Below are 57,671 nucleotides of genomic sequence, written 5' to 3' on the forward strand. Positions count from 1 at the left end.
TTTAGAATCTTCTAAAACCAAGGCAGCGTTCCAATGAATTCCGTCTTTAGAAATGGAAACATTCAAAGGTGTTCTTGGGCCTTTGGCTAAATCTCCGGGAGGTAAAACGTGATTGTAAACCAACAGATGTTTTCCGTTTTTAAGTGTTACCGCATCGGTTCCTGAATTGTTATTTGGCAAACCAATTAATTCTACATCCAACCAGGTTTTTCCGTTGTCTTTAGAAAACGTACTGAAAATAGCTCTGTTTCTGGTTCTTCCAATTGCCTGAATGCTTCCATCTTTATGGAAAAGAATACTTGGCTGAATGGCATTAATTTGTTTTTTTCCTCTGGATAAAGTATCTCCCATAACCCAGGTTTTTCCAAAATCAGGAGTAGATTCCATACGCAAACGCCATCCATCACCCTCAATACTTGAAGGAAGCAATAGTGTTCCATTGCTTAGCAATACTGGTTTGTTTTTGATAGGTCCTAAAAATCCGTCAGGCATTTTTTCAGCTTCTGACCAGGTTTTCCCACCATCAGAAGACCTTCTTAGCATTCCCCACCATTCAGATGGTTTTGGCCCTATTTTGTAAAACAACATCAAATCGCCATTCGGAATTTGGTACAAAACCGGATTCCATGTTGGCAATCTTGGGCCTTCTTTCATTACACCATCGGCAACTTTTATTCCTTCAGTCCATTTGTCGCTTCCTTTAGGTTTTCTACTTACATAAATACAAACATCAGGGTTTCTTTCAGCGGTTCCTCCAAACCAAGATGTTACTAAATCGCCATTAGTTGCTTCCACAATCGTTACAGCATGACAGGAAGGATATGGTGCTTTATCATAAATAAATTCGTCTACTAAGATGCCTTCTTTCCAGGTTTTATGTTTCAAAGCAGAGCTGCAACTTCCTAATGTTATTATTCCAATCAGCATTAATGCTATTTTTAATCCTTTCATTATGATTTTTATTTATGTTATATATTTATTTAAATTCTTGTTTCTAAATCCTGTTTTTAGTTTAATTTCAAGATATAATCTCCTGATTCCAGAGTTAAAACTTGTTGGTTTCCTTCTGCTTTAAATGCAATGGAAGCCTTTTCTAATTTTGTTTTATTTACTGTAATGTTTTTAGAATCTGTAGTTGGTAAATACACCAAAGCAGTCGTATTCGCCGGAATGCTAATATTCCATTCTAAAGCTTTTTTAACTTTTTTCCAATTGCTTTTTATCAATCCATGAACTGATTCGTAAGATGCATTCACATAAGTCAATTTAGTATCAAAAGCGGGTTTCATAATAATTTGCTTGAAACCTGGCGTTTCCGGATTGCTTTTTATACCAGCAATATTTTCATAATACCAAACCATTAAATCTCCTAATAACATCACGTGATTTTGCGAATTCATCTTCGGGTCGGCGGTGTTTCCATTCCAAAGTTCCCAGATGGTAGTTGCTCCATTTGCAGCCATATAACCCCAACTTGGGTAAGTTTTATTAGAAGCCAATTGATAAGCCAAATCGGTTCTTCCAAAAGTCGATAAAGTACGCATCAAAAACTGTGTTCCAATCACGCCTGTGCTAATATGTCCTTTGTGAGTTACCTCAATTTCACGAACCATATTTTCGAAAACCTGCTGCTGCAAATTATTTGGAACCAACCCAAAAGCAAGCGGAAGCACATTTGCCGTTACCGTATTATTGGCATAGATATTCTTTTCTTTGTTGAAGAATTTAGCATTAAAAGCCGTCTTAATTTTCTCCGAAAGGGAATCATAATACTGAATATCTTTTGCGTCAGCGTGAATTAGCTGGGCAAAAGTTTTCATCTTTTGTAATAAATAATAATAAAAGGCACTCGAAATTAATTCGCCATCCGTTTTACGGCTTGGGTCTAAAGAATGAATCAACTCCAATGATTCAGGCGGAACGCACCAATCGCCATATTTGTCTTTGGCAATTAAATCATTCTCCATGTAGTTTTCCTCCATGTACACCATCCATTTTTTCATCGAAGGATAATGTTTTTCAATCACCGCCTTATCATCAAACTGATGGTACAACATATCAGCAACCGTAATATAAGTCCCCGGCCAGGTCACGTTGTCTCCATAATAACGCCAGAATGCAGGCGCTACATCAGGAATTCCTCCGTCCTGGGTTTGTGCATTTTTAATATCGTCCAGCCATTTAGCATATAAAGTTTGGTTGTCAAACAAAAAACTTTCTCCATAAGCCCCCGTAGTTCGGTCGCCCAACCAAGGCTGACGCTCATTTCGCTGTGGACAGTCGATAGGCATCCCTTTGTAATTCCCTCTAATTCCCCAATAGGCATTTTTAAAAATCTGATTCATTGTCTTATCAGAAGATTCAAAAGTCCCCGTTGTTTTGATATCATCATACACCACCTTGCCTGTGAAATCTGCCAAAGTTGGTGTCCCGCTTAAACCTGAAATTTCCACAAATCGGAAGCCGTGAAATATAAAACGTGGTTCCCAAATTTCTTGATTTTCGCCTTTCAACGTGTACACATCGGTCGTCTTAGCATCTCTTAGATTCTCGATGTACATACTGCCATCTACTTTTAAAGATTCGGCAAATTTCATCGTGATTCTACCTCCTGCTTTTCCTTTGACTTTAATTTGCAGCCAGCCCACCATATTCTGTCCCATGTCCAGAATGTAAGTTCCTTTTGGAGTCGCTTTTATCGAAATTGGTTTTACCTCGCCCATTATTTTCATATTCGGCGACGTCTGCGCTTCGTAAAAACCGCCCGGCTCCTGAACGTATCTGGCATTTACCCAGTTTTTATCATCAAAATTGGTCGTGTTCCAACCTTTCATTTCCTTCCGGGCATCGTATTCTTCACCGTCGTATTCGTTGTTGGACAAAATTGGACCGTCAGTAGTTAGTTTCCAGGTGTCGTCCGTTCTGATTACTTCACTGGTTCCATCAGTATATTCCACAAACAGTTGCAAAGCCATTTTCGGGAAACCAAATGATTTGATTTTATAGGGTTTGTAATCCTGACGCATCGCAAAAAAACGTCCGTTTCCTAAAATCGTTCCCAACATATTTTTGCCTTCTTTCAATTGCGAAGTCACATCAAAAACATTGTATTTTACGTTTTTGGTATAATCCGTTGGAACGGGTGCCAAAACCTGATCACCAATTTTATTTCCGTTAATGTACAGCTCATACAAGCCCATTCCCATAATGTAAACCTTGGCGCTTTTAACTTGTTTTTTTAAATCGATTTCTTTTCGCAAATAACGGGCAGACAATTTTGAATATTGAGAGATACTGTCATCCTTCGATAACTTTTCATACCCAATCCAACGTGTCGATTTCCAATCGGCATAAGTTAAAATCCCAAGGCTGAAATGAGCATTTTCTACAGATTTTATTTCTCCTTTATTGGTAAAAACAATTACTTTCCAAAACGCATTTTGTCGGTCTCCCAACCTTTTTCCGTTGTAAACTATATTGACAGATTCATTGCTTGCTACTTTTCCGCTGTCCCATAAATCGGCTTTGTTCGCGTTTAGATTTTCTAAAGTCGAAGCCACTAATATTTGATAAGACGTTTGTTTTACATCATTCACATCCGACTTTATTTGCCAACTCAAACGGGGTTTCACCACATCAATTCCCTCTGGATTGCTTAACATTTCGCATTGCAGATTTGTTACGCTGATTTTATTTTGGGCTTTCGCCGAAATTGAAATCAAGCTTATAATGATGAATGTAATATGTAACAAAAACTTTTTCATAGGTTGTTTTTTTTTCTATTTTCAACGGATTAAAATCCGTTGCTACAATATATCTCGTTCCTACGGAACTCTCACATTATTTACTAGAGCCATCGGCTCGGATTATTTTATAAGGCTGGACTTTAGTCCAGTTCATAATGCTAAGCACAAGAAAAAGAGCCGTAAGCTCGGTACATTTTTATTCCGATACTAATTTTTCTAATTTTTCAGAAGCAGCGATTTCTTTTCCGTTTTTGAAAATTTTAAATCCTTTCCCTTTATGGTATTTCTCTCCTGTTTTATCCCAAAGAATCGTGATGATATTGCCATGATACAACACATTGTCTAAACAAAACCAATCCCATTTTCCTTCTGGAATTAAAGGATTCACTTCAATTTTTTCATCTGCTCTTGGGCGCAATCCAACCAATCCTGTAATCATCAAATCATTAAAAGTCGAGTGATTGTAATAACGGCTTCTCTCTCTCTCCCCCATTAACCAATATCCTGTAGTTTCATCTAAATATTCCCCTAAGTATGGTTTTCCGTGAAAATATTGCGATTCTACATACAAATTCATTTGTTTGAAATAATCGGTTTTATCAACTGCATTCTGATTGTAATTATTCAAAACATTCGCCAAAGCCGTCAAAGTTTGTGAAGTAGCAAAAGGCCAAATTGCACCGTCCCATTCGCAGGTTCCTGTTCCGTGTGTTCTAAAACGTGGACTTCTGCGTTCGGCAGTAGTTAATCCAAAAGGTGCCAAAAACCCTTTTTCATCCTTAATTTGTTCCCAAGCTTTTTCAAAACCTTTGCCATTTTGTGGCAAATTAAAATACCAAGGAATAAATCCAATTGCTTCGCGAACTTGCGCCAAAGTATCTTTCTCCGTAAAGGTTTCAAAGAATTCTGATTTTGGATTCCACAATTTCGTTTCCACTAATTTTTGCAGTGTATCCGCTTTAGCTGTAAAATAATTTTGCTGTTTTGTATCACCTTTCATCGCAGCGATTTTCGAAAGTGCCACTGCATTTCCATACATATAACTGTTAATCGTTGGTCTTGCATTTCTAAATTTCCTTGCCCCACTCAATGATTCTTCCATTCCGTCTTTAACGTCAAACTGCCAGAACAATCCGTCTTTTCGTTTTCTATCCCCTTCCCAAGCCGCATATTCATCGACTAAATCAGGATACATATCCAACAGAAATTTATCGTCTTTATTCACCAAATAGCGATTGTACAAAGCATCGGCCGTCCAACTGCTAAAGGTTCTCAACTTTTTCATCGGCTTGCCATCATTCCCCCGAAACCACAAATGAACGTCCTGCTCCAAATACTGCGGATCGTGAACCCAGCGAAACTCATTGATATGATGCCCCAGCGCACAACTAATCATATTGTATTTATCGGCATACGAACGATCAACTAAAAACTCGGTAATACCATAACCCTGAGGCGTATTGATAATATGTTTTCGCGCACTCCACCAACGGAAATAATAAATCTCCTCAAAATTTTGTTGCGGACATTCAAACAACGGAATATTCTTTTCCATCCAGGCCCACGCACTATCATTCGGAATCGCAAATTTCAAATTTTCATCTTCCATCGTGTTGAAATAATCAACATAATGCTTGAAATTATCCGCTTTCAAAACAACAGCCGTTCCTTTTTTAGAATGTGCCGCTCCTGATTTACAACTGCTGAAAGCTGCAATCAAGATTACGAAAGCGATTATTTTGTATTTAAAATCTGTAACCATTTTAATTATTATTTTTTTAAAGTTCTTTTATCATTCCCCTCTTTTTAAGAGGGGTGGCTGAAAGCCGGGGTGTTTTTTTACAACATTTGTACCCACCCCCCCTACGGGCACCCCTCCAATGGAGGGGGAAATTTGCAAGAAAACTTAATTCCCGTAAAAAGTAAAAGTCTGTCCTGCTTTCATTTCTACATCATATTCATTATAAACTGGCAATTGCACTTTAGGTAATTTCGCTTCTTTAGAAATAATTGGCTTTTTAACCTCAACATCATAAAACAACGGATTCGGATTTTTGCCTTTTGCATTTTTAAGTACAACCCCTTTGTCTGCTTTCAAAGTGTTTTCTAATTTCAAACGGCAGTTTCCACCAATTTTTGAATACACTTTCAAAGTCGAAACTTTGTTGTTTTTCCATTCCATATCAATTACAAATCCTCCGCGAGCTACTAATCCTTTGACATTTCCGTCTTTCCAAACCGTTGGCAAGGCCGGTAATAATTGAATAGCTCCTTCCTGAGATTGCATCAGCATTTCGGCAATTCCGGCAGTACATCCAAAGTTACCGTCAATTTGGAATGGTTGGTGCGCATCTAGCATATTCGGATACGTTCCACCGCCTTTGCGTTGTTCTTGAGTAACCAAGTGCAATTGGTCTTGGATTAATTTGTAAGCATGATTTCCATCCAACAAACGAGCCCATAAATTTACTTTCCAACCCATAGACCAACCGGTTGATTCATCGGTTCTGTAAATCAGTGATTGTTTAGCTGCTTCAAATAATTCTGGTGTTCTAAAAGCAGAAATTTGGTTACTTGGAAACAAACCGTACAAATGCGAAACGTGACGGTGATTGTCTTGCGGATTGTCCCAATCTTCCTGCCATTCCTGTAACTGATTGTGTTTTCCCACTTTCATCGGAGGCATTTTTGCCAAAGCTGCTGCTAATTCTTTGGTAAAAGTAGCATCAGGCGAAACTAAAGCCGAAGCTTCCATCACATGTGTAAACAAATCGAAAACCAATTGGTTATCCATAGTTGTTCCCGAAGCAATAGTCGATTTTCCATCCTCACCGGCATGTGCGTTTTCAGGCGAAGAAGAAGGCACTACGACCAAATAACCTGTATTTGGATCCATAACCATAAAATCAAGGAAAAACTGCGCCGCTCCTTTCATCACCGGATAAATTTCGGTCAAGTATTTTTTGTCACCGGTGTACAAATAACGTTCCCACAAATCCTGGCAAACCCAGGCGCCACCTGTAGGCCACATTCCCGAAGCTGCCTGATCTACAGGAGCTGTTACGCGCCAAATATCGGTATTATGATGCAAGACCCAACCGCGGGCATTATACATTGTTTTTGCTGTTTCGGCACCAGTAACACTCAATTCTTTTGCCATTTGGATAAATGGCTCGTGCATTTCAGAAAGATTGGTAACCTCAGACGGCCAATAATTCATTTCGGCATTAATGTTGGTCGTATATTTACTGTCCCAAGGCGGAGAAACCATATCGTTCCAAATTCCCTGTAAATTCGCAGGTTGCCCACCCGGTTGTGAAGACGAAATCAACAAATAACGTCCAAACTGAAAATACATCGCTGCCAATTGTGGATCAAATTCCTTTTTGAAATCACGGATACGCTCATCTGTAGGTTTTTTGATCTTTTCATTCGAACCTAAATCTAAACTTACGCGGTTGAAGAATTTCTGGTAGTAAGCCACATGAGCTTTCTTAATTTCGTCAAAGTTTTTGGTCAAGGCTGCTTCAAGAAAACGTTTACATTTTTGCTCCTGATTTTCGTCTAATGTTTTGTAATCAACAAAATTAGTTCCAATAGAAATGTACAAAGTAGCTTCGTCAGCCCCATTAATACTTATAACCCCATTTTTTGAAGTTACTTTTCCACCTTTATTTTGAACTGCCAGGCGACCTTCAAATTTTACTTTTCCTTTTACACCTTCAAAATTAGTTCCGGTGCCAGTCATTACAATTTCGTTATTGTCTGAAAAAGAAATGGTTTTATCAATCGGGCTGTTCATCATCACGTTGCAACTAATCTTCCCGGCTTTGCTGGCCGATAATTTCACTGCAATTACTTGATCGCTAAAAGATGTTAGAACCTCTCTTTTATAAGTAACGCCATCTACCTCGTATTGAACCGAAGCCGTAGCATTGGCAATATCCAAATCACGGTAATAATTTTTGTAATCGTTATGCCCATTGAACGAAATGTACACACTCCCAAAGGTCTGATACGGCATCCCATCATTAGTTTGCGACATGATATCTCGGGTGGCTAAATCCTGAGCTTCTTTGAATTTCCCTTCGAAAATTAATTTTCGAACTACCGGCAAAGCCTCAATTGATTTGGTATGCGCATTCGTGTTTGGAGAACCGGCCCAAATAGTTTCTTCGTTTAATTGTAAACGTTCGATAGACGGATCTCCAAAAACCATTGCACCCAAACGTCCGTTCCCCAAAGGCAGGGCTTCGTTCCAGATTGCAGCGGGTTTATCGTACCACAACTTTAAATCCGATTTTGATTGTGCTTGAATTGTTATCGTTACCAAAAAAGTCGATAATCCAAATAAAATTCTCGCTATATTATTTCTTAACTTCATATACTTTTTCGTTTTTTTCGCCAAAAAGGGCATATAACTGATTAATATCTTTTAATGCGTTTGCCGGTAACTTTTCGCCTTTAGTACCAAAAACCAATAGCTTTTCTGTTGGTTCGATTACACAAGTCGATTCGTCTATTTCTCCTTTGCTGTTTTTTACTTTGCTAATGTCCAAACCTAAATATTTTGCCATAAAAGGATACATCGCCATGCGTTTTGATTCTCCATAATTGTGTCCTTCTTTAGGAAAATGTGCATTTTCAACCAAACCCTGTTTTCCATACAAACCATAGGCTTTTTGAATAAATGGAAACTCTAATTCCGGCACTGTAGCCGTCCAATCGCCACCATCGGAAACAATCAACTGTGGTTTGGGAGCCGCCATTGCTGCAATTTCGGCATTATTGGTTCCGTTTCCACAAAGGTGTAAACCGCGACCACTTTCACAAGGACAACCACCTACAAAATGAGAAGAAGTCATAACCACCGGAACTGAAACTTTTATTCTGTCATCAATCGCTGCCAAAAACATCGTTTGAGAACCACCTCCTGAACCACCAGTAGCTCCTACCCGGTTCATGTCGGCATATTTTTGTGTTGCCAAATAATCTAACAATCGTTCTGCACTTAAAACCTGAATGGTTTGAGCAATACTATTTCTATGCAAAGTCGATTCAAATTGTAAAGTAGATTCGCCCCAGGCAAACAAGTCAAAATCTACTACAACCGCTCCCATTTTTGCCAAAATAGCACAACGCAGTTGCTGGTCTTTTCTATATCTTCCATCACCAAAATGTCCATTAGGTGTAATCACCACTGCCGCTTTTCCTTTTAAAGGATAGGGTTTGTAAATAGAACCCGTAACATAAACACCCGGTATAATTTCTAAACCAATATTCTCCACACTGTAATCTTTATAGATTCTTTTTGGAGTTAGAATTGGTGTTCCCTTTGGCATAGGCGGTGCTTTGTCTAGACCAATAGAACTAATGATGCATTTTTTCAAATCGGCCTTTCTGGTTTCCCAAGCTTTTAAATTGGGATACAAATCGGCTAAAAATTCTAAACGTTCCTTACCAATATTAGCCGATCTTCTGGCATATTCAAATTTTCGAATAGCATAAGTCGAATCGTTTTCTTTAAAAAAAGTAAGATCAAATGGTGCTAAAATGGCTGTCAATGAAACGTCTAAATTGCCCTGACGAATTCTCCATTCGGCATAATCCAGTTCCTTACCTTTTAGCAAACCATCTTTGTCGTTGATGGTTACTTTAAAAATGGATTCTATTGTTTTTATAGCCTTTACTATCGGTTCTTTATAATTATCATCCGATGTTTGTGCTTCTACCTTTGGCAGCAACAAAAATAGCAATACCACAATAAACAACTTCTTCATTTTATTCCTTTTCATCCTTAAATTTATCATTTTATTTTCATTTACAAAGCACATTCTATAACATACATTCCTGAACCTAAAACAAATGAAGCTTTTTCTTCATTGGTTAAAACTTTCAGAACCGTTTTAGAATCGCTTAGTATTTTACCATTTACTTTGATAACTGCATTCTTTTTTACCGGCAATTTTACAGTAGCCGTGGTATTTGCAGGAATCGTAAATTTAAAAGATACTTTACCCTCTTTTTTCTCCCACTCCGATGCAATTTCCCCAAAAACCGAATTGTAACTTCCCTTAACAAAAGTCATATCGCCAACAATTTCCGGTTGCAAGAAAAAATGCTTGAATCCTGGATTCGTTTTGTCAGGAACAATCCCTACTAAACTTTCATAAAACCATTCCTCAATTTGCCCCATCATAAAATGATTCCAAGAGTTTCCTTTTCTCGGATCCCATTGCTCGGTTAAGGTGGTCAAGCCAAATTTAATTTGGAAACCATAACCCGGCGCATCATAATGATTGTGCATTTTGTACATTACCTCATTCAGTCCATTATCAGCTAAAACCTGAAACAGATAACGATTCCCGACATCGCCAGTGGTCAATCGATAATTTCTGGCTTTGATATCGTTAACCAAATTGTCTAAAACTGTCTGCTTATCTTCTGGAGCCACCATGTTTAAAAACAACGGAACGGCATTGCTAAACTGACTTCCTGTGCCATATTGTTTCGTCTTTGTATCAAAGAACTTGCCATTAAATGATTTTTTTACACTTATTGCTAAATTCTTATAAATAACTGCATCTTCTTTCTTATTTAATAGCTTCGCAGCCTTAGCCAGCAAATCGATTCCAAAATAATAATGTGATGTAGCGGAAAGTGCTATCGGACTATTTTTAGAATAACCCGCCGCATGTTCTCCGTAATCATACCAATCGCCTAATCCATAAGAAACAATGCCTTTGTCTGCCTTTGAAGTCAGGTAATCCACATATCTTTTCATCACAGGATAGTATTCTTTCAATAAAGAATCATCGCCATAATATTCATAATACATCCAAGGCAAAATTACACCTGCAACGCCCCATTCAGGAGAATCAGTAAAATCACCACCAAAAACCACATATTCAGGTGCAATAGTAGGAATCATTCCGTTTTCACGCTGTGCATCGGCAATGTTTTGCATGATGGACGGAATATAATTTTTCAAGTTGTAATTGTAAATTAATCCCGGACCGTTTAAATGCGATTCTTCAAGCCAACCTAGTTTTTCACGGTGCGGACAATCGGTCAACACAGATTGAAAATTACTCTTAATGGCATTATTAATCAATTCGTGTGACTTATTGAAAATTTCATTCGAAGAAGTAAAACTTCCCGCTGTTCCAGCCGAGTTGTAAATAAAATTAGATTTTAAATCTACAATTGTTGGGAGTGAAAAATCCTTTGTTTCTTTATAATTCACGCCTTCAATTTGCATGTATTGATAACCGTAATAGCTAAATCTTGGCTGCCATTCTTCTACACCTTCACCTTTTAAAATATAATCAAAATAATAGGGTTTTCCGGATCTTCCCTGACCAACGGTTCCATCGTCATTCAATCCTTCACCAACCCAAATGCGTATTGTTTGCCCTTTTTTTCCTTTTACTTTAATTGTTGGAAAACCGGATAAATTTTGCCCCATATTAAAAACACGAACTCCAGCTTTTGGTTCAGTTACGGCTTTAACGCCAAATTGCTCTTCAATTTGTATTGGAGTCGTTTGTTGGGCTCTTAAAACACCTTTTGGCGCTTCCTGAACAACAACCGCTTTCCAATCATTGTCATTAAAACCAGTCTTATTCCAGCCTTTCTGCTCCAGATTGGCATTGTAATCTTCGCCTCCAAAAATACTGTTGAAGGTTATCGGGCTTTTAGAATATTTCCAGCTTTTATCGGTTTTTATAATTTGTTCCGAACCGTCTTCGTAAACCACTTTCATCTTCAAGAATAAGGTTGGAGGACCAAAACTCACAAAGAATTTCGCATACCTTTCGGCAAGCATATTATACATTCCGTTACCCAGTAAAACCCCGATTACATTCTCACCTTTCAGCAATTCATTCGCATTGATTTCATAGGTATTGTAGTAAACTGTCTTATCATAATCCGTCCACAAAGGAGCAAACACACTATTACCTACTTTTTTTCCATTCAGCGTCAATTCATAATGTCCCAATCCGGAAACATACACCACGGCTTCTTTTATTTTTTTCGAAACAGCAAATGATTTACGCAATTGAATACTTCTTCGGGACAAAGAATCACTGGCATCAATAATGGCTTGTTTCTTTTCTTTTTTGAAAGTAACAGCATGATAATTTCGACCTTCCGGCAAATGACTATCGGCCTTTGTAATGGCACCAATCCAAGTTGGATTCAAATCCGAAGGTTCCGTTCTAAAATAAGCAATTTCACTCCATTTAGAAGCTGTTTTTTCATTCGACCAAACTCTTACTTTCCAAAAGTATTTGGTTTCGCTTTTTAAAACTTTGCCATTATAACGCACTTCCTGACTTACTCCAGAAATTACTTTTCCGCTATCCCAAACATCTCCTTCGTTGTGATTTAATTTTTCTTTTGACGAAGCTACTAATAACTGATAAGCCTTTTGAGAAACATTAAAATCTTTAGAATTGATTTGCCAACTAAAAACAGGCTTTTGTACAGGTATCGCCAAAGGATTTGTAGCGCTATTGCATGTTAGATGGCTAACAGCAGTTTGTCCATTAGAGCTAAAAGTCACTAATAGACAAAGGAAAAATACTATGTTTTTTAAATTCTTCATTTCTTATTGTTGAGATAAACACAGGGATTCCACTGATTTACTTTGTAAAAGCACGGATAAAAACGGATTTTTAAAATCCTGAATTAGAAAAATCCGTATCAATCTGCGTCTTCGCGATAGCGAATCCGTTTCATCTGAGTTCTATAATTTTTTAGTAATCAATGATTTAATATTAAACACGGCTTCCGGGATTTCCATACCCGTATTTTTTAAATCATCATAATCTTCTACATCAGGAGCCGTATCAGGATTTGGAGTATAACGTTGTTCTCCGGTTCTAAACATAATGCGGGAAATACCGTCTGCCGGAGCATATAATATTTTTGCACCTGATTCTTTTTCATCATTCACTTTTACGGTATACGAACGAGAAGTAACATCTAATTTTACCGTAATGGTATATTCTTTTCCGGCTTCATATTTGGTTATTCCACTAAAACGGGCACCATTTTTTGTTTTTAAAACTCCATCTGAATCAAAAACCAATCGAACAGAAGGAAGTCCTTGTTTGTTTTGGAATTCAATTTGTAATAAACCATGGTTATTTTGTTCCGGTTTTACTGTAAATGTTGCTTCTACTTTTTCAGCAAAAGGAATCACACGTTCGGCACGGGAATAATCAAATAAATCATGATCTCTTAGAGTCAGCCATTTTTTACCATCTTCCTTCTTTTCAATTTTGGCGGAAGCCCAAGCCAAATCATACGTATTCCACATTTTTAATTCCTCGCCATTCGGCAAATTATTGAAAACGTCATTTGCATTTTCTGTTACAACCGAAGTTACCGGAACCGGAATGGAAGCCACCCAAATATCTTCCTTATTCATACTGTAGCCTATCCAAATTTTTCCATCTGGCGGAGTTCCGTCTTTCTCGGTAATACCACGAACGTATTGCGGCCCCACAGATTTATAATTTCCTCCGTAACGCATTGGACTAATTTCGCCGTGAACCAATAATAAATCAGTATAATTCAAACCATCATTAGAGGTCGAAATTGCCAATGGCCAACGGTATTCGGATGGATTATACACGGTTGCATAACGGTTATCAGATGTTTTTTGTCCCCAAATTTTAGCATTGCTGTTTACAAAACCTGGTGCTCTCAATGGATTGTATTCCCAGGTTTTCCCTCCATCTTTACTAATAGAAGTTAAGGCGTGTTTCCATAAACCCACCACATTTCCGTTTGCTAAATGATAATAACTAAAGGCCTTATATGGTTTTTGTAACGGAATTAATTCGTCATCGCGATCAGCTTCTTCCACCCATTGTTGTAAAACCAAAGGTTCTGAAAGAATTTCTTCGCAGGCTTTTTTTAATCCTTTGTCTTTTGCCTGAGTATAAAATGGAAAGGCTGATTTTGATTTATCCCAAGATTTATTATATCTGATAAAGTAAACAGGCCCATAAGTCCCGTCTTTTTTAATTTCACGAATCACACGTCCAATTCCTTTTCCGTCATTTGGATCGTCTTTTTCATCCATCGCAATTCCGTAATAAGCCAAGGCAAAAAGACGTTTCTCTTTTGAGGTATAAAACCCCATACGTTGGTGCATGATTGCATCGAGATTTTTAGCCACTCCTTCAACACCTTCTTTTTTCCATCCATCAGGAATGCGGTAAATAGGAAAAATTACTTTAGGCATTGTCCAGGTTACTCCGTCTTTAGAAGTCATTATTAGAGTTTGACTTGGCGGAATATGTTCCCCCGAAGGATCACTCAAATACTGAAGATAAAAGCTATTATTCCAGTACGCCATAGTAGGCTGGTGATTGTATGTCCAACCAAAACCATCTGCTTTTTCAGGATGTTCACGGCTGGCACGCATAATTTGAGTGGCATGAACACCAACAGCAGGACTCAATTGACCATGGTGATAATCAACATTAGAAAGTGTTTTTCCAACATATTTTACCGTATCATTTTGTGCAACGACAGAATGAATCGCTCCGCAAGTCAACAGAATTGTTGTTGCAGTTGCAATATTGCTTTTTATGTTTTGAAATAGAATCATAATCTTAGTTATTTTAGATTAGCCAACCCTATCAGGGTTTGAACCCTGATAGGGTTAATAAATCCATTATTTTTTTTCAATCAACTTTCTCAAAGTTTTCTTTGAAATCGTTGTAATCGTTCCGTGTTTATGTCCTTCCGGAAGTTGAATTTGAGAAGACACATCTTCAAAATTTTTAAAATCAGAAGTCTTAGCGGCTTTGTAATTTTTTGCTCCGTAATTGTCGTAATAAATCAACCAGTCGTTATCTTTCTTTAAAACTGTAGGCCCTTCTGAAAGATAGGCTGTAAACGGCTCAGAGATATTTTCGAAAGGCCCCAATGGTGTTTTTCCAAAAGCCACTTTTATATTTCGCATCGGTCTGGTGTTGTCTTTTAAAACCAATACATAATCGTTTTTGGCTCTTTTTAGAATCACACAATCAATGACAGAAAAACCAGGTTCGAAAAACAATTTGGTATCCGAAAATGTTTTAAAATCCTTAGTCGTTACATAATACATTCGGTGATTGTTTTTCTCTTCTTCCTGTCCTTTTGCATATCGAAACGGAATAGTAGAAGCCCATATGATAATATACCTATCTTGTTCATCATCATAAAAAATTTCGGGAGCCCAGACATTGACAACCTCAGGCTCATTCTTCATCACATGAATGTACTGCTGTTCTGACCAATGTATTAAATCTTTAGAACTGGCATAACCAAAACCGTCCCCGCCTTTCCAATCGGTTGTCCAAACCGTGTGATACACATCATTTTTCCCCTTTACGATAGAAGGATCTCTCATGATTTTACTCTTTCCTGCTTCCGGTTTTAAGTAAGGCCCGCCCAAATCTTTCCAATGGTAACCGTCTTCACTGGAAGCCAAATACAATCCATCAGTAGCCGGTTCTCTAAACGAAGTGAACAGGTAAGCTTGTTTTGAATTAGAACAACTAAATAAAGTGAAAAACAATAAAATCCCCACCCCAACCCTCCCCAAAGGGGAGGGAGTCGAGACCTGTTTATTACAATGTGCTTTATTATATATCATTATGTTTTTCATTATCTCCAGTACTTAAATAACCAAAACTGAATTTAGTTTATAAATATTTTTTTTTAATTTCTAATTCATCCCAATTCTCAAGCAACGTCCCCCTCCCCTTTGGGGAGGGTTGGGGTGGGGATTCTATTATTCAACAACGGCTGCGGCGTTTAATGCTGCTCCTTTGTTTACTACTTTTTTCACATTGTTAAAAACGTTATTCTTTAAGTAAATCCCTTTGGTTTTAGCACCATCAGCATCCAGGAAAACATCGGTAGCAAACATTGGAAAATTATTATTAATCATCATGTTTGAAACATCCGTCAATTTAATCAATGGTGTATTTGCAACTGGTTTCATCGTAGCCACATTGTCTAAAATCAAATTAGTTGAATTTTCGATTTTGAAAGAAGCACCGATGGTCGTTGTAATTTTTGCATCGTGAAACTCTATATTATCAGCAGTATTCAATGTAAATCCTTCTACAGACTGAATGTTGATATTCGAAAAAGAAATGTTTTGAACTGGCATCTCAGAAATTCCATAAATAGTTCCTGCTTTCTTAACCTCTGTTCCTGTTAAATTACTGATGTGAATGTTTCTAAAAATTGGCGTTCGCTCTGAAACCGGCTCTTCTTTGCTCGATTTATCATAAAACAAATCCAAGATAACAGCCTCTTCTTTAATATTTTTCATCACGATATTGTCTATGCGAATGTCTTCGACAACACCTCCACGACCACGAGCCGATTTCAATCGGATTCCTCTGTCTGTACCGTCAAAAACACAATTTGAAATCGTAATTTTTTTGATTCCACCCGACATTTCGCTTCCAATAACAACACCACCGTGACCACTCAACATCGTACAATTAGTAATCGTTACGTTCTCTGTTGCTACGTTATACTTACGACCGTCTTCGTCTCTTCCTGATTTGATTGTAATACAATCGTCGCCTACGCTAATGTGACAATTCGAAATGTGTACATTTTTGCAAGACGAAGGATTGATTCCGTCAGTATTAGGTGAATGCGGATTATTAATTGTAATTCCCGTAATGGTTATGTTCTCACAAAACTCCGGGTTTATCGTCCAGAAAGGAGAATTTTGAAAAGTAACTCCTTCGATTAAAATGTTCTTACAATTAAGTACCTGGAAAAAAGAAGGTCTGAAAAACTTTTTGTCAATAGTTCTTTTGTAGTAAGCCTCATACTTAATTCCCTTGTTTTGCTCTTCCCACAAGGTTTGATACTTCGTTTGTGGTATCGGCCCTTTGGCTGTTTCAATACGATACACTTCATTCCACCAGGCTTTTCCCTGACCGTCGATAACGCCTCTTCCTTTGATAGTAATATTCTCGGCATCTTTAGCGTAGAATAATGGTGAAAAAGTTTTCATCATGATTCCCTCATAACGCATTTCTACATAAGGCAAATAATCATCGAAATTCTCAGAAAATTTCAAAACTGCCCCTGCATCCACATAAATCGTAATGTTGCTTTTTAATTTCAAAGCACCAGTTAAATAATTTCCTGTAGGAAAAAAAATCGTTCCTCCTCCATTAGTTGATGCTTTATCAATAGCTTTTTGAATGGCTGTAGTACACAAGATTCCTTTATTGTTTCCACCTGCATCTAGAATATTAATCCAACCTTCATTTTTGGCATTGGCGGTGGTCAAAGCCAACAAAAAAATTAAACTAAGTACTAAATATTTTTTCATAAAATTCATCTTCAATTATTTTGATGTTAAAACTAAAACCCAGTCATTTCCATCCACTTTTTCACCTGGAGGATCAAATTGTAAAACAGCTGTATTTTTAAATTCTCCTATAGTTTTCTCTACTCCATTTCTAGGATTGAACCAGGCAGCCTTTACTTTTGCTCCTTTAATTTTCCCCATATTCAACGACATGGTTTTTCCGTTATACGTATAAACTAAAACATAATCGGCTCCTCTTGTAGCAGCTAAATAATCATACTTTGCACCTTGATTAGCAACTATGGATTCGTCTGGAACACGACTAAAATAATTGCGTTTCAGGATTAATTTTTTTACATATTGCATTTGGCCTGCTCCCGGAGCATTCAGCTCGTCACTCCAGATTGCTTTGTTTCCATAAGCTCCTTTCTTTTCACCTTTATGATACATTTGCATTACGGCATTATTTCCATAAGTAAAACCGGCACCTCCTGCAAAAACTGACCAATAAGCATATCTTCTCAAATCCTGATCTTTCCATTTTGGTTGCAAAGTATCATGTAAACCATGAGGAATTCCTTCATAAGAAGGTTCTCCGTCTAATGTTGGCTTAGTAGGTTTTAAAGCAAAATCTCTCAATACAAATTTGTAATTGTCTTCTTTGAAAGAATTTGGCAAAGTATCCTGATCATATCTTCTATGTCCTGATTGAAACATATTAAAATCCAACCAACTTGCATTATGATAATTTTCAGATGAATCCGTACGTCCAAATGGGTGAAAAGTCACTAATTGTTTTGGATTATTAGTCTTTAAAGTACTTCCAATGGTATTCCAGATATCCGTGAATTTATCTCCATAAGTGTCTCCACCATTCAACCAGATTACATTGGTTCTGTTTTTAAATCTTTCGGCTAAAAATTTAGCGTATTTTTCAACCTGAGCTTTAGTTACTTTACTGTCTTTACTACTAATATTAGTTCCCCAAACCGGTACCATAGCCAGGTAAATTCCGTTTTTTTGCGCTACATCCAGAGCATAATCTACATGATCCCAAAAATCATATTCAGCCGGATTATTAAAATTATTTCCAGAAGTAGTTAATGGTTTAGATACATCCGCATCAATCAGTGCCGCATCACCATAAACATTCTTGGCTGTTATATTATGCAACACCATTACCTGAATAACATTGTAACCTTTTGCTTTTCTATCCTGAAAATAAGTATTCATCTCTTCACGGCTCAACTTCCCAAAAGTTAACCAACCCGTATCTCCCAACCAGAAAAAAGGTTTCCCATCCTCGGTTTGAAAATAGTGTTTGTTTGAGGAAATTTGGAGTTTTTGCAAAGGCTTCGCAGTGTTCTGACCCTGACCAGAAATAGTCACAAAGCTCAATCCTACAAGAGTAATTATTCTACCAATTGTCTTAGCTATTTTCATAAGTTTAAATTTTATTTTTTAGAGGTAACATATGGTATCGCCTTTTTAATCTATGGTGTTTGCTTACGCAAACTTGTTATTAGTGGCGATTTCATTTTATTTCTTTTTTATATATGCTACTATTTTATTTTCTTTTGCTGCTGGAGCTGCCAAAGTGTATGCTGTTTTTCCTTGAATTGTTTCTTTAGAAATAACATTTCCATTTTCAGCATTAATCCAATACACTTCAAAAGCACCATTATATTGTGATAAATCAACAGTCACTTTATTCGCTTTTAACAGATAAAAAAGATAGGCTTTTCCATCCTCTTTTAAAGTCCAAATAGCACTGTTGTAATTCTCCCCTTGAGTTGTTTTCATGTTTGCCAATGACTCATAAAAACCTGAAACTGCAACCTTAGGAATTGCCGGCAAAGAACCTCCGGCCATTAAAACAGACCAACCAAATCGATTTGCTGCAGGAGTATTATAAATAACAGCTTTGTCAGCGTATTTATCTCGGTATTCGCGAACCGCTCTATACACTTCTTCATCGGTTTCTTTTCCTACCTTAATTTGTCTGGCGTGTTGTCTTGGTGCTAAATTTTTACCTCCTTCAGGAGCATACAAGCTTCCGTCTTCTTTGTAATACCAATATCTGATATCAATTACATCAACTACAGCAGCTCTGGTGGCATCATTTAAAATGGCATCTTGCACATCTTTAGTAGCACTTAAAGCTATCTTCGATTCGTTTTGATGTGCTTTTTTGTAATTAGCTGTAACGTCTAACCAAAATTGCATGAACGTCAACGGCCCTGTATATTCGGCACTTGTAAGTTGCAATACATTGGCATTATCTTTAAAGTTCTCTAAACTTTTTTCGATAAAACCCTGATGTAATTTCTTGATATTCTCATTTTTAATATCATAAAATTGTTCGGCAATAAAGATTCTTTTATCCCCCATATAAGGCGGTGGTTCAGGAAGCCCTGTATTATTGATATTATTGGCTGGTCGCCAAGGAGAACTTGCCCAGTGCGCTCCTGCTTCTAAAATATTATGTTGAAAATATTGTTCGTTCATCAATATTTTATCCTGTTGAGCGGCAAGTTGAGCAAATGTTTTCAAACGATCCCAATACCAGGTATTGAATCTTGTTAAATCGTATTTGCTTAAATGATCCCAAGCCGTACCTTGGCCAGTTCTATCAAATGGTTGTTCATAAAAAGGAGCCCAAACATCAGCATCCATTCTGCGAATGCGTTCGTGATCGGCCATACGTTGTTCGTACCATAAACCATAATTATGATCCAAAGCCACTTTGTTATTATCAACTAAAAACTGAACTGTTTCGGATAAATTATCAGTATAACCCAATCCATAATGTCCCGGCACAAAACGGCTAATATGTGGTTTTGCTTTAGAAACATCCGAATCACGTAAACTTCCTCTCCACCATGACACATCAGTAGTCTCGCCCGAAAGCAATCCTTTATCGCTAATTAAAAGTCCGTTTTTAATTGTGATTTTTCCTGAAACTGCTTCAGTCGATTTGGATTCTGCCTTTACTTCATTAATCACTTTTGCTTTTGATGAATTACTGGCAATTGGGTTTCGAGTTGCAGCCTCGGCAATCCATTGTTTCAAGGTCGTTTGTTTCTTGAATGATTCAGCCGTTAAAGCTGCTGCTTGTGCCATTGTTGGACTCGAAGAAGGTTCTGTCCCTAAATCTAAAATTTGAGCTTGCATTGGCAATTTGCCAAGACGTTGTTCAAGCAAAGCATAATATAAACTTCTTGGATTAATATGACTATTTACATCATTCCAATGTCCGTTTCCTGCCCATTGTGCCCAAACTCCAAAAACCCAGTTATCGGCCGTAGGCGGACTAAAATTATCTATTTTAGATGCCGATGTTTCCCAGATCACACTATTGGCTGCATTCCAACCAATTCCGCGACCATCTTGTCCTAAATTTTTAAAACTTAACGCATTTCCATCAATTAAAACTACGTCAAAAAGCATTCCTGTAGCCCAGCTTCCAATGGAACCACTAAAACTATAAGGCAAATAAGATTGACATTGTAAAAAGACATTTGGCCCTGCTGTAGCATAACCGCCAACAGCAAAATCATTATAACCATATTCGGAATAGCAACGTTGAAACAAGGTTTGTTGTCCTTCAGTATAAAAAGTATTTCTTCTAAAAGCGGCAATTTCCGAAACCGGATTTATAGACATACAATCTTCAACGGTAATTCTTTTGGCCGATTTCAAAATCGAAACTGCACCACCGGCAAACTGTTCAAAATTAACTTGTCTAACCCAAACATCTTCGGCATTTTGAATCGAAACGCCATGCCATCTATGCTGTTCGTCTTTTGGATTTGTAGTATCAAACTCCGATTTTAAAGTCAAATTTTCGACTCCAATACTATTAATTCGACCCAACCAATTATAAACCACTACTTCCGATGGGGCTAATTTTTCGCTCAAAGCATTCGTCAATGGAGCGTCAATAGTGATTTTGTTATTCTGTACCTGAGTCACTTCTCTATCGGCACGAATTACAAAATCATCTTTTTTCCAACCTATCCATCCCGTTTCTCCGCCATAATCTTTCAATTCCAAACTATCAATCCAATTTTGGGTAATAGGAGTATTGATTAAAATATGATCGCCTTTTTTAATAGTAGCACTATTTTTTAATGAAATTGTGGTGCTTCCTAATGGCGTATACGCATCGGTTAATTGAAATTTATCTTTCAAAACACGATTGTCTGTTCCCGAAATAGTAACAATTGCTTCTCTATTAGTTCCTGTTCCCAGTATAATTGTTCCGTTATTTCCAGCTCCGCTTCCTCTTAGAACAATTCCGCTCACCTTCATACTAATTACTCCCGAAACCTTATAAGTTCCTTTGTCTAAAAGTACTGCTCCTCTAAAACCATTAGCATCCGCTTTGAGTGTCGCAACGTAATCTATCGCTGCCTGAATTGTAGCCGTAGCATCTGCTGAAATATTTGGTACAAATGCTTTTACTGCAACATCTGGAACAGCAAATTCGCCAGCGCGATAGCCTGCAAATGAGAAATCCGGGATTTCATTTCCTGAGTTATCTTTAGTTCTAATTATTTTTCCAGCCTTATCTTTAGCAATGGTAGGAAAGTTATTTTGAGCATTTAAAGAGCCTACTAAAAACAACAACAAAAGTGTCTCCATACGAAGACACTTGTTGATTGTGTTGTTAAAACAATTCTTTATTTTACTCAAATATGGATATTTGTTTTTCATATATAAAGACCCAAAAGATCATTTTTAATATTAAATCAAAACTATTGTAGCAAACCAGCTGTAAGACTTAAAAGAGTATCTTTATTATTCTCCGGATTAGTCCAATCTACTTTTTTAGTAGGATCAATTCCGTTGATATATTTTTCGATATTGTTATAACCATCTCCGTTTAAATCACCTTTTGCATCTGAAGCATCTTTAGGATTCAAACCGTATTTTATTTCCCAGGCATCTGGAATACCATCATTATCTGAATCTTTATAGGCTTTTCCTTTATACACCGGATAACCTCCTACTTGTTCCGGACTAGTAATAATTCCTTTTTTATAAGAATCAGCAGGCAATCTTCTTTTAATAAATTCTTTTCCAATGGTATTTTCTAAACCGTCTTTTACCTCAATTTTCCCAGTTCTAACCTGTTTGATAATACGCTCATCAACCGCATCTCTTTTTGGGAAAGTGGCACCAACATTATTCAAAACATACTCATAAGCTGCTTCGGCACTCATAATGGTAATTTTTGGCATTGGAAAAGCTTGATTTTGTTTAATCATAGCCAACTTATCTTTAGCTTGCTCTAAATTAAGATTTTCTAATTGAACTCCACCATTCCAGTTGTCTTTAGTTACTTCGGGAACACCGTAAATAAAATTCCCATTTACATAAGCTCTTCCAAAAGTTTTAGGTTCCATACCACCCGATTCTGGTTTTAAGATTCTGTATTGAATAGGCTCTCCTTTAGGAGTAATAGGGCCTGGTTTGAAATAGTTATTGATGATATTAAACATCGAACGATAATCGCCTCCATCAAGTGAACGATTCCACCAATTGAAAACCACATTATTCACAAAATTAAAATCGCCATACATTCCGATAGAACAGTTTCTAGAAATATTATCCGCCCAAAGGTTACGCATAAAAGTACTGTTTAAACCTCCAATTGTACTTCCAAAAGCATGATTGTAAGTATCTAAACCTTCTGAAGAAATCGTGTTTTGAATCGTAATATTACAAGCTGGCAATTTTTCTAATTTTGATTTAGGATTCGCTTGAAATTGGTGGCGGTACAACGAAATATTCTCGTCTAATCCCCAACTCACCGAACAGTGATCCACAATTACGTTTCCAATTACATTTCCACCAAGTGCATCGTCTCTTCGACTTACATCGGTAGCTCCTCTTCTAAAACGCATGTGTCTTATAATCACATCATGAGTATCCACTTCTAAAGTTTCTCCGGCAATACAAATACCGTCACCAGGAGCCGTTTGACCCGCAATGGTAACATAAGGTGCCCGCATACTGATGCGTTTTTTTAATTTGATAATTCCTGAAACGTTAAAAACAATAATTCTTGCTCCTACCGCCTCACAGGCTTCTCTAAAAGTTCCCGGCCCGCTATCTTCTAAACTGCTTACAACAAATACTTTTCCTCCTCTACCACCAGGAGTAAACTCTCCACCACCTTCGGCTCCGGGAAAGGCAGGAATGCTTGCGTGAACAAAATCTTTTGGATAGGATGCCCAAGGCAAATACGGACGACCTAGTAGCGTTTCTGATTTGATGACCTGTTCGTTATCAGTCCAAATTTTAGCTAATCTTTCTTCTTCTTGCTTTAGAATAGCATCTGTTTTATCTTGAACTTCTTTTGGAATTTCAGGATATTGGGCGTGCATAACCGAACAACTAAATAGGAATAAACCTAAGTTGAACAGCGAATTTAAATTGTACTTCATTTTTTGAGGGTGTTAAGAATGAATTATTTTTTGTTTTTTTCTCTTTCTTCTAGCCTTTTATGCCAATCCGTACTTTCTTTATTCAAATCATATCCTTGCTTAGAAAGATAGTTGTTGATTCTTCCTTTGTATTTTCCAAACCAAGCGTGTTTTTCTTTTGAAGAACCTCCATCCATAGCGTGTTCTCTTGCTTCTACAAGTGCGTCATAGATGTATTTTTTTTGTTCATTAGTCAAATTTGGCAACATATCATTGTAACCCAATACTGTAATAGGCAACACCCCATAAGTCATCCCGTCTTTTACCTGAACAATTTGACTGTTATTTAGTTTTTTGCTTAGTTTTTTCAGATAGGATTTATGTAACGACATAATTTTTTTATCGGTACCATTATTTAATTTGTCTACTTCTTTTTGCTGTTGCTCCTTATCAGTAACACTTTTTTTGACTTCAGCAATCTTCGCATCACGAGCTTCTTGAATTTTACTCAATGATCTGTATTGCTCGGCAATAATATCTCTAACAGCTAATTGATCTGCTTGTGATTGTAGTTTTAAAACATCAACTATTTTTTGTGCTCTTTCATTGGTTACTTTCACATATTCAGCATCATTTCCTGATTGTGCCAAAACTACATTTGAACCTAAAAAAACCAATAAGGCAATTGCAACTAATTTTTTGTACATTTTCATATCTTTTCTTTTTAAAAACTTAAGTATTATAAAGCAAAATTCTTGCTCAATCTGTGACAGATTAGGCAAGAATTATACCAAAAAACATCGATTTACTTCTTATATTCAGCCAATCCTTGTTCGATTTTAGCTAAAGTATCTTCATTATTATCCAAGTTTTTCCAATCCACTTTTTTGGTAGGATCTATGCCATTAATATACTTTTCGATATTTGTATAACCATCACCATTTAAATCTCCATTTGCATCAGAAGCATCCTTAGGATTCAATCCGTGTTTTTTCTCCCAAGCATCTGGCATACCATCTTTATCAGTATCAGCATAAGCTTTTCCTTTGTATTCCGGGTAACCACCTACTTGAGAAATATCGGTAATAATTCCTAATTTATAAGAATCCATCGGCAAACGACGGTGCTCAAATTGATAAAAAGTTTTCTTCTCTAAACCTTTAGCATATTCCGGAACACCTGTTTTTACAACTCTTAAGATACGGGTATCTACAGGGTCTCTTAATGGTAAAGTAGCTCCCGCATTTTTAAGAACATAATCATAAGTTTCATTAGCAGTCATAAACTTTTTCAACCAAGGCATTGGGAATGGTTTGTCAAAACGCATTTTAGCAAAATAAGTAGAAGCTTCCTGAAAACTCATTGGCTCTCCTTTTTTGTTTTCCATTTGTACTCCACCATCCCAGTTATCTTTAGAAACTTTTTCGTTTCCTTCAACCACGTTTCCGTTTACATAAGCTCTACCAAAAACCATGTATGCTAATTTACTTCTACCTGATTCCGGTTTTAAGATTCTGTAGCTAATAGGCTCATCCTTATTAGTTGCCGGACCTGGTTTGAAATAATTGTTGATGATATTGTATTGAGCTGTATAATCTCCACCGTCAATAGAACGATTTACCCAATTAAAGATTACGTTATTGGCAAAATTAAAAATACCATTCCAACCAATAGATGGATTTCTACCTGTATTAGAAGACCATAAGTTTCTTACAAAAGAACAATTTTCTCCACCTAAAGTACTACCAAAAGCATGGTTGTAAGTATCCAGTCCTTCAGCAAATAAACTGTTTTGAATGGTAACATTTACAATTCCAAATTTCTTCTCTGCAATACCTGTTTCATCATCATACATATGACGGTAAAATGACATATTCTCATCTAATCCCCAAGTAGCAGAAACGTGATCGATAATAACATTTCCTACCGGATTTCCTCCAATAGCATCATCACGACGACCTACAAAAGTTTCTCCTCTACGGAAACGCATGTGACGTATAACCACATCATGTGTATTAACCCAAATGGTCTCACCAGCTACACAAATTCCATCACCAGGAGCAGTTTGTCCTGCAATAGTGACATAAGGAGCACGAACAATTAATGGACTTTTTAATCTGATGATTCCCGAAACATTAAAAACAATGATTCTAGCTCCACCTTGTTCCAAAGCCTCACGTAAAGTACCTGGTCCTCTGTCTTCCAGACTAGTTATGGTATAAACTTTACCTCCATGTCCACCAAAACTATACATTCCTCCTCCTTCAGCACCTGGAAAAGCAGGAATGGAAGCTTGTGGTAAATCAGTTGGTCTGGATGCCCAAGGAACAAAAGGCTTACCCTGTTTCGCTTCTTGTTCAACAATAACTTTAGCTTTTTCCCAAGCCTCATTAGAAAGCTTTTCAGCTTCTGCCTTAATCGCATTTTCTTTCGCCTGAACTTCAGGAGATATTTTTGGGTATTGTGCAAAACAATTTACACTGCTTCCCAAAACCAAAAAAGCCAATAAAAAATTTAATTTGTTCATCTTAAAATTATTCTTAATTAATAAAAAAATTGGGTTAGAATTGCTATTAATTAGATTAAAATTTGTTAGCTATAAAAAGAAATGCCTGAAATTAATCAAGCATTTCTTTAATCTTATAATCATTTATTCTTGAAAATCATAAGTTCCTGCATTACCAGAAGCATCATTCCAACCCTTCGTTTGATTCAACCATGGATTTTGAGACAAAACAGTATTAGTAAGTCCCATAATGTAATAATTCGGTCTCCATAGAATATTAGTTGCTACACCACCAATAGCATCCATAGGTGTTTGAGGAGCACGTAAATCAAAATTAGTTGTATAAAAAGCAGCTAAAGCTGTAATTTGAGCCGCAAAATTACTAGCATCCGGATCAACTGATATAGCTGCACGGGAAGTAGCTAATGGATCTGTACCGGCAGCACTAGTTCCAATCTTGTAATGCAAATAATTACCCACACGTTGTGTACCATTTATTACAGGAATACCAAGTTTAGCATTTGTTATATCATTTATAGAAGCATCATCGCTATACAACATCCAACGTTGGATATCATAAAAACGTTTTCCTTCATAAGCCAATTCTACTCTACGTTCATATAAAACAGCCTCTATAGCCTTGTATTTATCTGCTAAGGCACCAATACCATAATTATTTGCAGATGGAATTCCTACACGGTTTCTAATCTTACCTAAATACACTAGAGTATTTGTAATATCTCCTTTAGCAGCATAACATTCGGCAATATTCAACAACAATTCTGCATAACGGTATTCCATAATATCTGTACCTGAAAACTGAAAATTAGTTGCATTACTAACATTAGGACTAGACATTTTACGAACAAAAGCGGGACTTGACACATCATTACCCATACTAAAAGCAAAACTAGTTCCCGCCGCATTTGTAGACCAACGGTAGGCCCAAACAGTCGGTTGAGCTGCAGTTGTCAAACTGTTATTATATGCCCATGCACTACCTGAGAAACCAAAAGTTCTATAAAAACGAGGATCACGGTCTTTAAAGAAAAGGAATGGATCATAATTCCCTCCAGTTCCCGCAACTGGTCTAGCACCTGTATTTGTTGGAAATAAATCAATCATTGCTTTAGGCACTTTTACTCCACCACCAGCTACTCCACCCTGGCTGGCAAGTCGCATAGATCTTTCCCATGAATTATTTGACTGCAATGATGTAGTACCATTAGCTAAAAGTTTAACAGTAATAGCTTCTTTACAGAAAACATTGTCAAAATTATAAAACATTTCAGCCCATTGTCTGGCTGTTGTTCCCTGCAATCCGAAACCATCTGTGGTTAATTGTGTTTCGGCTGCTAAACCGGCTGCTAAGGCCGCATCCCAACGGGTAGTTGAAGTATCCCAGCTTTTATTAAACAAAGGACTTGCATAAGTTAGCAAAACACGAGATTTTTGAGCTAAAGCTGCTCCTCTTGTATAACGACCATAATTGGCTGCATCCCATTGTCCTGGCAATAAAGTAGCTGCCTTATCTAAATCAGCAACTATCTGATTCACTACCTCAGTAATAGAAGCTCTAGGAAGTTTTATAGATTCATCAGTTGCACTAGCTACTTGAACTGTTGTCACTATAGGCACTCCTCCATAGGTACGCATCAAATCATAATATTGTAATGCACGTAAATAATATACCTGACCTTTTATTCTATCACGAAATACCTGAGATAAATTAGCTCCTAAAACATCCAATTTTTCCAACATCTCATTACAATCTCTAATCCTATTGTAAGGCACATTACTTATATTATCCGCTAAAGCGGCTCCATAATATCCTGAACCATCAGCTGCATTTTGCAAAGTAACGTTAGGATTAATAAAATTTGAAATCCCACCAACTTCTTCTGTATACGAAGTTTCAACTGTAGTATAAGAACCTACTCTAATTGCCGTAGGTGTTTTATAAGCATCAAAAAAGTCATAATATAAATTATTAACAAAATAATTCACACGTTCTTCACTTTTAAAAAACTCTTCATCATAAAATTTAAACTGCTTTTTTTCTTCTAAAAAATTATCGCTACAGGAAGAAGCTCCTAAAACAAGCAAAAGCGATAATACGATATATTTATTAATCTTTGTTTTCATAATTACATTTGAATTTAAATTAGAATGCTACATTCATACTAAGTGACCAAGTTCTAAGTGTTGGGTATTTAGAAGTAGAATCATCATACATGTTACGGTATTTATCAGGATATGGATTGTATAAATCCCAAAGATTATTTCCAGTAATACCAAAATTAATACCATCTACTTTTATAGTTTTAAGTGCCTCTTTTGGAATTGCAAAACCTATTGTTAAGTTTCTAACCACACATCTAAAAGTATTAAGTTGCCAGAAATCTGATGGTACAAAAATATAATCTTGTTGTCCCATATTAGGGTATTTCCCATTAGGATTGTCAGTAGCATCATACATATCATTCCAAAAACTTTCATGTGACCAGTCATTATGTGCAGAAGCAGTTCCTTGTTTAATCATATCCAAAGTATTATATCCTCCCCAAGAAGTAGCAATTTGCGATTTCAAATAAAATCCTTCATATTTAATTCCTAAGTTAGTAGTAAATCCATAAGTTCTGTTTTGATTCACTAATTTTTGATAATCATCGTTTCTAGTAACTTTTCCATCAGCAGCACGTCTTTGACCAGTTGCAGTATCATAAACACCTGCCACATCTTGATAAGCCAGCATCCCTTTTCTCATTAATGTCACATTACTAATACCCATATAATCTGGTGTTCCTCCTACTGCTGTTGCACGCTCGGTTAAGTATTGCCAATATTTAGTAACATCCTCATCAGTACGTAAGATACCGTCTCCGGTAGAAGTCTCTTTCCAAGTTTTGAATCCCCAAACAGGAGTGTAGAATGAACTACCTACAACTCTATCATTAAACGATGGATCTCTATCAGCAGCCGCAGGATATTTTTTTATTTCATTGTTAGAAAAACCAAAGTTTACCCCTACATTATAACTAAAATTATCTTTTATTTTATCGTTCCAGTTTACACTGAACTCAGTTCCCCAAGCATTAACTGCAGCAAAATTTTGCTCTGCAGCAGCACCTCCAACAGAAATTGGTGTGCCAACAGTACCTGCTAAACCTATTAACATATCTGTATTTCTGTCATAATAATAATCAGCAGAAATTTGCAATCTATTTCTTAAAACTGCTAAGTCAATACCATAGTTTTGTTTAATATTAGAATCCCATCTAATATCTTCATTAGGAGTAACTTTAGGAGATATAGCATTTCCTAGTGTACCTCCTGAATTACCAAATTGAGCTCCTTTATCAACAATTGGATCATACAAAAGCTGCCAACGCCATGCCTGAATACCATCTTTTCCTGTTTTACCAATAGAATAACGCAGTTTCAAGTTATCTACCCATGATACATTATCTCTAAACCAATCTTCTTTAGACACTACCCAACCCACTTGAGCTCCTGGGAAAAATCCCCAATAATTTCTTGGAGCAAATTTAGTTGAAGCGTCACTTCTAAAAATCAATTGCAACAAATACTTATCCTTAAAACTGTAATTCAAACGTCCTAAATAAGAAAGCGTTCCTGCTTCCCCTTTTTCACCAATTGAATTCGTACTAATTGGACCCGCTGTAGTATTTGAACCTAAATAATCTTTAGAAGTTCCTTCGTAAGCCAAACGGACAGTTTTATAATCTGATTCCGTACGTTCCACACCTACCATAGCATCAATAGAGTGATCTCCAAAAGTTCTTGAATAATTAGCAAAAAAGTTAGATTGGATCATATTATCCATATCTGTACCATAATATACTCTTGAACCACGTACATTGGTTTCTGGTAAACCACCGTTAGCATATACAGAATTTGGGTTTAAAAGATGATTATCAGCAAGGTTATGACTTGTAATTCTAAGTAAATCATAAGGCAACTGAACCTGTTCTGAATTTGCACTAGATTGACTTCTGGCATAACTTCCTTTAAGCGATAGCCCCTTAATAAAAGGCACTTTATAGGTTAAGTTTAAATTTACATTGTATGAAAATTCCTGATCTATTTGTTTTCCTGCATCTAAGGCTGCAAAATAATTCCAACCTGCAATAGTAGTATTAGCATTTGCACTTCCTAAGTTACGGTCTGTACGTGGAAATGGAGACATCCAATACTCTTTTCCATTATAGGTAGTTTGCCATGGCACATATTTCGGCATATGTAATAAATACATATAATCTGCCTGTTCTCCTGAAGAAAGAGAACCAAAACTACTGTCATTTAAATTTGCTGCAGCCTTAGTAAATGATTTTTGAACATCTAATGTACTGGCTGAAACCGAAGCAGAAAAATCCAAACTATTACTCACTTTTACATTCGTACCAACACGGAAATTCCATTTATTATAATCCTGCTCGCCAAGGTTAGCTCCTTGTGTATAATAAGTCAAACCAGCAAAATAAGTTGCTTTATCAGTACCTCCACTCACATTAAGAACGTGTCTTTGTTGTGTAGCAGGCTTCCAAGCTTCTTTTAACCAATCATAATCCAAACCTTTCATTTGCTCTAATTCTGTTGCAGAGAAATAATTAGCAGGAGTTGTATTCAATTGAGAATTCAAAAACCTGTTTTTCCAAATCCCATGCTCATAAGCATTCATCGTTTTTTCATGACTTATTGCATCATTGACAGCAAATTGACTATAATAAGAAAACTTAGTCTTACCTTCTTTCCCTCTCTTTGTTTTCACAATAATCGCCCCTTGAGAAGCACGAGAACCATAAATAGCAGCCGAACCATCTTTCAAAACAGTAATACTTTCAATTTCAGATGGATCTAATCTATTAAAAGCTTCTTGTGTAGGCTTACCATTTACTGGATCAATTTGAACCATATCATCAATTACGATCAATGGAATAGTTGAATTTCCATCTTTTGTAAACCCAAAAACCTGACGAATCTGAATATCGGCAGCTCCACCTGGACGGCTAGAACCATTAGCATTACTTACAGCTACTCCCGGAGTCAAACCTCTTAAAGCTTCCGTTAAATTAGACACCGGCAAATCTTGAATATTTTCTGGGTTAATTGTAGCAACAGCTCCTGTAAGATGTGATTTTTTCTGAGTACCGTAACCCACAACTACTACCTCATTCAAAGTAGAATTATCCTCTAACATGGTTACATTGATAAATGTTGAAGCACCTACTGTTTTCTCAACAGTTTTCATTCCAATATAAGAGAACTGCAATACAGCCCCTTTAAGAACCTGAATTTTATAAGTACCATCAATATCAGTCAAAACGGCGTGTTTTGTTCCTTTTTCAATAACATTTAGGCCTATGACCCCCAAGCCATCTTTATCTACCACTTTACCAGTGATAGCAGTCCTATCATTTGCATTTTGAGCAAAACCATTCATGCACATGATGCTGAACAGTAATACGCTAAACACCATTTTAAATGTTTGTTTCATAAGTGTGTTTCTTTTGGTTAAAAAATTAATTATTTAAGTTTGGTTTATTATTTCTATTAAAAGCTGAGAAATCGAAAGTAAAGCGTTGCATTGTAATTGGTTTTTTTAGTTTTTTGGTTGAACTGCTAATATAATGTTAAAAGCAAGTTAGTGTAAACGTTTACATTCTTAAAATTGAACATCAATTTATATCAATTTATATCAATTTATATCTATTTACAAGCTTAAGTAAATAAAATGTAAACGTTTACATTTATCAAAAGTAATAAAATTTTATTACTCCACTATTTTTTATTCTTTTTTTTTTAAGTTTATTTTAAGTTTTCGTGTTTTTTTTATGTTAAATTTTTATTATTCCAATATTTACATGATTTTAACAAGTTTTTTAACGCGAAAACCAAACACTCATCTCTTTACTGCTTCCATTTCCCCAAGAAAAATAAGGAACTAATCGTAAGAAAATCTGCTCTTTACCTTTGTTTAAAGGTTGGTATAACTTCTTATTCCATGAATTGGAATCCAAAAACCCTTGAGCAGTTATAGCCACTAGACTTCTATTATTCTTTTGAATTGGTTCAATTTTAAAATCTGAATTAACATTCAACACTACATCATTTATCGAAGTAGTTTTAGAAATACCATCTGATTCCAAACAATACACTAATGGTCCACGTTTTACGGCAACTTGATTTTTAGTTTCTTCGACTAATGGATTGGCTTCCATCAATTCCACTGGCATAGGGATATTTAAACTGATAACATCTCCCTTTTTCCATTTACGAACAATCTTTAAGTAAGATCCAGAAATAGGATTGTTTTCTATCTTTTGATTATTGACTAAGATTGTAGCTCCATTGCTCCATCCCGGTATTCTTAAAAACAAAGCAAAATCTCCTTTTGGAGCTTTATCGATACTAATCGAAATAGCACCATCCCAAGGGTAATTAGTTTGTTGATGCAATTGGATTTCGGCTCCTTCTTCAGTTTTTGTATTTAAACTATTACTTCCATATAAATTCACGTACAATCCTTCTTTGGTAAAACTATAAGCATAATTACTAACTTCGGCTACGGTTCTGGTAACGTTTGGTGCACAACAATTAGACAAGGCAATATAACCTTCACGTTCATTGCTCCATCTTTGCTCGAAAGGTAAATCGACTGAAACAGTCAAAGGGTTATTATAACAAAACTTATTTCCTTCTAAATTAATTCCTGACAATACACTATTATACAAAGCCAATTCTAAAACATCAGCATATTTTGCATCAGCCGTAATTTGCAGCATTCTCCAATTCCACAATACATTTCCAATATTAGCACAGGTTTCAGTATGCGCTGTTGCATTAGGCAATTGAAATGGTCTTCCGTAAGCTTGATGTATTTTTTGAACAACCGTTGGATCATAAGAAGTTCCATCAGGAGAAACACCATCATACAAAGCCCCACAAGCACCAGTAATATACATTTTGCGATAAGCTACATCGTCCCAAATGGATTCTAAATTATCTAATAATTTTTTCTCTCCTGTTTCAGCATACAAATCGGCAACACCAGCGTATAAATAATTCGCTCTTACAGCGTGACCCATTGCGGTAGTTTGTTGTCTAAACGGAATTCGATCCTGATTATCATCCGTTCCATCCGCCGTAGTTCCTCTAATATCAATTAAATTATTAGCCAATTCCAGATATTTTTGATTCTTTGTCGTGCGATACATTTCAACAATTCCCATATAATGCGAAGGACAAATAGCATTTCTAGCCAACTCAGGCGAAGCTTTTTTATAAAAATTATATAGAAAATCAGCAACTCCTTTAGCAATATTTAAAAAATTAGTTTTCCCGGTAGCACGGTAATGCACACAGGCAGCAGTCATTAAATGCCCCATGTTGTATTTTTCAAAACCCAATTGTTTTTTAACTTCTTCAGCCCCTAAAGTCCCCCAACGTTCGTCAATTAAAACAGGAGTATGTAAATAACCGTCCTTGCGCTGCACTTTAGCAAACATGACAATGGCTTCATCCATTTGCTTATCCAATTTTTTGTCTTTGGTTACCGCATAAGTAGCAGCCATTCCTTCAAAAATTTTATAAAAATCTCCATCGTGAAAAGAAGGCCCTTTGAATGTTCCTTTTCTATTTCCGGCTGCTATTTCAAAATTGGCATAAGCATGAGAAACTTCATCATTATGATACAAGTCCCACATAAAAGGCAAAGTTTCCTTGTTTTCTACATTCAATTGCTCTTTCCAAAACCCATTAGTCCAATTTACATCTTGCAAACCAACACTTCTCAATTTAGAATACGGACTAGCCGAATTATCAACTAAACCCTTATTTTGAGCGAATGTAACAGTCGAAAAAAGTACGGCTGACAATAGAATAATGTTCTTTTTCATTTTTAATCTTTTTAATTTGAATCCCTTTCAGGGTTTAAAACCCTGAAAGGGATAAAACGAACTATTTTACAAATAAATTAATCGTACGGCTCATAGCATCTCCGTCAGCATCTTTAACTGTAATCACCAATGAAGCAAATCCTTTTTGAGTTGCAGTAAACTGAATTTCTTTTCCGTTTAAAACTGCTTTTCCGTTGACTACTTCTGAAAATGAATACGCTGGTTTTTTCTCATATCCTTTAAAATAATCAGCTACAGAAAAAGTCAATTTCTCACCTGCATTTACAAAATAATGTGGATGTGCCAACCAATTCAAATAATATTCTAATTGAGTCATACCATCAGCTGTTCCTGCATTGGTATCAGCAAAATCTCCCTGAGCAGAATTTGGATTTGATCCTTTTGCTTCTTCCCACCAGTTTGGCAATCCATCTTTATCAGTATCCCAATCTGTTGGACGTGTTTCGTTTCTAAATTTTGGCCATCCTCCAGCATCTTGCTCATTATCAATCAATCCTCCCAAACCGCTTTTACTTCCTTTGAAAGTATAGGTTCCTTTTAGAGTTTCATCAATAATACGTCCATCATGCTGGTCAAAAAACGGTTGATTCGCTCCCACATCTGAAAGGACATTTTTATAAGCACCTCTCGCCGATTCTGTCGTTACATGAGATTCAAAAAATGGCTTTGGCAAAAAAACATCATAATCTGCAGTCGCCTTATTGGACAATGTAAACTTTCTTCCTTTTTCCTGATTTTTTTCATTAAAATAACCCGGCATTACATTCCCATCAAAATAATATTGTTGCTTTCCTTTACCAACACCTTCAATCTGGGCATTCAAAGCAACGAATATACTAGTAGAAGCTCCTGGTTTGTAATAATTATTCACAAAATTCACTTCACTAGCTCCACCATCTGTGGCACGATTTCCCCAGTTATACACCACATTATTTCTAATATCAATTTTACCACCATAAAAACCATTTCCATTTAAGCCACCACCAATACTCCAGTTTCTACCTTCATTGTGTGCCAATAAATTATGATGAAAACTACCAACATCACCACCAATAGTTGCTGCGTAACCGTGCATTTTTCCTGCTGGGTATTTATCATGACCTGCAACATTCAAGGCTTCGGAAATCAAAGTGCGTTGCAAACTAATGTTATGCGCCCCACGTGAACTGAATGATTCATCAATAGTCCAACTGATCGAACAATGGTCTATAATACTGCAATTAGCACCTGTCAATCCCATTCCATCATAAGTAGTCCCACCACCAATTCTCACTTTCAAAAATCGAATAATTCCATCATTTCCAGTCAATCCTATCGGTGCTCTACTTATCGTAATTCCATCTCCCGGTGCAGTTTGCCCTGCAATAGTTACAAATGGTTGACTTACCACCAAACGTGATTTCAATTGAATATTTCCGGAAACATTAAAAACAATCGTTTTTGGACCTACTTCCTGCTCAACAGCATCACGTAAACTTCCTGGTCCGCTATCATTTAAGTTCGTTACGGCAACTACTTTTCCACCTCTTCCACCAATGGCAAAACGTCCATAACCTTCAGCTCCCGGAAAAGCAATTTGCGCAGGTTTAAAAAACCAAACTTTCCCTTTAGTTACTTCTTTATTACTATCAATTTCATCCACTCTCCAATAATAGCTTTTCAAATTACTAAGCGATGCATTATCTACGATAGCGGTATTTTTGTTCAAATTACCTCTAAATTCTGCTGAATTATGATTTGCTTCGGCAACTTTTTGTTCATTTTCTCCAAAATAAAAATCATGAGAAACAATTCCTTCTGGCGAATTCCATCCTAATTTAAAATCATCGCCTAAAATTACATGTGCGTCATTATTGGCTGGTACAGGTGTATTGGCTTGCTTTTTTAGGTTTGGCAAATCCAATTCGAAACCATTAATGATCACTTTTTGAATTTTTCCGGTTGCTTTTGCATCAGCTTCAAAACGGATAACAACGTCTTTTCCTGTTTCAGCATTAAAACTAATATAAGATGTAGCAGCCTGAATTGTAGCAGTTACTCTATTAGTAGGCTGAATAGTTTGAGAAAAAGTACCATTCACAGAAATAGCAACCGGAGCATAATTAGCTAATTCAGGACTATCAAAAGTATTACTAAAAACCAACAAAGTATGATGTCCATTAGACAATCCACTGATAATCATTTCAACATTTTTATCAGCAACAATTCCATCACTTACCAAACGGGCATAAAACGGAGCCTGCATTCCTGTTTTGTACCAACTCGAATTAATCGCTCCTTTCAAAGTCACTTTTAGATCTCCAAAAGTTTTATCAAATTGAGTCCCTTCGCTTATAGGCCACGAAATATAATTAGGATCATTTACTTCTAAAGTTCTGCGTTGCGCCAAATCAAAGTCGACTTTTATCGATTTGCTAACCGGAATTACATTTTGAGTTTGCGCACTGCCACTCAATGTAAACGTTATCATTGTTCCCGCACAAAATGCAAGTTGCTTTACTATATTCATTATTGCTTTATTTTAAATTTGATTTTTCAGTTAGACTAGTTCCTAACAGATTTACAATATCTTTTTCTCTCTCTTTTGGAAAAACGTTAAGAAAAGTTACTTTCCCTTTTTCCATTTTTACTTCAACAGTGGTACTTTTTGGTGCGTGTAATTTAAAATGCACATCCCAGGTTACTGGCCAGGCAGGGAAAATATAAATAGCATCTCCACTAGTTTGCAACAGCATTTCTTGCATACCGATCATCCCTGTACCGCCCCAATTGTGATCAGGAACCCAATCATAACCTGGCCCCCAAAAAGCAGGAAATCGTCGGTCGGAATTAGCCATTTTCGACAAATTGTATTTCGCTGCTTCTTCTGTTAATCCCAATCGAGCTGCGAAAATATTATCCTGTTTCCAGCCTATATGACTTCTAAATTTCAAAGCATCCGTATCGTACTTCCAAGTATTGATAGCCGTTTCTAAATCAGCTTTTCCTATTCCGTAAATTCCCCAAGGAAATACCGGATACAACTGTGGTACTTCAGAATTATTGATTCTTTCCCAAGTTTTGGCTGGAGCCAATGTTTTATGCCCGTCAAATTCTCTGAAATTTAAAGGTGGAATTCGAGTTTGAAACCCTTTTAAATATTCCAAATCCTCTTTTGATAATTCGTTTTGCGATAATAACAAAAACTGTTCCGTAATTACCCTTAAAGCTGAAATTGTGCTATTAGCATTATTTGCCATCTTATAGGTTTCGGCAGCTGAACCCGGAAAAAGAACCAAATGACCATTTCCATCCAACGCTTTTCGACCTCTATTTTTAGCTAAATACTGATAATGTTCATCAAAAAAACGAATACAACTAATGATAAACGGATTGTATTTTTGAATGTCTTCATTCACATATTGTTTTTGTTGCAACATCATTTGGCAAAACTCAAAAACCGTATCCCACTCATATTCTAACCAGGCATTGTATTCCATTCCCGGATCATAATCTGCTGGGCGTTTCCATTCGTATTCGGTGGGATTTGGCAAGCCAAAATTTTCTAATTGCTCTGTAAAAGAAACTCCACTATGTTTCCAATATACTTCACTTCGCAATTCGGCATTTTTTTGCAAACTCAAATAATAATCCAATTGGGATTTCATCATATCAAAATCGCCACTTTTTACCATTGGAAAATAAACCAATCGCTGGTTTTGTGCCGTCATCGTTCCACCACCCCAATTGCGGAAATCAGGAGTAAAATTCAGTTCTTTATTGGTATGTACTGGATCTACAGTAAACAATCCTCCGTTGAATTTTGTTGGATATTTTCCATAGGCATTGCAAGCCAACATATAACGGAACAATTGATAGTTTTGTCCGATTTGATAAACCCAATCATTTTCAGTTTTTCCTTTTTGTGTATAAATAAAACTGCGATTCCAGAATTTATTCCACCATGCAACAGTATTTTTTTCCGCTTTATTTGCTTCTTTCTTATAAGCCAAAGCTTGTTTTTGCAATTCCTTTTTCCACAAAGTCGCATCAGTCGATTGATTGGTATGCAACTGGATTTGGAATTGATGTTTTTTGGCTGATTTTATACTCGAAAGTTGGAATCCCATAAAATCCGTATCCTGATAGATTCCGTTATAGGTTCCATTTGCCTTCAAATTGTTTCCAAATAATTGCCCTCCAAAAGTAAGATTGGCAATAGGATTCAACATTTGGTCTTTTACCGATTCCATTTTCTGTTGCTTAACCGTAACATCAAAAACGGTATTCGACCTGTTTCTATGGTAAAACTGCACCGCATTTCCTTCGAAAAAAATTGAATCTTTATAGGTAATGATATCGCCTTGCGGAGCCCATTTATACGAATTAGCATTGTTAGCCTTTCCTTTAGAATCTCTGTTTTTGTAACGCCAACTTTCATAAGCCACTTTCATTCCGGTTGGAACTTTGCTAACCACATCAACATGAATTACAGGATTAAAAACATCCACCCATAATTTCACCTTAGTTCCGTTTTGAGAAATGGTTATATAGCCATCTTTCAATTGCAATTCCTGTCTAAACCCTTCATTATCCTTAAAAGGATTTGGATTAAAACTTACTTTTACTCTTCCTAATTTCAGTAAAGTATTGTGTTCATCAAAAGTACCAGAACGAGAAAAATAGAAATACAAATCGCCTTTTTCTACCCACACATTCGCACCAATATCACCACCACCCAAAGGCATGGATTCCGAAGAATTATTGCTTTGGGTTTTCCATAGCTGATTGTAATTATCAAGCGTGGAAATTTGCGCTTTGGTACAAAGCGTTACTAAAAGAAATAGATATGTTACTAAATTTTTCAAACTTGACATTTTTTAAGTCTTGTTTGTCATTCCGACGAAGGAGGAATCTCCATTGGTAATTCCCCTTGCGGAGATTCCTCCTTCGTCGGAATGACAAAATTGTGTCTATATTTTTTTATAACATTTACCAATTATCAGTTCTAAACGATGAAACCGGTAAACCGCCCGTACTAAAGATTTGAGCCTCGCTATAATCTTTGAACAAATAACGAACCGCAACTGGCTTAACTACTTTATCAGAAATCAACACTACCGACTTTCTTCTTACTTCAGCTTTTGCCGGATAAAACACTTTGTCACTACCCGCAATTTCAAATCCAGTCACATCTTTACCATTAGATGTTATACCATTTGGTGCTTTATCAAATGAAACAGTCACCGTATTATCTTTGATTTCCATCGCTTTAAATTCAGGACTTTCAAATTCAAAACCAGTAATTCCATAAGTTTTGTTCAAAGCCAAATATGCTAATCTGGTTCCTCCCGCTTCTTTGTGAATAGGATGAATATTATTTTCTTCGCCAATATCCATCAACACGGCCATTCCAGCATTCGGAATTTCCGTTGAAGCTTTCAATTGTGCCTCACGCAAATAAGCCGAATTGTATTCTTCTTTATTCTCTTTTGGATGAAATTGCGCATAATTAAAAGGAGCTATTTGCGCATAATAAAACGGAAAATCACCTTGTTGCCAAAGTCCTCTCCAGCTGCTCACCATCTTTTCCATCAAATCTTTGTATTGCGCAGCACGCTCATAATTCGATTCGCCTTGATACCAAATACAACCTTTTATTCCGTAACCAATTACAGGCGATAACATTCCGTTAAACAAAGTCGTTGCCACACGATTAGGATCTTTAGCTAAATCTTCTTTTGTCGTTGGGATCTTGGCACTTGAAAAATCTTTCAACATTTCCTGATTCATCCAAGCTTCCATACTCGAACCTCCATAAGAAACATGAATTAAGCCCACAGGAACATCTAAAACTTCTTGTAAAAGTGATCCAAAATACCAAGCTGTAGCACTAAAATCTCCTGTAGTTTGAGCACTAGCAGCATACCATTGTCCAACAAAATCTTCATTTGGAGTCAATACTGTAGCTCTTGGAATCGTAATAAAACGGATTTTATTATTTTTCGAATGAACAATGGCCTCATTTCCTTTGAACACGGGTTGACCCGGAAATCCTTTCAATGGCATTTCCATATTCGATTGACCGGAACACAACCAAACTTCTCCAATTAAAATATTTTTGATTGATTTTTTTTCTGTACCGTCCGAAACTAAAATTTCATAAGGTCCGCCAGCAACTGGAGTTTTCAACGCTATTTTCCATTTCCCCTCTTTATCAGCTTTTACTTCATAGGTTTTAGCATCCCATGAAGTTTTAATTTTTATCGTTTGATTTTTATCCGCCCAGCCCCAAATTGGTGCGTTGCTTTGTTGTTGCAACATCATATTATCCGAAAACAAAGCCGGTAATTTGATAGCGGCATTCATTTGAATTGTCACCAATAACATTGCAATGGCGATAAACGTATATTTACTATTTTTCATTTTTTTATTTTCTTTTAACCCTATTAATTTAGCGTAAAGTCATTGCGAGGAACGAAGCAATCACAAATAGTTGCTCTCGTCATGGGATTGCTTCGTTCCTCGCAATGACCCTTTGAATGATTATTTCTCTTTTACAATCCTAACAGGACCTAACAATCCCGCTTTCAACAAATTCTCTGATTCAACTAAACGATAAGGAGCGGTTGTCCAAGTTAATCGTTCTTTTTCTGGTAATTTTTGATCACCAATTAATCGATTCGCCCATGTATTGGTAATCTTTATAATAATCGTATTTTTTCCTTTTTTCAATGCTTGCGAAATATCCGTTTTATAAGGAAAAGTCCAAATCGTACCACAATCTTTGCCATTAATATTCACTTCTGCAATATTGGCAATGGTACCTAAATCAATCCAGATTTTATCAGCATCTTTTCCTTTCCAAACAAAATCTTTTTTATAAACCGCTGTTCCCGAATAATATTTAATTTGGTCGTTTGTTGAAGTACTCCAATCAAAAAGTGTATTGATTTTCAATACTTCTTTCGGACCTTTAAATTCAGCATCGAATTGCAATTCCCAATTTTCATCTAAAGTTTGTACTGTTTGAAACTCAACACTGTTTTGATTTCCTTTCGCTGAAAGTGCTGCAGTTTCCTCTTTAAAAATAACAAAACCTGATTCATTTGCATCTAAAGTTAGCGAAACAATGGTTCTTCCATTTTCAATTTTCCAATTGGCTAATTCCGAACTTTTATCAGTTACCGGATTGTACCAAACTGGAACTTTTCCAGCAATTCGAAACGAAACTTCCAATTGTCTTTTTTCTTGGATTTGATTCGAAAGAAAATAAATTTCTTCGTCCCCATTTTTTCGGTGTGTCCAGGCAATCGAACTTCTGTCATTGTTTTTAGCATCCGAAAATAAAACATCTGCCTCGATTCCTATTTTTGCAAAATCATTATCTAAAAACGGAAGCACAATAACTGTTCCTTTTCCTAGCTTCCATGAAGTAGAACCTTGCTCATTTTTAGTTGTCTCTTTTCCTTTTGTCCATAATTCGTCAACAACAGCCTGCCATTTTTTAGCCTCTAAATCCGATTGAAAACTTGGTGTATCCATTGGTTTTTCATCAATAAATACCGTAGCTCCTTCTTTTACTAATTGCAGTATTTTTTCGGCTGTAGCTAAAGAAATAATCTTATTTGGCGCCATTCTTCGACTTCCTGGAAACAATAAAGCTCCGTATTCAATTCCGCCGCCAAAAGTCACTTTTCCATTTTCAACCTTCGCTCTGTTCAGTAAAACATCAGCATTAAAAGAATCGTATTGGTAGCCATTCATAGGATTTACCCATTGTGATAAATCGGTATTATTTTTCGAATAGGTAACTTCTTTTGGCATTTTTGTTGTCGGCTGCCCTTCATTTTCTAATCGTATTTTTTCACTTGCCACCCTTTCTTTTCCAAAAACATTTGGAATAAAAGGAAACAAACGATCTGGAACTAGCGAACGTGATGGCAAATCTTCGCCAATAAAAACCGCTAAATCCACCACTGGTTTTCCTTTTTGCAATTGCAATTGCACTCTTTGGCAATAATCAAACCAAGCTTTTCCTGGTTTCCACCAAGTTTGGTCTCTTTGAACAAAAGTTCCAATATCGTCCAGAGTCATCCCCGGTTTTCTGTCTGTCCATGGATTATGAACAAAAACATGATAGAAAAAACGGTTGATTCCGAGTGCATAATTTCTATCAGCCAGCGTTTTTAAATTCCCCGGATGTTCATCCCAATCCATTCGTAAAGCGGTAAAAGCTTCCGCTTGAATAATATCTTTTCCATAAATATGTCCTCCCGAAATAGCGTCTAACATATCAAATGGCTTATCATGCGTAGGGCTTTTTAACCAAAATTCCCCGCTTGGATAATCCACATATTTAAAATGCAGCAAAGCATCGCTCATCATTGTTGGCGCCACATTTTCGGAACTAAACTTCACATTCGTTTTTTTAGCGATATCAGCAACCGTTCCATAAAAGTTATCGGCTACTAATTCCGCTATTGTTTTTCGAACATCATATAAAACCTTTTCAGAAGTCGACACATTTTCGATAGGAATTCCAGCCATTACTGGCAAATAATCCACTATATCATAACCGCGACGTTTTTTAAATTCTGCCTGAAAAACTGAAGACCAATTCTGGCTTCCGCATTCCCAGCTATCCAAATGTAAAATTTCCAATACTCTTGAAGCCAATTCAGGACCAGCGGTACGAATAGCTTCACCAAACCAATGATCCAGTTGAAAACGAATCAGCTCAGGATTGAATTTATCTACTTCCAAACCTTTTCCTGCTCCACCAGTAGCATTTTCATGCCCTGTAGAAGTGTGTCCCATTCGGATAATTTTCCATTTTCCTTTTGGTGCTTTCCAATTTAAATTGCCATTAGCATCAACAAATTTTGAAATATTGATAAGGACTGATTTCTTAAACGAATCAGAATTCGGAATTTGTTCCGCAGTTGTTGTTGGACTCAATCGCCATACAGCTCCTGATTTTCCTTCGAAATTATCAATTAAAGATTGGTTCGAAAGCGTGATTTTACTCACTTTTAAATTCTGTTTCCATTTGGCAAAATCCAAATCTTCTGCTCCAGGTTCAGTCCCTGTAACATCATAAACAAATCGGAAATATTTAGCCGTTACGGGTTTGATCGAATGTGTATGATGCGCATCCATATCTTGCCAACCGTGGCGCGGAGCAATCATTCTTTCGTGAAACTTAAAATGAACACCATCATCACTTACCTGAACAATTAGACGTTGTGCCTGAAAATCTCTGCCTTTAGTTTCAATTACAATCGATTTACAATTGAAAGGTTTTTCAAATTCATACTGAATCCATCCATCTTCGGCCAATCTAAAATTATCGTCTTTTTTAGCATCAGCCAAAAACGAAGCATCGGTATTGTTTGAAGTTGTAACCTTTGGTAATAATTCCTGCGAATTGATTGTATTTTCTTTTATCGGAATGGCAAAAGTGGCAATGTCTTTATAGTATTCTTTATAATGCTCTGGAGCAGCCAACTTTCTAACAATAGTTTTTCCTCCAACTAATTCCGTTGTTGACCAAACTACTTTTTGCATCGACATTTCGGGTGTAATCCAAGGTCCTCCAGCAACGGCAAAGCCATCGGCAGCATGAAACGCTAATTTTAACCCCAAACGATCCGCTTCGACGAAAGCCCAACGCACCATATCCCAAAATTCAGGACTCAGTTGTAAAACCGGCGGCTCTATTAATGGTGGAGTGCTCGGCCCTTTTATCGTCATCAAATAAGCACCTGCAATTCCAGCTTGTTTCATCGCTTCTAAGTCGGCAGTAATGCCCACTTTAGAATACGCCGATTTCATCCAATACCAATACACCCAAGGCTTTGAGGATTCAATTGTTGGCTGAAACAATACATTTTCTTTCTTATGAATTTCCTGTGCAGAAACTATTCCTGCAAGAAGTAGAATAAAAAAGAGGTGCTTTTTTTGAAACATTGCTATTCTTATTCAATCCTGTCAGGGTTCAAAACCCTGACAGGATTTGGTTTACGTTAAAAATTAATATTTAAATTTCTTCAAACTAGTTTCCAAACCGTTTTTCGCATCCGTAAAAGGAATTAAATAAAAACTATATTGATAATCTCCGGATTTAATTTGATATTTTTCTAAAGGCGCAGCTACTGGCGACCAGCTGTCATTTCCACCCACACCCATTTGAATTAAATCGATATTCACCGTTAAAAACCCTGGATCTTTTAAGTCAAAAGTATGCACTGCAGCGCTTAAGTTTTCCTGCGTATAAGGCCATGCGCTCATACTCAACGCTTTTGCATCATTTACAACCAATAATCCTTTATTTTTTTGAGGCGTTGTAAACGCCATCCATCTCACTTCGGTTCTGTTTGCATTTTCCTGAGGCTTTACATAATGCTCCAGAAAATCATTAATTGGCAAAGAATATTTCCCAACAAACGATCCAAAACTTCTGTCAATATAATTCTCTAATTCTCCTTTTCCATACCAGGAAATCTGATCGAATTTTCTTTGAACTCCCATTTGCATTCCTATTTTAGGAATGTTTGGCAGTTTATTAGTCGCTTTCAAACTGTAATCTACTTTTATCAATCCGTCTGGTTTGATGTTGTAAACCACATTTACACTCGCGCTGTCTTTCATAATTTCGTAATCGCTGATGATTTTAATTTCAGAAGCTGATTTATCGATTTTAACATTTACCAATTTTGGTTTGGCTTTATACCATTGTTTCAACACCTTTTGTGCCTTCCAACCTCTTTTATCATTATCCGTAAGTGGTCTAACAAAATTAGGTAGCAACGGTGCAAAAACTTGTTCTTCTCCATTGAAAATATACGAGCTTAAAGCACCATTTGCTTTACTTATAGTAATATCGAACGTTTTTCCTTTGATTTTAAAATCAGAATCTGATTCGGAAACATTTAAATTCTCCTTTTTAGATTCAGAAACAACAATTTCTTTCTTTTTTAGCAAAAACTGATCTTCTGCAACAGCATAACCTTTAGAAGCCCAAAGTTCCTCTTTCGAAAGTTGGAATTCAATATTCAAAAAGTATTCCGCATCCGATTTCATTTTTGGTAAATACGGATTCACATTCAACGTTGTCGATTGTCCCGCTTCTACATTGAATGGTTTTAAAATCTGGGTTTTGATTACATTTCCATTTTCTAAAATTTTCAAAACCGGAGTATAATCGGCTAAAGATTTGACCGCCTGACGATTTTTAATCTCTAATTGATTCCCATTTTTTAAAGTCGAAGTCGCTGGCTGATACACCCATTTATTTTCATAAATCGAGCCTTTGGGTTTTCCGTTAGAATCGACAATTCCTTTGGTGTTGAAGTTTCCATCGTGGTATTTTTCTCCAAAATCTCCTCCGTGAGCAAAAAATTCCTGACCTGTTTTTGGATCTTTCTTTAACAATCCTTGGTCTTTAAATTCCCAAATACAGCCACCAATAACTCTCGGTAGCGAACGGAATTCATCCCACAATTCTTTTAGATTTCCAACCGAATTCCCCATAGCATGAGAATATTCGACAAAAATAATTGGTCTAGTATCTTTCTTTTGATCCACCAAAAATTTAGGTGTAAAAACGCCCGGATAGAATCGGCTGACCATATCCACATAGGAATCATCCTGTGGATTTTCGAATCGGTAGGCGTGATCAATTGTTTTAGGATATCTTGGATCCAATGGATCGATATAACCATCTAATTTAGCATTTCCCTGTGCCGGTTCATAATGCACGGGACGCGTAATATCAAAATCGTGAACCCAACCCGACATCGCCGAGTGGTTTGGCCCTTTCCCACCTTCGTTTCCTAAACTCCACATCACTACTGATGGGTGATTTTTATCTCTTTCCACCATTCGGGTCATGCGCTCTAAATAAGCATTTGTCCATTTTGGATCATTGGCTAATTTTCCACCGATTCCGTGCGTTTCCTGATTGGCTTCGTCCATTACCATGATTCCGTATTGATCACACAATTCATAAAAATAAGGATCGTTTGGATAATGGCTTGTTCGAATAAAATTGAAATTGAACTTTTTAATTGTTGTGATATCTTGCTTGATATCGTCTCTGTTCAAAGCCTTCCCTTTGGTTGGATGTTGATCGTGACGATTTACCCCATACACATAAGTCTCTTTTCCGTTGATGAGCATCTTTCCATTTTCTTTCGAAAACTCAATCGAACGGAAACCTACTTTACAACTTTTAGCTTCGGTAATATTTCCTTTTGGATCTTTTATCGAAACCACCAAAGTATACAAATTTGGTTCTTCCGAACTCCATTTTTTAGGATTTTTGATGGTTTCCTGAAACATTCCAAAACGAACATTATCCAAACGAGGATAACTTTCGTTAATCATATCAATGACCGGTTTTTGAAGCGGCTCTTTAAACATGGCCACATTATTAGCATCGTACAATTGAACATTAAAAGTATAATCTTTAATTTTTTCTCCTGTTAGATTTTCTACTTTTGGACGCAATTTAAAAATAGCATCTGTGTATTGTTTGTCTAATTTGGTTTGAACAAAGAAATCCTGAATACGCAACTTTGGCTCAGCCATAATAAAAACTTCACGCTGAATTCCGCTTACACGCCAGTGATCCTGATCTTCAAGATATGAACCATCTGCCCAGCGAATCACCTGAACTGAAACTACATTTTCTCCTTCTTTTAAATAAGGCGTAATATCAAATTCGGACGGAAGACAGCTGTCTTCTCCATAACCCAGAAATTCTCCGTTCAGCCAAACCTGAAAACCTGAACTTACTCCGCCAAAATGTAAAGTTACGGTCATATCTTTCCAGTTTACAGGAACGGTAAAACTGCGTTGATACGAACCAATTCCGTTATAATCTTTAGGAATATAAGGTGGATTTATGGGTCTAAAAGGATACACCGCACTTTTGTAAATTGGAATATCATAACCTTTCATTTCCCAGTTGGAAGGCACTTCAATTTTGTCCCAACCCGATACGGTACTTTTATAAAAATCTTTAGAAGCTTCTTTAAGATTTGATGCATATTTAAAATTCCAATCGCCATTCAGCATTTGGATTCTGCTCTTAGTTCTGTCGCCTTTTAACGCATCTTCAATATTGGTATACGAATATGCCGTTGCTCTGGATGGCTGTCTGTTAATGCTGGTAACTGTCGGATCTTCCCAAGGCGCAAATTCATACTTTTTATGTAATTCAGGAATTCCCGCAGGTTCGCCGGTTACGGATTGGGCATTCCCTAAAAAGGGAAGTATTAAGACAAAAGTATTAAGTATTAAGACCGATATACCCAGACGAGCTGAATTTGAAAACACTAATGGCTTCGAACATTTTTCCTCAAAAAAATGCTGAACAAAATGGATTATATTTCTTTTATTTAATTTCAAAACTTACTATTTAAATCTTAATACTTAATTCTATCTACTTAATACTTTTATTTCTTTTCTTTTTTCTCTGGTGGTGCAACAAAGTTCATTTCACTCTTACCTATATCTTTTGAAGTCGCTACTGCAATTCCTCGTTGTTCTGCTTTATTTACCGCACAATAAAAATGGTATACTACACCGTTGTGTTTTACTACAAATGATTTATGGGCAAACATATTATCATACTGTTCTGAAGATTCAATCAAATTAGCACCTTTCCATTCTTTCCAGTTTACTAAGTCATTCGAAACAGCAAATCGGTTAAATGCTCCTTGATTCCAACCGGTCCAAAAAGCTCCAAAATAGAACATTACCCAGGTATCGTTAATGCGCTGAATAAAAGCATCACCTGTAATTCCTTTATGGTGATTTAGCAAAGCTTTTTTACCATAACGTTTCCAGGTTTTCATATCGTTAGAAACTGCCATACCAATACGTTCAGCACCTTTTGCCGGGTTCAAACTATCTCCACGGGCATTGTAATACATGATAAATTTACTTCCGGTAATTCGCTCTTTATCTTCAATCACCGAGTTTTTATACATCGTACTGTTGTCCCAAAAACTTACATCTTTATCTTTTGGCGTTAAAACAGGTTTAGGCAAACGTTCAAATTCGTGCGCTTTGGTTGGTGATTCCTTAGTGTAAGCCATCCCGATTGATAAAACACCTGCTTCATATCCGGTGGTATTTCCACCAAAATAACTCATCCAGTATTTATCATCGTATTTTTCCCATTTGTAGCTTCCGCCCCAAGTAGGGTCTTGTAATGAAATATAACCCGCTTTTTGGTTTACATCCCAATGCGTTTCATTTTCAGAAAATGACATTACTTTTCCTAAATGCTTCCAATGCAATAAATCATCACTTTCAGCCAACCACGTTTCATAACCTCTTCCATCATAAATCAAATAAGTCATAAACCATTTTCCATCTTTTCTAAAAACAGAAGGACAGTCCATTTTATAGGAGTTATCCGTTGGTACCATTACCAAACCGTATTTATAAGGTGTTTTAATTTCGTTATAAATCTCTTGCATTACATTCTCTGTAATTTCTCTTTTCTTCAATTTAGGAGAACAAGAAACTGCAAAAGCTGCAACTAATAGAATGGCAAAAAATGGAACTATTTTTATATTTTTCATTTAATAATTATTATCTTTCTTTTGAAATTCTTTGATTATTCAGATTCTTTTTCGAACAAAAGAAAATCCTATAACTTTAATGCCAATTGACAAAGTTATCCAAAACCTACAACGATTTAGTATAAGATTTTCTCGAAATACTATAGCATATTATCATCGCCAAAAACAATATTTTTGCAGCTATCTTATTTTATTCTAAGCTCTAACAAATTTTACGCTAAAAGTCCGACTAAGATAAAATACTATCATAATCAGGCTTTAATTTTAAATTATTTATCGAATGCTTCTAATCTCGATTTAAGCACCTCTTGATTTAATTTCACTTTCACCATTCCTGTGGGATGAAATCTTTTTTTCAAATCAATTGCATTGTACACAATTGTATAAACATCGTTTCCTTCGGGAATTAAACACAACGGAGTACGCATAATATCCCACCATTTAGCAACCTTAGTTTCTATAGGCCAATAATGTGCTTCTGACCAATTTACTCCATCTTTAGACAGCGAATAGCCCATCATATTAGGCAAATGATGTCCCCAGCCGTCTGGTCCTCCATCAAAAATAGCGATGTACAAACCATTTGGAAGTTGGCTCACAATAGGATTTTCGACAAATAAAGGATGTATCGACTTTATTGGTTCTAAACCTTTATTTAATCTTGTCCAAGGTCCTTCTAAACTATTGGATTCTGCCAAAGCCACAAACCAACCTTTTCCGGATTTCTTAGGATAATCAGCCCAAGTTTCGAATGGATAAGCTCCGCTGTAAAATCCAAACCATTTTTCGCCCACCTGATACGGAAAAAAAGAAGCCACTCCCTGACGTCCTTCCCAAGGCTGAGAGTCCAATCCTGGTTCCATAATAATTCCCATATCTTTATAAGGACCACCAATTCCATTAATTCCATCGACTGTTGATTCACAACGCCAAATACGGCCAAAAGAATGATTCGGCTGAATTTCTTTATGAACCGTGTAAGCCAAATAATAGCCATACCATTTGTTTGCTTTTTTGTTAAAAACAGGCATGTAAGACCAAATTGCCCCACGACGATCGTTCATTGGATTATCATCTTCCGTTAATGCATACGTTCCGCTGGCTTGATAAATGGTTGATTCGCGTTTCCAGTGGATTGCATCTTTACTGGTCCAATGTCCAATTTTAGTTTTTACACGGTCATAGTACATTTCGACGCCCACTTCTCCTGCTCTTTCTGTTGGAAACATGTGATACGTATCGCCTACTTTTACCACACGACCACCTTCAAAACCACCTTGAATTCCTTCAGTCCCTAGAAATCCTTCATCAATTACGGGTTTGTTTTCGCCGCCAATAATTCCGAACAAAGGTTTCTCATCTGAGAATCCTTCAACAATAAAAGTTGGATTCCAAAGCTTTCCATCAGGAAATTCAGCATTTCTAGAAACCAAATTTTGGCTACTTTTCACTGCACCTAAAACAACAAATAATCCTTTTGTATTAGGCAAAATAGCGTGTGTCCCTTTCGAATAAGAAATCGCATATACATTTACCGCAGGCAAACCCGTAACGGTTACTCCATTTTCAAGAATCAGCTTTGCCTTATCAACCGTCGATACCTGTAAATAATCTTTGTTGTCTTTTTCCTGAAAAACACCAACAAGCAATTGTACATTCTCTTTGAATTTCAGTTTCAAAGGCGCATTCGTTCCATTTTTATATTGATCCAAAGGAAGCGTTACTCCTGTAAGTCCTTCTAATTCGGGAGCCAATCGGACAATATTGTTTTTACTATTCGAAAAAACATGCGCATATTGTGTGGTTTTGAACGTCTTGTAATCAGACTTCACCACTTCAAAAGGAGCCGATTTCCAAGCTGATTTTTTTACAGCATTCGACTCTTGGCCTTGAGCCAGAAATGAAAAACTTAAAAAGAATAAGCCTAAAAATATCGATTTAATTTTTTTTATCATTTTTACAGCATTTAATCCTTTCAGGGTTTTGAACCCTGAAAGGATTGAATTAATACCTAAATTTTTAAAGTGCTTTATAACTTACTTTATATTCAACATTTGGCTTAACCGTCAATTGGTATTTGTTTTTAGCCAATTCTGTAATCGTTCCCGAATTGGTTTTTGGCTTGCTTTTACTTTCGAAAACCAATTTTCCTTCTCCTTCAGCCGCTTTTACTTTGATTTCCGATTTGCTTACATACAAGGCCACTTCACCTTTTGGTGTTGGTACTTTTCCTTCCATCCATTGCAAACCACCTAAATTCGGTTTGATTTCATATTCAGCATAACCTGGAGCTGTTGGTTTTACACCTAAATAATATTTTCCTAGTAAATAAATTGGGCTAGAACCCCAGGCGTGGCAAAGACTTTTTCCATAAGGGCGTCCGTACATTGCTAAATGTTCTGTTCCTTTTTTGTTTGGGTTGTATTCTTCCCAGAAAGAAGTAGCGCCTTCTTTTAACATTCCGCCCCAATAGTCTTTCATTTCTTTCAACACATAATCCTGTTCGCCCATAGCACACAAGGCTTCCAACTCGTAAAAACGCATGTATGGTGTTGTGATTTGAAGAATTTTATCATTGAGCAACACCTTCTTTTTTATACTTTGTTTTTGTTCTTCATTAAAATAATTGAAAAAAATACCGAACATATTAGCATATCTGGTTACAATGTCTTGCATTTTACCATCAATACGCTGGTGCTTCATCACGTTTTCTTTTTTATCCCAAAACACCTCAAATAATTTTGTTTTTAAATCAACAGCTAATTTTTGATACTGTTTTTGGTCTTCATTTTCACCTGCAATTTCAGCACTAACTGCCATAGCTTCTAAACTTCTCGCTAAAAGCATTTGCTCAAAACTAACCTCGCCGGTTTTTGGTAATCCGTTCGCCCAATCAATAAAAACCCAATCGCCTTCTAATGGTTCCAGGAATCCGTTTGTATTTCTTCTTTTTAAGCAGAATTCCATCAGTGATTTCATTCGTGGATAAAAAGTTTTAATAAATTTCGTATCGCCCGTGTGTAAATAGTAATCGTAAACACCCACAAACCAATACAGCGAATAATCCATTATGATATTAACATGAGCCGTCACAGGTCCTTTACCACGAAGAGCCAACAGCGTTCGTTCTACGGAAGCCGAATCAAAGAATAAATAATAATTCATTAAATAACTTTGATAAGCGTCACCAGACCAAACCCAGCGGTCACGTTTAATTCCGTCTATAAAAAATTCACGAGAAGTTAAATGCATGGTGTAAGCCGACACATCCCAAATTTTATTCAATTCTTGGTCTGAAGATTTGAATGCACCACGATGTTCTAATGGCAAATACTCATACAGCATCGAAATAGAATCATATTTTACCGTTGCATCTGCTTGTACCTGAACATAGCGGAATGCTTTGGATCCATTATGTGTGTATGTTTGTGGCTGGTTTCCATCAAAAGATAAGTGGTCTAGCGTTTCACATCTGGCAGAATCCAGAGCTTCCTCACGAGATTCGCCATAATAAAGTGCTACTTTACCTTTTCCTTTTAAACCGTGAATTTTAATATAACCAAAAGTTTCTTTACCAAAATCTACCAACTCACCAGCTCCTATTTTTTCTGTTTTTTTTGAGTTCAAAGGTTTGGTTGTTAGTTTAAACCCGGAAGGTTTATTCTCTGATGAATCAAAATTCCAGGAACCAACAGGCACCCATGGTGTACCGGATTGTTGTGCTTTTCCAGCTTCATCAATCCAAAGTTTATCTTCATTGGTCACCTTCCAGGATGCATCCGATTTAACATACTTACCATCAATATAAATAGCTGGCAATACTTCCTGATTATATACTTTAAATGAAATTTTGTGTTTCCCGGCAGGAATTTTTATTGATTTTGGCTGTCCGTAAACCTGAACACCATCTAAAAGTAATTGAAAAGATCCTTCCGAGTAGATTTTTACGTCGTCTGGTTCCGGAATATCTACTTCTGTTTGAAAAGTTACCAAGGCATAAGGACTGTAATATTGCCAAAGCGGTGGAAATACCGCTTCGCGTTCTGTACGTCTTACCTGCATTTTATTGCTTAACCAAACTTCGAAATCTCCTGGGTACCAAACCCATGTAGCTTTTTTTTCTTTTGGCGTTACCTGAGCATTTACATTAACAAAAGCAAATGCCATTACCAAAAGGGACAAAACCGTTAGAGACCTAAAAATTGAAAACTGGTTTTTCATATAAGGTTATATTTATTATTAATTAATTTTATTGCTTATTTAAGTAAAATGCTTTCATCATAAGTCACTACGTATTCTTTTTTACTTTCTAATTTTTCAACACCATTTTGAGTTAGAAAATTTGGACTTACTGATATTAAATTACCTCTATAATTCATTTGATCAGGTTCGTGATAATAAATATCGAATGTAAAGCTATAGCGACCTCCATTTAATTCATCCATCACACCTATATAAGATTGAGGATTAATAGTTTGCCCTATTTTCACAGCAATAGAATTTTCCTCAATACCTGAATAAGATGCGAAAGTTCCATCAGCATGTTCAACAATAATTTCTTTTCGTAGTACTTTTTTAGTTTCTTGAGTTACCTCATCTTTATTAAATACTGTCAAAGTTCTTACATCAACAACAACTCCTTTTCTCATTCCAAAAACACTATCCTGATTGTTCGAATTAACAACATATTTTTTCCATTTTTCTGGACTAATACCTGGCCTAGTACCCCAATAAATCTTCACTTTTTTACCTTTTTTAAATGGTAGCATATAAGTTACCGTAGAATCTAAAGTAGGATTAAGATATCCTTGGGTAACGGTATAACTATAGAAGAAATCAATTTTTTTATTCTTATCTAAGGGTTTTAATTTAAAAAGTAAACCTGAATTAGACGTAACATTCATATTAGGAATACTAGTAGTTTCAGAATTTTCTAATTTTGTAAAATGAATATCAACAATGAAACTCCCTATTCCTTCTTTTGTATATTTAAAATCGACACTATTATCCCCATTCCTAACAGGTGTAATAAAAATTCCAGGAGCTTGCGCATACAAACCATTCTTAATTACCAGAGAAAAAAAGATTACTAAAATAACTAATTTACTTCTTGACATATTTTTCATGCTTTATTGTTATCTAACAAAAATATAAGAATTTTCTAGTTGAAATTAAAAATGAGATATAAAACGATAATTGTTACTCCTAATAAACCAAACAACAATTTCACTCGTTGACTGGTTTGAGGAACATCAGTTTCACTAACAAAAGTGGTTTCCGGGTTTTTATCAAGCAATGAAATGATAATCGCCGCTACTAACAAGACTACAAAAATGTAAAAGGATATTAATAAAAAGTGAGGCCAAATCGCGTATTCATCAGCCGGAAAAATCCATAAATACAAAACTCCTATGAATAAACTAAAAGCAGAACCCCAAGACAAAGTTCCGTTTACCGCTTTTTTTGTAGTGCGTTTCCAAAAAATACTCAACAAAAACACGACAGATAATGAAGGTGCTAAAAAGCCCAAAACTGCCTGAAAAATATTGAATAAATTCTGCCCTTTGATGTTGTCAATAGCTACTGCAATAAGAATAGCAAACACACATCCGGCAGCAATCGTGATACGTCCAATCCTGATTTGATCTTTAATAGTTGCCTCAGGATTGATTTTTTTCACATAAATATCATTGGTAAAAACCGTACTCAACGCATTCAATGACGAACCAATAGTTCCCACCAAAACGGCTATCATCACACAAATTACCAAACCATTCATTCCACTCGGGAATAAATTGGTAACCATCGTCATATAAGCCAAATCAGAACTCTTACCTAATTCAGGAAATAAAACAGAACACAAAATTCCCGGTAAAATAAACAATGGCAATGCCATCACTTTTAACCAACCGATAAAATTCACTCCTAATTGTCCTTGTTCTAAATTCTTAGCACCCAATACACTTTGCACCATCGATTGGTCGGTACAAAAGAAAGCCACGGCAGCAACCGGATATCCTAATAAAATAGCCGGCCAGGGATAATGAGCATCATCACTAGGTCGTACTAAATTCCAAAAATTAGATGGTGTCTTAGCAATCAAAGCTTCAATTCCACCTACTTTTTGTAGTCCTAAATAAGACAAGGTAAGTGAAACCACAATTAACAAAATCATCTGAAACACATTCACTTTGGCAATGGCTTTCAAACCTCCGGCAAAAGTAAAAATCCCAGAAAAAATTACTAAAACGGTCACACTCTGCCACATTGGAATTCCTAAAATCTGGCGTACTAAAACACCTCCACTAAACAATCCCAATGACAACCAGCTCACCAAAATTTTTACCATAGCATACCAGGCCAAAATAGTCTGGGTACTGTCGCCATAACGTTTTCCCATATATTCGGGCATCGTGCTTACTTTGCTGGCAATATAACGCGGCGCAAAAACCATTGCCAAAAGCAGTAAGAAAACAAAGGCATACCATTCAAAATTTCCTGCTACAATTCCGGTTGCATAACCGATACTGGCAAAAGCCAATAATGATGAAGGCCCCACATTAGTCCCCCACATATTAAAACCGATATTATACCAATTCAGCGAATTTCCAGCCAGAAAAAGCGTTTCGTTTTTCTTACTTTGTTTGACACTTACCACATAACCAATGACCAATAAGGTCACTAAATAAACAGCAACTATTATAAAATCTAATGCAGTTAACTTATCGTAGATACTGTTATTCATAGGTTATATTCTTTTAAAATATCAGCAATTTTTACTGGCATTCCTGTTTGTAATGTTCTGTCCATTGCCTGTAATAAGGCTACGGTTCCAATTCCTTCTTTCATGTCCGGATAAGCTGTAAAACCTTGCTCGATACTATCCGCAAAATATTCTAAATAGTTTTGGTATTCCCCGCCATGATGACTTTGTCCTTCAAAACGGAAATAATATTTAAGCGTTGCATCACCCCAGTGAATGATTCTTTCTTCCCCTTCTTTATCGGTAACGGAATAACGCAATTCATGATAATCCGCCTGACTTGCCCCTTCAGTACCTCTTAAAATAACACTCATTCCGCTGTCTCTTTTGGTTGGCTGTGTAGGCGAAGTATACACTCCACTAACTCTGGCAATACGACCATCGGTAGCTTTGAAAATAAAGTGCATCGTATCTTCATTCTTCAAACCAGCCTCTTTTCCGTTGCTGCTTATCATTCCGTAACCCATTACTTCTTCAATATTTGGTAAATACCATCTGATGAAATCCACAGGATGACTTAATCCGCCATACAACCATTTGAATGATTGCAACAACGACCATTCTTTCTTTAAAAACCAACGGTGATCCGCATGATAATGAGATTCAATCGTAATCAAATCACCGATAACTCCTGCTTCGAAATCTTTTCTTTGTCTTTTAGCAGGTTCAAAGAAACGGGAACTCTGTCCCACAAATACTTTCTTACCTGTTTTCTCGCTTAACTCTAATAACTCTTTAGCATCCGAAAGATCATCAATAAAAGGCTTAGTACAAACTACGTGTTTACCGTGCAACAAAGCTTGCTTTACGTGTTCAGCATGCAAATGATCCGGTGTATAAATGGCAATGATATCAATAGATTCGTCTTTTAATAAATCATCATAATTAGTAGTGTAAGCAGGGAAATCAAATTCCTTGGCTCTTTGTTTACACAATTCTTCATTTCTGTCACACACTTTTACCAATTCTACTTTGCTGCTTTCTATAGCTGCTGACATGGTACTTCGTCCTTCTCCAAGACCTAAAATGGCTATTTTTAACATTGATTAGATATATTATTTATTTAATTTTGATTGATGATATTTGATTAACGATTGCTGATTTTTGATTTTTTACATCTGCAATCAACAATCATTAATCTGCATTCTAAAATCTATATTTTCTTCAAAAAGTTCCAAACCTCTCCCGGTTTTGTTCCTTCGATTCCTGTTTGGTATTTTTTCATTATGGCATTCCAGTCGTCAACACGCGGATTATTTTCGGTAGTTTTTGGATTTAGTTTATCCAAACTTTCTCCTTTTGGAATACTGATAACCAACATCAATTGCCTTCCGTTTTTGAAAACCTGCAATTGTTGGAAATCGGCATTACAGAAACCTTTGGCTATTTCCGGCCATTTTTCGAATTGGGTAGCATGATAATCCACATACTCTTTTTGCATTTTGGCATCGTCTACTAAATTAGCCGTCAACACAATGTTTTCCCATTCCGATGCTGGTTTAGAATCTTTACATCTTTCGAAATTCTGAAAATCATAAATTGGATTCTCATAGATTTTGATTTCCAATGCTGGAAAAGCCAAAGCCAATTTTCTTTTGGTTCTTTCCGGCTGATTCATCAAACCGTAAATCACCAGATGATTTTCCCATTGGTACAATTCTTCACCTACAATTCGGAAACCTTTTATCGTCGATTTGATTTTTTCGATATCAAAATCCTTCCCAATTAATTCAATCGCAACCGACTTTGGCATTTCTTGTAATCCCCAGACTTCATCAACAACCACCTCTTTTTTCAGACTGGCATAAGGAGCACGAATACCCGCATTTTCTTTAATTGAGTTGCTTACAAACTGGTTGTTATCCTGCCAAATATTTCCCGCAGGACCATTGTTGTTTTTCAGGGTTTTCTGAATCGGAATCCAGTTGTTTTTTATCGTAAATTTTTGTGAACCTTCATCGGTATATAAATACAACCATAAAAATGGATCGTGCGCATACGGACTGAAATATACTTTGTCAATGTAGTTTTCTTCAATTCGGCTATCTGGCTGAGAAGAAAGCGTGTAAATCCCCGCCACATCATGTAAATGCTTGGCATAATGATGGATTTTATTTGCCAAAATTTTATTGTTTCGCATCACATTTTCAGTGTGTGTCCAACCCCATCCCATCGAAATTCCGCTATAAGCCACATCCGAAATTTCGTTGTGCTCAATAGTCAAATTCTTTATAAAACCAGCTGCAATTCCTAAACATCCCCAATCTTCATTGGCAACATTAGTAATCAAATTATCGGCAACAACTTCATCCGAGCAAACTACTCTTTCATCTTTCGCCGTATAAGGTA

The 57,671-nt window shown here is 36.4% G+C and carries 29 protein-coding genes (2 of these 29 cut by a window edge); all 29 read right to left on the reverse strand.

Going from position 1 to position 57,671, the window contains the following annotated elements; all coding sequences use genetic code 11:
* On the reverse strand, positions 1 to 951 hold the 5' portion of the coding sequence (locus GTZ96_RS00250; protein ID WP_161640377.1) for a sialidase family protein. Its footprint begins 195 nt before the window's first position; only the first 951 of its 1,146 coding nucleotides appear in the window; it begins with the start codon at positions 949 to 951; its stop codon lies beyond the left edge, outside the window.
* Between the two features lie 56 nt (positions 952 to 1,007).
* Positions 1,008 to 3,764, reverse strand: a complete 2,757-nt coding sequence (locus GTZ96_RS00255; protein WP_161640378.1) for a glycoside hydrolase family 78 protein — start codon at positions 3,762 to 3,764, stop codon at positions 1,008 to 1,010.
* Between the two features lie 178 nt (positions 3,765 to 3,942).
* Positions 3,943 to 5,508: an MGH1-like glycoside hydrolase domain-containing protein gene (locus tag GTZ96_RS00260; protein ID WP_161640379.1), complete on the reverse strand. Its 1,566-nt coding sequence runs from the start codon at positions 5,506 to 5,508 to the stop codon at positions 3,943 to 3,945.
* Positions 5,509 to 5,652: 144 nt separating this feature from the next.
* On the reverse strand, positions 5,653 to 8,130 hold the full coding sequence (locus GTZ96_RS00265; RefSeq protein ID WP_161640380.1) for a glycoside hydrolase family 95 protein: 2,478 nt from the start codon (positions 8,128 to 8,130) through the stop codon (positions 5,653 to 5,655).
* Complete coding sequence (locus GTZ96_RS00270) at positions 8,114 to 9,526, reverse strand: prolyl oligopeptidase family serine peptidase (protein WP_161640381.1); 1,413 nt, start codon at positions 9,524 to 9,526, stop codon at positions 8,114 to 8,116. Before GTZ96_RS00270 ends, GTZ96_RS00265 begins: the two co-directional genes overlap by 17 nt.
* Positions 9,527 to 9,567: 41 nt before the next feature.
* Positions 9,568 to 12,357 carry a glycoside hydrolase family 78 protein gene (locus GTZ96_RS00275; RefSeq protein ID WP_161640382.1) on the reverse strand — a complete coding sequence of 930 codons (2,790 nt, stop codon included), beginning with the start codon at positions 12,355 to 12,357 and terminating at the stop codon, positions 9,568 to 9,570.
* Between the two features lie 141 nt (positions 12,358 to 12,498).
* Complete coding sequence (locus GTZ96_RS00280) at positions 12,499 to 14,376, reverse strand: sialidase/neuraminidase family protein (RefSeq protein WP_161640383.1); 1,878 nt, start codon at positions 14,374 to 14,376, stop codon at positions 12,499 to 12,501.
* Between the two features lie 66 nt (positions 14,377 to 14,442).
* Positions 14,443 to 15,420, reverse strand: a complete 978-nt coding sequence (locus tag GTZ96_RS00285) for a glycoside hydrolase family 43 protein (RefSeq protein WP_235972815.1) — start codon at positions 15,418 to 15,420, stop codon at positions 14,443 to 14,445.
* A 126-nt stretch (positions 15,421 to 15,546) separates the two neighbouring features.
* A complete protein-coding gene (locus GTZ96_RS00290) occupies positions 15,547 to 17,121 on the reverse strand; it encodes a glycoside hydrolase family 28 protein (protein ID WP_161640384.1) in 1,575 nt (524 codons plus the stop codon).
* Between the two features lie 15 nt (positions 17,122 to 17,136).
* A complete protein-coding gene (locus GTZ96_RS00295; protein WP_161640385.1) occupies positions 17,137 to 18,543 on the reverse strand; it encodes a glycoside hydrolase family 140 protein in 1,407 nt (468 codons plus the stop codon).
* A gap of 96 nt (positions 18,544 to 18,639) precedes the next feature.
* Entirely contained in the window at positions 18,640 to 21,747 is a 3,108-nt protein-coding gene (locus GTZ96_RS00300; RefSeq protein ID WP_181033115.1) for a DUF6298 domain-containing protein, read from the reverse strand.
* Positions 21,748 to 21,860: 113 nt separating this feature from the next.
* Entirely contained in the window at positions 21,861 to 23,555 is a 1,695-nt protein-coding gene (locus tag GTZ96_RS00305) for a thrombospondin type 3 repeat-containing protein (protein WP_161640386.1), read from the reverse strand.
* A 23-nt stretch (positions 23,556 to 23,578) separates the two neighbouring features.
* Positions 23,579 to 24,247 carry a DUF3826 domain-containing protein gene (locus GTZ96_RS00310; RefSeq protein ID WP_161640387.1) on the reverse strand — a complete coding sequence of 223 codons (669 nt, stop codon included), beginning with the start codon at positions 24,245 to 24,247 and terminating at the stop codon, positions 23,579 to 23,581.
* A gap of 92 nt (positions 24,248 to 24,339) precedes the next feature.
* Positions 24,340 to 26,061 (reverse strand): polysaccharide lyase, encoded by a 1,722-nt coding sequence (locus tag GTZ96_RS00315; RefSeq protein ID WP_161640388.1) that lies wholly within the window; start codon positions 26,059 to 26,061, stop codon positions 24,340 to 24,342.
* Between the two features lie 123 nt (positions 26,062 to 26,184).
* Entirely contained in the window at positions 26,185 to 28,185 is a 2,001-nt protein-coding gene (locus GTZ96_RS00320) for a RagB/SusD family nutrient uptake outer membrane protein (protein WP_161640389.1), read from the reverse strand.
* Between the two features lie 19 nt (positions 28,186 to 28,204).
* On the reverse strand, positions 28,205 to 31,558 hold the full coding sequence (locus GTZ96_RS00325) for a SusC/RagA family TonB-linked outer membrane protein (protein WP_161640390.1): 3,354 nt from the start codon (positions 31,556 to 31,558) through the stop codon (positions 28,205 to 28,207).
* A gap of 385 nt (positions 31,559 to 31,943) precedes the next feature.
* Positions 31,944 to 33,959: an aceric acid hydrolase gene (locus GTZ96_RS00330; RefSeq protein ID WP_161640391.1), complete on the reverse strand. Its 2,016-nt coding sequence runs from the start codon at positions 33,957 to 33,959 to the stop codon at positions 31,944 to 31,946.
* Positions 33,960 to 34,020: 61 nt separating this feature from the next.
* Complete coding sequence (locus GTZ96_RS00335) at positions 34,021 to 36,489, reverse strand: pectate lyase family protein (protein WP_207720122.1); 2,469 nt, start codon at positions 36,487 to 36,489, stop codon at positions 34,021 to 34,023.
* A gap of 7 nt (positions 36,490 to 36,496) precedes the next feature.
* On the reverse strand, positions 36,497 to 38,827 hold the full coding sequence (locus GTZ96_RS00340; RefSeq protein ID WP_235972816.1) for a DUF5703 domain-containing protein: 2,331 nt from the start codon (positions 38,825 to 38,827) through the stop codon (positions 36,497 to 36,499).
* 124 nt (positions 38,828 to 38,951) lie between these two features.
* Positions 38,952 to 40,385, reverse strand: a complete 1,434-nt coding sequence (locus GTZ96_RS00345) for a sialate O-acetylesterase (RefSeq protein ID WP_161640393.1) — start codon at positions 40,383 to 40,385, stop codon at positions 38,952 to 38,954.
* A gap of 120 nt (positions 40,386 to 40,505) precedes the next feature.
* Complete coding sequence (locus tag GTZ96_RS00350; protein WP_161640394.1) at positions 40,506 to 43,931, reverse strand: glycosyl hydrolase; 3,426 nt, start codon at positions 43,929 to 43,931, stop codon at positions 40,506 to 40,508.
* 63 nt (positions 43,932 to 43,994) lie between these two features.
* Positions 43,995 to 47,375 carry a glycoside hydrolase family 2 TIM barrel-domain containing protein gene (locus GTZ96_RS00355; protein ID WP_161640395.1) on the reverse strand — a complete coding sequence of 1,127 codons (3,381 nt, stop codon included), beginning with the start codon at positions 47,373 to 47,375 and terminating at the stop codon, positions 43,995 to 43,997.
* Between the two features lie 47 nt (positions 47,376 to 47,422).
* Complete coding sequence (locus GTZ96_RS00360; RefSeq protein ID WP_161640396.1) at positions 47,423 to 48,559, reverse strand: glycoside hydrolase family protein; 1,137 nt, start codon at positions 48,557 to 48,559, stop codon at positions 47,423 to 47,425.
* A gap of 269 nt (positions 48,560 to 48,828) precedes the next feature.
* A complete protein-coding gene (locus GTZ96_RS00365; RefSeq protein ID WP_235972817.1) occupies positions 48,829 to 50,514 on the reverse strand; it encodes a glycoside hydrolase family protein in 1,686 nt (561 codons plus the stop codon).
* Positions 50,515 to 50,578: 64 nt separating this feature from the next.
* Positions 50,579 to 52,780: an alpha-L-rhamnosidase-related protein gene (locus GTZ96_RS00370; protein WP_161640397.1), complete on the reverse strand. Its 2,202-nt coding sequence runs from the start codon at positions 52,778 to 52,780 to the stop codon at positions 50,579 to 50,581.
* A 35-nt stretch (positions 52,781 to 52,815) separates the two neighbouring features.
* Positions 52,816 to 53,685: a hypothetical protein gene (locus GTZ96_RS00375; RefSeq protein ID WP_161640398.1), complete on the reverse strand. Its 870-nt coding sequence runs from the start codon at positions 53,683 to 53,685 to the stop codon at positions 52,816 to 52,818.
* Positions 53,686 to 53,720: 35 nt separating this feature from the next.
* A complete protein-coding gene (locus tag GTZ96_RS00380; protein WP_161640399.1) occupies positions 53,721 to 55,304 on the reverse strand; it encodes a sodium:solute symporter in 1,584 nt (527 codons plus the stop codon).
* Positions 55,301 to 56,365: a Gfo/Idh/MocA family protein gene (locus tag GTZ96_RS00385; RefSeq protein ID WP_161640400.1), complete on the reverse strand. Its 1,065-nt coding sequence runs from the start codon at positions 56,363 to 56,365 to the stop codon at positions 55,301 to 55,303. Before GTZ96_RS00385 ends, GTZ96_RS00380 begins: the two co-directional genes overlap by 4 nt.
* Before the next feature lie 110 nt (positions 56,366 to 56,475).
* Positions 56,476 to 57,671 carry the end of an L-rhamnose mutarotase gene (locus tag GTZ96_RS00390; RefSeq protein ID WP_161640401.1) on the reverse strand. It continues 1,306 nt past the right edge of the window, so 1,196 of the gene's 2,502 nt are visible here — the last part of the coding sequence; its start codon lies beyond the right edge, outside the window — the gene reads right to left on this strand; its stop codon occupies positions 56,476 to 56,478.

Source organism: Flavobacterium undicola (assembly GCF_009909155.2).
Classification (GTDB): Bacteria; Bacteroidota; Bacteroidia; order Flavobacteriales; family Flavobacteriaceae; genus Flavobacterium; species Flavobacterium undicola.

Excerpts from the sequence above, each read along its gene's own strand:
- GTZ96_RS00255 (WP_161640378.1), bottom strand. The coding sequence starts at position 3,764 with ATGAAAAAGTTTTTGTTACATATTACATTCATCATTATAAGCTTGATT.
- GTZ96_RS00260 (WP_161640379.1), bottom strand. The coding sequence starts at position 5,508 with ATGGTTACAGATTTTAAATACAAAATAATCGCTTTCGTAATCTTGATT.
- GTZ96_RS00265 (WP_161640380.1), bottom strand. The coding sequence starts at position 8,130 with ATGAAGTTAAGAAATAATATAGCGAGAATTTTATTTGGATTATCGACT.
- GTZ96_RS00270 (WP_161640381.1), bottom strand. The coding sequence starts at position 9,526 with ATGAAGAAGTTGTTTATTGTGGTATTGCTATTTTTGTTGCTGCCAAAG.
- GTZ96_RS00275 (WP_161640382.1), bottom strand. The coding sequence starts at position 12,357 with ATGAAGAATTTAAAAAACATAGTATTTTTCCTTTGTCTATTAGTGACT.
- GTZ96_RS00280 (WP_161640383.1), bottom strand. The coding sequence starts at position 14,376 with ATGATTCTATTTCAAAACATAAAAAGCAATATTGCAACTGCAACAACA.
- GTZ96_RS00285 (WP_235972815.1), bottom strand. The coding sequence starts at position 15,420 with ATGAAAAACATAATGATATATAATAAAGCACATTGTAATAAACAGGTC.
- GTZ96_RS00290 (WP_161640384.1), bottom strand. The coding sequence starts at position 17,121 with ATGAAAAAATATTTAGTACTTAGTTTAATTTTTTTGTTGGCTTTGACC.
- GTZ96_RS00295 (WP_161640385.1), bottom strand. The coding sequence starts at position 18,543 with ATGAAAATAGCTAAGACAATTGGTAGAATAATTACTCTTGTAGGATTG.
- GTZ96_RS00300 (WP_181033115.1), bottom strand. The coding sequence starts at position 21,747 with ATGGAGACACTTTTGTTGTTGTTTTTAGTAGGCTCTTTAAATGCTCAA.
- GTZ96_RS00305 (WP_161640386.1), bottom strand. The coding sequence starts at position 23,555 with ATGAAGTACAATTTAAATTCGCTGTTCAACTTAGGTTTATTCCTATTT.
- GTZ96_RS00310 (WP_161640387.1), bottom strand. The coding sequence starts at position 24,247 with ATGAAAATGTACAAAAAATTAGTTGCAATTGCCTTATTGGTTTTTTTA.
- GTZ96_RS00315 (WP_161640388.1), bottom strand. The coding sequence starts at position 26,061 with ATGAACAAATTAAATTTTTTATTGGCTTTTTTGGTTTTGGGAAGCAGT.
- GTZ96_RS00320 (WP_161640389.1), bottom strand. The coding sequence starts at position 28,185 with ATGAAAACAAAGATTAATAAATATATCGTATTATCGCTTTTGCTTGTT.
- GTZ96_RS00325 (WP_161640390.1), bottom strand. The coding sequence starts at position 31,558 with ATGAAACAAACATTTAAAATGGTGTTTAGCGTATTACTGTTCAGCATC.
- GTZ96_RS00330 (WP_161640391.1), bottom strand. The coding sequence starts at position 33,959 with ATGAAAAAGAACATTATTCTATTGTCAGCCGTACTTTTTTCGACTGTT.
- GTZ96_RS00335 (WP_207720122.1), bottom strand. The coding sequence starts at position 36,489 with ATGAATATAGTAAAGCAACTTGCATTTTGTGCGGGAACAATGATAACG.
- GTZ96_RS00345 (WP_161640393.1), bottom strand. The coding sequence starts at position 40,385 with ATGAAAAATAGTAAATATACGTTTATCGCCATTGCAATGTTATTGGTG.
- GTZ96_RS00350 (WP_161640394.1), bottom strand. The coding sequence starts at position 43,931 with ATGTTTCAAAAAAAGCACCTCTTTTTTATTCTACTTCTTGCAGGAATA.
- GTZ96_RS00360 (WP_161640396.1), bottom strand. The coding sequence starts at position 48,559 with ATGAAAAATATAAAAATAGTTCCATTTTTTGCCATTCTATTAGTTGCA.
- GTZ96_RS00365 (WP_235972817.1), bottom strand. The coding sequence starts at position 50,514 with ATGATAAAAAAAATTAAATCGATATTTTTAGGCTTATTCTTTTTAAGT.
- GTZ96_RS00370 (WP_161640397.1), bottom strand. The coding sequence starts at position 52,780 with ATGAAAAACCAGTTTTCAATTTTTAGGTCTCTAACGGTTTTGTCCCTT.
- GTZ96_RS00375 (WP_161640398.1), bottom strand. The coding sequence starts at position 53,685 with ATGAAAAATATGTCAAGAAGTAAATTAGTTATTTTAGTAATCTTTTTT.
- GTZ96_RS00380 (WP_161640399.1), bottom strand. The coding sequence starts at position 55,304 with ATGAATAACAGTATCTACGATAAGTTAACTGCATTAGATTTTATAATA.
- GTZ96_RS00385 (WP_161640400.1), bottom strand. The coding sequence starts at position 56,365 with ATGTTAAAAATAGCCATTTTAGGTCTTGGAGAAGGACGAAGTACCATG.